The sequence below is a fragment of the Okeania sp. SIO1H4 genome, from assembly GCF_010672695.1.
In the GTDB taxonomy this organism is placed as follows: domain Bacteria; phylum Cyanobacteriota; class Cyanobacteriia; order Cyanobacteriales; family Microcoleaceae; genus Okeania; species Okeania hirsuta.
In genome coordinates, this window is record NZ_JAAHGB010000048.1 from 1 (window position 1) to 55,097 (window position 55,097).

Annotated in this window: 41 protein-coding genes and 1 pseudogene; 23 read left to right on the forward strand and 19 right to left on the reverse strand. The window is 37.2% G+C overall.

Translation table 11 applies throughout. From position 1 onward, the window contains the following. Positions 1 to 507 (reverse strand): DUF4347 domain-containing protein (locus F6K06_RS23945; RefSeq protein ID WP_287243169.1); only part of this gene is annotated, 507 nt, incomplete at its 3' end. Between the two features lie 411 nt (positions 508 to 918). On the opposite strand from F6K06_RS23945, the gene F6K06_RS23950 reads away from it, so the two are divergent. The 3 genes from F6K06_RS23950 to F6K06_RS23960 all read left to right on the forward strand — a co-directional run bounded on the left by F6K06_RS23950 (position 919) and on the right by F6K06_RS23960 (position 5,552). Continuing rightward, positions 919 to 2,553 (forward strand): alpha-D-glucose phosphate-specific phosphoglucomutase, encoded by a 1,635-nt coding sequence (locus F6K06_RS23950; protein ID WP_287243170.1) that lies wholly within the window; start codon positions 919 to 921, stop codon positions 2,551 to 2,553. A gap of 195 nt (positions 2,554 to 2,748) precedes the next feature. Beyond that, entirely contained in the window at positions 2,749 to 3,120 is a 372-nt protein-coding gene (locus F6K06_RS23955; RefSeq protein ID WP_287243171.1) for a cyclic nucleotide-binding domain-containing protein, read from the forward strand. A 1,262-nt stretch (positions 3,121 to 4,382) separates the two neighbouring features. After that, complete coding sequence (locus F6K06_RS23960; protein WP_287243173.1) at positions 4,383 to 5,552, forward strand: transaldolase; 1,170 nt, start codon at positions 4,383 to 4,385, stop codon at positions 5,550 to 5,552. 456 nt (positions 5,553 to 6,008) lie between these two features. Here F6K06_RS23960 and F6K06_RS23965 read toward each other — a convergent pair whose 3' ends face one another. The 4 genes from F6K06_RS23965 to F6K06_RS23980 all read right to left on the reverse strand — a co-directional run bounded on the left by F6K06_RS23965 (position 6,009) and on the right by F6K06_RS23980 (position 10,328). Beyond that, positions 6,009 to 6,626, reverse strand: coding sequence for a PEP-CTERM sorting domain-containing protein (locus F6K06_RS23965; RefSeq protein WP_161564911.1), 618 nt, complete (start codon positions 6,624 to 6,626; stop codon positions 6,009 to 6,011). A gap of 438 nt (positions 6,627 to 7,064) precedes the next feature. Further along, entirely contained in the window at positions 7,065 to 7,655 is a 591-nt protein-coding gene (locus tag F6K06_RS23970) for a trypsin-like serine protease (RefSeq protein ID WP_124154200.1), read from the reverse strand. Positions 7,656 to 7,709: 54 nt separating this feature from the next. After that, a complete protein-coding gene (locus F6K06_RS23975) occupies positions 7,710 to 7,961 on the reverse strand; it encodes a hypothetical protein (protein ID WP_124154199.1) in 252 nt (83 codons plus the stop codon). 789 nt (positions 7,962 to 8,750) lie between these two features. Further along, positions 8,751 to 10,328, reverse strand: a complete 1,578-nt coding sequence (locus tag F6K06_RS23980) for a trypsin-like serine protease (protein ID WP_287243175.1) — start codon at positions 10,326 to 10,328, stop codon at positions 8,751 to 8,753. Positions 10,329 to 11,218: 890 nt separating this feature from the next. Here F6K06_RS23980 and F6K06_RS23985 point away from each other — a divergent pair. Next, on the forward strand, positions 11,219 to 11,365 hold the full coding sequence (locus F6K06_RS23985) for a hypothetical protein (protein WP_161564316.1): 147 nt from the start codon (positions 11,219 to 11,221) through the stop codon (positions 11,363 to 11,365). Positions 11,366 to 11,647: 282 nt separating this feature from the next. Here the strand turns inward: F6K06_RS23985 and malQ are convergent, their stop codons facing one another. After that, the gene (gene malQ / locus F6K06_RS23990; RefSeq protein ID WP_124143111.1) at positions 11,648 to 13,153 is read right to left on the reverse strand and encodes a 4-alpha-glucanotransferase; all 1,506 of its coding nucleotides are present in this window, start codon (positions 13,151 to 13,153) and stop codon (positions 11,648 to 11,650) included. 580 nt (positions 13,154 to 13,733) lie between these two features. On the opposite strand from malQ, the gene F6K06_RS23995 reads away from it, so the two are divergent. From F6K06_RS23995 to F6K06_RS24015, 5 genes are all read left to right on the forward strand, one after another. Then, the gene (locus F6K06_RS23995; RefSeq protein WP_240038762.1) at positions 13,734 to 14,288 is read left to right on the forward strand and encodes a histidine phosphatase family protein; all 555 of its coding nucleotides are present in this window, start codon (positions 13,734 to 13,736) and stop codon (positions 14,286 to 14,288) included. A gap of 798 nt (positions 14,289 to 15,086) precedes the next feature. Continuing rightward, the gene (locus tag F6K06_RS24000) at positions 15,087 to 16,304 is read left to right on the forward strand and encodes an acetate kinase (RefSeq protein ID WP_287243177.1); all 1,218 of its coding nucleotides are present in this window, start codon (positions 15,087 to 15,089) and stop codon (positions 16,302 to 16,304) included. A gap of 720 nt (positions 16,305 to 17,024) precedes the next feature. Then, the gene (locus tag F6K06_RS24005) at positions 17,025 to 17,762 is read left to right on the forward strand and encodes a HEAT repeat domain-containing protein (protein ID WP_124143113.1); all 738 of its coding nucleotides are present in this window, start codon (positions 17,025 to 17,027) and stop codon (positions 17,760 to 17,762) included. Between the two features lie 182 nt (positions 17,763 to 17,944). Continuing rightward, a complete protein-coding gene (locus F6K06_RS24010) occupies positions 17,945 to 19,561 on the forward strand; it encodes an acyl--CoA ligase family protein (protein WP_287243181.1) in 1,617 nt (538 codons plus the stop codon). Continuing rightward, a complete protein-coding gene (locus F6K06_RS24015; protein WP_124155422.1) occupies positions 19,542 to 19,772 on the forward strand; it encodes a hypothetical protein in 231 nt (76 codons plus the stop codon). The genes F6K06_RS24010 and F6K06_RS24015 overlap by 20 nt, the downstream gene beginning before the upstream one ends. A gap of 277 nt (positions 19,773 to 20,049) precedes the next feature. Here F6K06_RS24015 and F6K06_RS24020 read toward each other — a convergent pair whose 3' ends face one another. Next, positions 20,050 to 20,457, reverse strand: coding sequence for a hypothetical protein (locus F6K06_RS24020; RefSeq protein WP_124146277.1), 408 nt, complete (start codon positions 20,455 to 20,457; stop codon positions 20,050 to 20,052). 769 nt (positions 20,458 to 21,226) lie between these two features. On the opposite strand from F6K06_RS24020, the gene F6K06_RS24025 reads away from it, so the two are divergent. Both F6K06_RS24025 and F6K06_RS24030 read left to right on the forward strand, forming a co-directional pair. Beyond that, entirely contained in the window at positions 21,227 to 22,462 is a 1,236-nt protein-coding gene (locus F6K06_RS24025; RefSeq protein WP_287243183.1) for a sensor histidine kinase, read from the forward strand. An 831-nt stretch (positions 22,463 to 23,293) separates the two neighbouring features. Continuing rightward, positions 23,294 to 23,920, forward strand: a complete 627-nt coding sequence (locus tag F6K06_RS24030) for a response regulator transcription factor (protein ID WP_124146279.1) — start codon at positions 23,294 to 23,296, stop codon at positions 23,918 to 23,920. A 119-nt stretch (positions 23,921 to 24,039) separates the two neighbouring features. Here the strand turns inward: F6K06_RS24030 and cobI are convergent, their stop codons facing one another. From cobI to F6K06_RS24055, 5 genes are all read right to left on the reverse strand, one after another. Further along, positions 24,040 to 24,810, reverse strand: a complete 771-nt coding sequence (gene cobI / locus F6K06_RS24035; RefSeq protein WP_124146280.1) for a precorrin-2 C(20)-methyltransferase — start codon at positions 24,808 to 24,810, stop codon at positions 24,040 to 24,042. Next, positions 24,807 to 25,436, reverse strand: coding sequence for a precorrin-8X methylmutase (locus F6K06_RS24040; protein WP_287243185.1), 630 nt, complete (start codon positions 25,434 to 25,436; stop codon positions 24,807 to 24,809). Before F6K06_RS24040 ends, cobI begins: the two co-directional genes overlap by 4 nt. Before the next feature lie 383 nt (positions 25,437 to 25,819). Next, positions 25,820 to 26,968, reverse strand: a complete 1,149-nt coding sequence (locus tag F6K06_RS24045) for a hybrid sensor histidine kinase/response regulator (protein ID WP_124146282.1) — start codon at positions 26,966 to 26,968, stop codon at positions 25,820 to 25,822. Then, the gene (locus F6K06_RS24050) at positions 26,969 to 28,603 is read right to left on the reverse strand and encodes a response regulator (RefSeq protein WP_124146283.1); all 1,635 of its coding nucleotides are present in this window, start codon (positions 28,601 to 28,603) and stop codon (positions 26,969 to 26,971) included. It lies immediately after the preceding gene. A 571-nt stretch (positions 28,604 to 29,174) separates the two neighbouring features. Next, positions 29,175 to 30,476: a serine/threonine-protein kinase gene (locus tag F6K06_RS24055; RefSeq protein ID WP_287308932.1), complete on the reverse strand. Its 1,302-nt coding sequence runs from the start codon at positions 30,474 to 30,476 to the stop codon at positions 29,175 to 29,177. Between the two features lie 119 nt (positions 30,477 to 30,595). Here F6K06_RS24055 and F6K06_RS24060 point away from each other — a divergent pair, with 119 nt between their 5' ends. Then, positions 30,596 to 30,733, forward strand: coding sequence for a hypothetical protein (locus tag F6K06_RS24060; RefSeq protein ID WP_287243192.1), 138 nt, complete (start codon positions 30,596 to 30,598; stop codon positions 30,731 to 30,733). A gap of 130 nt (positions 30,734 to 30,863) precedes the next feature. Here the strand turns inward: F6K06_RS24060 and F6K06_RS24065 are convergent. After that, a pseudogene (locus F6K06_RS24065) lies at positions 30,864 to 31,112 on the reverse strand (PD-(D/E)XK nuclease family transposase); the annotation flags it as partial. Positions 31,113 to 31,197: 85 nt separating this feature from the next. Here F6K06_RS24065 and F6K06_RS24070 point away from each other — a divergent pair. From F6K06_RS24070 to F6K06_RS34215, 4 genes are all read left to right on the forward strand, one after another. Continuing rightward, entirely contained in the window at positions 31,198 to 31,401 is a 204-nt protein-coding gene (locus F6K06_RS24070) for a hypothetical protein (RefSeq protein ID WP_287243194.1), read from the forward strand. Next, positions 31,379 to 31,714 carry a type II toxin-antitoxin system PemK/MazF family toxin gene (locus F6K06_RS24075; RefSeq protein WP_287243196.1) on the forward strand — a complete coding sequence of 112 codons (336 nt, stop codon included), beginning with the start codon at positions 31,379 to 31,381 and terminating at the stop codon, positions 31,712 to 31,714. The genes F6K06_RS24070 and F6K06_RS24075 overlap by 23 nt, the downstream gene beginning before the upstream one ends. A gap of 72 nt (positions 31,715 to 31,786) precedes the next feature. Beyond that, positions 31,787 to 32,134, forward strand: a complete 348-nt coding sequence (locus tag F6K06_RS24080) for a hypothetical protein (RefSeq protein ID WP_287243197.1) — start codon at positions 31,787 to 31,789, stop codon at positions 32,132 to 32,134. Then, a complete protein-coding gene (locus F6K06_RS34215; protein WP_353734896.1) occupies positions 32,122 to 32,292 on the forward strand; it encodes a type II toxin-antitoxin system RelE/ParE family toxin in 171 nt (56 codons plus the stop codon). The genes F6K06_RS24080 and F6K06_RS34215 overlap by 13 nt, the downstream gene beginning before the upstream one ends. A gap of 76 nt (positions 32,293 to 32,368) precedes the next feature. On the opposite strand, the gene F6K06_RS24090 is transcribed toward F6K06_RS34215, so the two are convergent. Both F6K06_RS24090 and F6K06_RS24095 read right to left on the reverse strand, forming a co-directional pair. After that, complete coding sequence (locus F6K06_RS24090) at positions 32,369 to 32,647, reverse strand: hypothetical protein (RefSeq protein ID WP_287243199.1); 279 nt, start codon at positions 32,645 to 32,647, stop codon at positions 32,369 to 32,371. 745 nt (positions 32,648 to 33,392) lie between these two features. After that, positions 33,393 to 36,167 carry a TIGR02921 family PEP-CTERM protein gene (locus F6K06_RS24095; RefSeq protein ID WP_287243201.1) on the reverse strand — a complete coding sequence of 925 codons (2,775 nt, stop codon included), beginning with the start codon at positions 36,165 to 36,167 and terminating at the stop codon, positions 33,393 to 33,395. Positions 36,168 to 36,261: 94 nt separating this feature from the next. Here F6K06_RS24095 and F6K06_RS24100 point away from each other — a divergent pair, with 94 nt between their 5' ends. After that, complete coding sequence (locus F6K06_RS24100) at positions 36,262 to 36,396, forward strand: hypothetical protein (protein WP_275670293.1); 135 nt, start codon at positions 36,262 to 36,264, stop codon at positions 36,394 to 36,396. Between the two features lie 235 nt (positions 36,397 to 36,631). On the opposite strand, the gene F6K06_RS24105 is transcribed toward F6K06_RS24100, so the two are convergent. Both F6K06_RS24105 and F6K06_RS24110 read right to left on the reverse strand, forming a co-directional pair. Next, entirely contained in the window at positions 36,632 to 37,396 is a 765-nt protein-coding gene (locus F6K06_RS24105; RefSeq protein WP_124143886.1) for a Uma2 family endonuclease, read from the reverse strand. Between the two features lie 380 nt (positions 37,397 to 37,776). After that, positions 37,777 to 39,549 carry an alpha/beta hydrolase gene (locus F6K06_RS24110; protein ID WP_287243203.1) on the reverse strand — a complete coding sequence of 591 codons (1,773 nt, stop codon included), beginning with the start codon at positions 39,547 to 39,549 and terminating at the stop codon, positions 37,777 to 37,779. Positions 39,550 to 40,392: 843 nt separating this feature from the next. Between F6K06_RS24110 and F6K06_RS24115 the strand changes: the two genes are divergently transcribed. From F6K06_RS24115 to F6K06_RS24135, 5 genes are all read left to right on the forward strand, one after another. After that, the gene (locus F6K06_RS24115) at positions 40,393 to 41,991 is read left to right on the forward strand and encodes an SDR family NAD(P)-dependent oxidoreductase (protein WP_287243205.1); all 1,599 of its coding nucleotides are present in this window, start codon (positions 40,393 to 40,395) and stop codon (positions 41,989 to 41,991) included. Between the two features lie 1,219 nt (positions 41,992 to 43,210). Further along, a complete protein-coding gene (locus F6K06_RS24120; protein ID WP_124143883.1) occupies positions 43,211 to 43,819 on the forward strand; it encodes an NfeD-like protein in 609 nt (202 codons plus the stop codon). Positions 43,820 to 43,915: 96 nt separating this feature from the next. Next, the gene (locus F6K06_RS24125; protein ID WP_124143882.1) at positions 43,916 to 44,260 is read left to right on the forward strand and encodes an NfeD-like protein; all 345 of its coding nucleotides are present in this window, start codon (positions 43,916 to 43,918) and stop codon (positions 44,258 to 44,260) included. A gap of 276 nt (positions 44,261 to 44,536) precedes the next feature. Further along, on the forward strand, positions 44,537 to 45,919 hold the full coding sequence (locus F6K06_RS24130; RefSeq protein ID WP_124143881.1) for a flotillin family protein: 1,383 nt from the start codon (positions 44,537 to 44,539) through the stop codon (positions 45,917 to 45,919). 620 nt (positions 45,920 to 46,539) lie between these two features. Then, positions 46,540 to 47,835, forward strand: coding sequence for a flotillin family protein (locus F6K06_RS24135; RefSeq protein ID WP_124154133.1), 1,296 nt, complete (start codon positions 46,540 to 46,542; stop codon positions 47,833 to 47,835). Positions 47,836 to 48,733: 898 nt separating this feature from the next. Here F6K06_RS24135 and F6K06_RS24140 read toward each other — a convergent pair. Both F6K06_RS24140 and F6K06_RS24145 read right to left on the reverse strand, forming a co-directional pair. Continuing rightward, positions 48,734 to 49,324, reverse strand: coding sequence for a hypothetical protein (locus F6K06_RS24140; protein ID WP_124143879.1), 591 nt, complete (start codon positions 49,322 to 49,324; stop codon positions 48,734 to 48,736). Positions 49,325 to 49,877: 553 nt separating this feature from the next. Next, entirely contained in the window at positions 49,878 to 51,350 is a 1,473-nt protein-coding gene (locus F6K06_RS24145; protein WP_124143878.1) for a leucyl aminopeptidase, read from the reverse strand. Positions 51,351 to 52,471: 1,121 nt separating this feature from the next. Here F6K06_RS24145 and F6K06_RS24150 point away from each other — a divergent pair. Then, positions 52,472 to 54,637 carry a transglycosylase SLT domain-containing protein gene (locus F6K06_RS24150; protein WP_124143877.1) on the forward strand — a complete coding sequence of 722 codons (2,166 nt, stop codon included), beginning with the start codon at positions 52,472 to 52,474 and terminating at the stop codon, positions 54,635 to 54,637. Positions 54,638 to 55,097 lie beyond the last annotated feature (460 nt).

Below are 55,097 nucleotides of genomic sequence, written 5' to 3' on the forward strand. Positions count from 1 at the left end.
AAATATTAGTTCTAAATTCCAGTTACCACCTCTGTTAACATTTCCAGTCAGTGTTTCGGAAGCAGCAATATTTGCTCCTGTGAGTTGATGTAGTTGTCTGATAAATTCTTTACCTTCTTTACCACTTGCCACCTGACAACCATAAATCAATATTTCTCCATCACCAGACAAACACTTACCCCACTGCTGGATACTCTCAGCATATTGATGAATATTGTCTAAATTCAGGAGACTATTTCCCAAGTACAAACTACCTTTTGCACCATGAGAAATAATATGAATTGTCTCTACCTGATGGTATTTACCTAAGTTTTCGGCTATTTGGTTTATACCATTTCCATTGGGTTGTAGGATAAATACTCTTGTATCAAGGTCAATCTCTGAAATTAAATGACGGTAATTTTCTACCTTAGAGTCGATGAATAAAAGTTTAGTTAAATTCATAATTGTGGAGGATTTTAAAGGAGTATTAATTAATTCAATCAATAACAGATTGTCCATTGCCATCTACTTTTTCTTTATTAAAAGTTTAGATTTTTCTAGCTCAAAAATTCTCTATTTTATTAACCTGATGTTAACTATAAGCACATTTGCTCAACACCAAAAAATTAATTATTCAAATGCGCCATATTTGGTGTAAAAGTGAAAACAGAAACAGTCAAACGATGAATTATGAAAATATTAATGGCCATGATGCAATGAGAGTTGATATCAACTTAAGCATTAATTGACAAAAAAATCAGAGATTATAGCAGAAGGAAGAAGGAAGAAGGCGATTAGTTATTTAGGAAAGAGGGAAGAATCTTGCGTTGTCTGAGTTTTAAATTTTTGATATGTCCGCGGCCTTTCCTTCGACTGCTATATCAGACTTAGGCAGGAATTCCTCTAATGTAGAAAGTTGTTAAATTACGATAAACTATGAACATACAGACAGTTGCAACACAACCTTTTAGTGACCAAAAACCAGGCACTTCAGGACTCCGCAAAAAAGTGCCAACCTTTAAACAACCCCGCTATCTAGAAAACTTTATTCAGTCTATCTTTGATAGTCTAGAAAACATTCAAGGTCAAACATTTGTGCTTGGTGGTGATGGTCGCTATTACAACCGTCAGGCGATCCAAATAATTTTGAAAATGGCTGCTGCTAATGGGGTGGGTCGAATGTTAGTGGGTCAGGGTGGTATTCTTTCTACTCCTGCTGCTTCCTGTATTATTCGTAAAAATCAAGCCTTTGGTGGTATAATCCTTTCTGCTAGTCATAACCCAGGTGGACCTGAAGAGGACTTTGGTGTTAAGTACAATATTAGTAATGGTGGTCCTGCACCGGAAAAAGTGACAAGTGCCATTTATGAACGCAGTAAAGTTATAGATAGCTACAAAATAATGGAAGCTGCGGATATTAATTTAGACCAATTGAGCAGTCATCAGTTAGGGGAAATGACTGTAGAAGTTATTGACTCTGTGGCAGACTATGCTGAGTTAATGGAATCATTGTTTGATTTTGGCAAAATATCAGAACTACTCAAGTCTGGTAAGTTTCGGATGTGTATGGACTCATTACACGCTGTGACTGGAGGTTATGCTAAAGATATTTTTGAGCAACGGTTAGGTGCTCCCGCAGGTACGGTGCAAAATGGTATACCTCTAGAAGATTTTGGTGGAGGACATCCAGACCCGAATTTGGTATATGCTCACGACTTGGTAGAGGTCATGTTCGGAGATAATGCTCCTGACTTTGGTGCTGCTTCTGATGGGGATGGCGATCGCAATATGATTTTAGGCAAAAATTTCTTTGTGACTCCTAGCGATAGTTTGGCAGTATTGGCAGCTAATGCTAAGTTGGTACCAGGTTATAGTTCGGGTTTGGCAGGTATTGCGCGATCGATGCCAACTTCGGAAGCACCAGACCGAGTAGCTGAGAAGATGGGTATTGACTGTTATGAGACTCCCACTGGTTGGAAATTTTTTGGTAATTTGTTAGATGCGGACAAAGCTACTCTTTGTGGTGAGGAGAGTTTTGGTACAGGGTCTAATCATGTGCGGGAAAAAGACGGACTTTGGGCAGTTTTGTTCTGGTTGAATATTTTAGCAGCACGGCAAGAGTCTGTAGAAGATATTGTGAAGGAACACTGGAAAACTTACGGTCGCAATTATTATTCTCGCCATGACTATGAAGGGATAGAAACAGATAAAGCTAATACTTTGATGGGAAATTTGCGTTCCCTATTACCTTCTCTTCCAGGAAAGAAATATGGTCAATATGAGGTGAAATATGCTGATGATTTTAGCTATACTGACCCAGTAGATGGTAGTGTTAGTGAAAAACAGGGGATTCGTATTGGTTTCACTGATGGTTCTCGCATTGTGTTCCGACTTTCAGGTACAGGTACTCAAGGTGCAACTCTGCGGTTATATGTGGAGAGTTATGAACCAGATGCTAGCAAACATGATGAAGATACTCAAGCAGCATTATCTGCTTTGATTGGTATAGCAGACGAAATTGCTCAAATTAAAAATCTTACAGGTAGGGAAAAACCCACTGTAATTACCTAATTTTTGAGGTAGGAGGCAAGAGGTTGATTTAATAGGACTTACGCACCTGCAACGTATTTTTGTCCGAAGCGACCAACAGGGTTTGCGCAGCAGTCCGGAACGGAAAGCAATCTCTAGTCCTAGTTTTTCGTACCTCATGCGTAAGTCCTGTTTTTGTTAGTTTTCAAGATAATTTACATACGGAGATACATAGTTATGTTAGAACCAGCAAAAACTGTAGAGTTATTTCACAAACATCTAGATCAAAAAACTTTTGCACCAGGATATGTAATTTTTGAAGATGGGCAAAAAGCTGATGTAATGTATGGAATTATTGAAGGAGTAGTCGAATTATTTGTTAATGGTCAAGTTGTGGAAACAATTGAAAAAGGTGATGTTTTTGGTGAAGGAGCGCTAGTTCACGAAGAGCATATTCGAGCTTCTACTGCTATTGCTAAAACAGAATGTAAATTAGCTTATCTTGACCAAGAACGCTTTTTATTTGTAGTTCAAGAAACACCTTTATTTGCCCTGTCTGTAATTCGGAGTTATTCCGATCGTCTTCGTCGCTTTAAGCATTCTATCTAGTTATTAATATCATGTTCGGTTGAATAGACATCTCCTCCAAAAGAGGGAACAGGGAACAGGGAACAGGGAACAGGGAGGAATAATTGATAATTTATGGATAATAATTGATTTGGATTTTTGATTTTTACCAGATGTCTAATACTTATAAATAACTGTTGTGAGGAGTGAGGAGTCAGGAGTCAACCCACCCCTCGCCCCTCCCCCTCCCAGGAGTGGAAGAAAAGAGGAATACACAGGAAATATTGGAGATGGGGTATTGATAATTTCAGTATTTCTTTGGTACTGTCGGTACTATCAGTCCTTAAGTTTTATTATAACTGATTATCCGCAATTCGTAGCTCCCCCGGAGGGGGAACATAACATCAGCTATTTATTATCAACTTGATAAGTGTAAAAAAAAATTGGTGACGAGCTTTTTCAGTTTAACTATATGCTCTTAATACCATTTTCAAAAAATACTGTTACAGTGCTTTATTCTGTTGTTAGAGGTCTTGAGATTGGGTGCATCTCATATTTGCAAAAATACTTTTTTCCTATATATTCCCTGTTGCCTGTTGCCAGATGAGCTGTTGCCTAAAAATGATAAATTGTTGGCTTTATTCAAAATTGAGATGCACACTTAAGATTAATACTGTAGCGACCTTTTTTGAATTTGGTATAACAATAATATATTTGACAAATTGATAGTGTATGTTAAGGCACAGAAATCCAGAAGTTAATTTGGTAAGTTATCCATAAAGTCAAACACAAAACTAACGTGCCGATAATTTCATCCATTCCATAATGAATTAAAAATTTGTTCTGATATAATACTGAGGTTGTAATTAACTAAAAATACTCCTAATGAGCAAGAAAAAACCACAATAAATTGGTGATTACTCAGTCTCCAAATTTGTAACTAAACTGCATGAATACTTGAGGAAGTTCTCAAGCTTATTATGAAGTAATGTAGGGATAAATTATTAGGTAAACTAGGAACTTCAGATAATACTGAAGAAGAAAGAGAAGTAACTCAATAAATGAAAATAGTTACTAAAAAAATGTCTTTTTTTTGGTGCTCTAAATGACGTTTTTTCAGCTGCAGATAGATTAGTTAATGCTCAAAGTATGGTATCAGAAATGGAATTGGATGAAGATTTGTATGGAAATACAGTAGAAAATTAGTGCAAACAGCTTTGTCCTAATATCTCAAAGTATATTGAATGCTAGGAAATTATCGACTAAACCATAAGTAAGTAACTTATTCTCAAAGGGAGAAATAAATGGCTAAGAATTTACTCGAACAACTACGAGAAGTAACCATCGTTGTTGCGGATACAGGCGATATTCAAGCAATCGAAAAATTTCAACCACGGGATGCTACTACTAATCCCTCATTAATTACTGCTGCAGCTCAGATGCCACAGTATCAGGAAATTGTGGATGAAACTTTGAAAAAGGCAAGGGAAGAGTTGGGGACAGATGCTACTCCTTCTGATGTGGCAAATTTAGCATTTAAGAGACTGGCAGTTGCTTTTGGACTTAAGATTTTACAGATTATTCCAGGGCGAGTATCTACAGAAGTTGACGCACGACTATCCTACGATACAGAATCAACTATAGCTCAAGGACGAGATTTAATCGCTCAATATGAAGCAGCAGGAGTTTCTCGCGATCGCATATTGATTAAAATCGCTTCTACCTGGGAAGGTATCAAAGCAGCAGAAGTATTAGAAAAAGAGGGTATTCACTGCAACTTAACCCTACTCTTTGGTCTGCACCAGGCGATCGCTTGTGCTGAAGCTGGCGCAACTCTGATTTCTCCCTTTGTAGGTAGAATTTTAGACTGGTACAAAAAAGAAACTGGGCGAGACTCTTATCCTCCTGCGGAAGACCCCGGTGTATTATCTGTGACTCAAGTCTACAACTACTACAAGAAATTTGGTTACAAGACTGAAGTCATGGGAGCTAGTTTCCGCAACATTGGTGAAATCACAGAATTAGCAGGTTGCGACTTGTTGACTATTTCACCTGGTTTGTTGGGTGAGCTAGAATCAACTACAGGGGAACTACCAACGAAACTTTCTGTTGAGAAAGCAGCTGAGTCTGATGCCGAAAAAATTGCCTTAGACAAAGAGACATTTGATCAGATGCACGCTGAAAATCGGATGGCATCTCAAAAATTGGATGAAGGCATTAAAGGTTTCTCCAAAGCATTAGAATCATTGGAAAATCTGTTAGCAGAACGCTTGACTCGTCTAGAGGGAGTCACTCATGCAGCAGAAGATATTTTCCATATCTATGACTTAGATGGTGATGGTTTCATCACTCGTGAAGAATGGGCAGGAACTGATGCTGTATTTGATGCTCTAGATATCAATCAGGATGGTAAAATTTCTCCAGAGGAAATGGCATCTGGTTTAGGAGCTGTATTCCAATTGGCGAAGGTTTAGTCCTCAGATAGCAGTTAGCAATTAGCCAATTTAATTGTTGGCCAGTGGGAGTATCCTGCTCCCATTTCTTGATTTAATTGGGAGCAAGGCGGTAACATTATTAGGACAGGACTTACGCATAACCACCACATCTAGTAGGGGTGATTTCCTACGGAATGCTTCGCAAACGCTAATCACCCCTACAGATAGCGTATAATTCTACATTTTGCGTAAGTCCTGTAGGACTTATATCAAGTTCTGATAATTATAGGACTTACGCAGTACAACCTATTTTCGTCATTGCGACTGACAGGGAAGCAATCTCTAATGCCATTTTTTCCTACCTCATGCGTAAGTCCTGAATTAGTTATAATCAAGTTTTTCTTTGTAGTTGGGCTTGAGCAAGTCAAATACTTATATTAATTAGGGCTAAAGCCCAACTACGAGCCTAATTATAACTGGTATTTGCAAACCGAATTACTTTATTTGACGCTTCTTTCGGAAAGAAAATACTCCAAAAGCAGTAGCAAATAATCCTAATGTTGCAGTAGGTTCTGGTGTAGAAGCACTGGCAGTAAGCTGGACATTATCAACTAAAAGTCCAGAATCACCGAAAGCATTATCTGCATCTGCAACTCCAAACCCGAGAGTATAAGTTCCAGTCTCAGAAATCTCATAAGAAAAACTTTGATATCCTGTTTCGTCAAAGAAGAAAGTTTCAGAAGTAACAACATCAGAGGAAGTATCAGCTAATATCTTTAAGAAAGAATTATCTAATTCATCACCTGAAAGAGAGACAAAAGAAAAGTCATTAAAAATATCTTCAGGCTCACAGACACCATTTTGTACATCCAATAGAGTACATTCATCTGTCAAAAAGTTGAAATCAAATGTTAGAACATCTCCAGCATTTGCCAAAAAAGTTTGCTTGATAGCAGAACCTTCAAAAGGTATGCTACCTGATAAATCTTCCAGACTGCCAACAGACAACCCTAAGAATTCTTCAATCTCATCATTACCTACAGCAACTATATCGTTCAAAATGAACGCATTAGACTCTCCATCTGAGGGTGGTATACCAAAATCACTATCCACAATAGTAGCAGCACCAAGTATACTCCAGTCATTTAAACCATTTTCAAAACCACCATTCTTAATTCCAAATACAGGAGGTTGAGGTTCAATAGGAGGGGGTGGTAGAGGTATAAAATCACCAACAAATTGACCACCATTCTCTTCTATAAATAGGCGGTGTTCTGTAATTCCAGTAAACCAAGATATATCACCAAATTGGCTGGTTTCAGTAGAACCACCAGAAAGAACACCAGCAATTAATAACTCATCATCTACTTCTACTAGAAGCGGACTACCACTATCAGCAGGAGCAGTAGTTCCCTCATTTGTTAGAGGTGAAGAACTACTATCGACACTGATTGAAGAAGGAGACAGGAGACAGGAGACAGGAGACAGGAGGAAAATTACATGGGGATTCTAACCCCAAGTAATTTTGAACACCGTGTAGACGGTGGGGTATTAAACCCACAAAGAAAATGATAAGGTGTTATTATCATCAGTTCCATCATCAAAGTCAAGGTTGATAATGTTAGATGTAAAGACGGCATCAAAAAATGGATCAAAAATACTACCAACTAGATCGATCACATTTTCAGCACCCCAACGCAGTCCATCTGCAGTAAATTCATGGCCAACACTACCTAAACCATTGAAACCAAAACCAGCTATAGTTGCCTCACTTCCAATCAGGTTCTCAGGGTTGAAACCAAATAATTTTAAAGGAGTAATTGATGTTGGAGCAGCTTCGGCAAGTTCAAGTATGGCAAGATCTGTACCATCTAAAAATGCATTGAAATTTTCATCTCCATCCAAGAATAAAATTTCACTGACTGAAATATCTGTCAAGAAAGAGTTGTTTTCATCGTAAAATCCAACACTCACATCTTCAGGAAAAGCCTCTCCAAATATAGGATCAAAACAATGTTGGGCAGTAAGTACATAATTATCTGCAATTAGTGAACCACTACAACCACTTACAAATTCACCTGTTTCAGAATTTCTGATTGAAGAAGGAGACAGGAGACAGGAGACAGGAGACAGGAGGAAAATTACATGGGGATTCTAACCCCAAGTAATTTTGAACACCGTGTAGACGGTGGGGTATTAAACCCACAAAGAAAATGATAAAATGTCAGTTACAGCCGTCAAAGGAGCACCTAGTTCTATAGCAGTACTAGCTCCTGCTGTATCATTTATTACTATGCCTTTTACGGGTGATTGAAAACTTTGACTTGCTATTAGACCAAGTACACAACGCAGAGCTATTTGGCTAATCTGAATATTTTTGCAAGATTTGAGTATGGAAGGGTTAAATATTTTTTGTTGTTTGAAATTGTTAGAAAAGTATATGCTCATTGCCTGGTCCCTTTAATTTCTTTGAGTTTTATTTCAACGGGAATGACACGCAGATATGTCTGACCCTAGTAATTTATTCTGATAAAGAAAGATAGCAATTTTCTTACACTATGACAATACTACTTAAGTAAGATAAATTATATTAGTGTAAATTCTGTAAATATACTAAGGACAGGAGCTTCAGCAAATATAGAGGAGAAAAATATTAAAAATTCTTCATCAAAACTTCATCAAAACTTCATCAAAACTTCATCAAAACTTTATAAATTTAACTTGCAGGGTGTAGTTTTTGAGGTTAGGTTTGATTCTGATTGAACTAGGTTTTAGCTGTTATATCAAATCCGCTTAATTCGGTATAAAAAAATGTTCCATCTTCAGTTATTGCTAAATCTTTTTATATCTCCCTATCTCCCCATCTCCCCATATCCCCATCTCCCCACACTCTTATTATCTAATTACACCAATACTACCGGATTTGATATGACCTAAAAATTGGTATTGACGCTATTTATTCTGACCCCTGACCCCTGACTCCTGACTTCATTCCCTGTTCCCTAATTGATAAAAATTATCCCCACTCCAACTAATCTTAAGAGTAGGGATTAATATTAGTTCCAATATTTGGAAATATAGCACTTGTATCTAAAAGTTAAGTAGATTAACTAACCTTGAAAGCTGAGATATTTTCAGAGGAAGTAACAAACTAATAGCTAATTGCCATCATATTATATGCTGTCCGTTTAATAGCGCTTCAAAAACTGTCGTCTTCTCCTCTTACCGGACATCATATTACTTTCTTTTACGCTTGAGCAAAGAAAATGCTGCAAAAACAGTACCAAATAATCCTATTGTTGTAGTGGGTTCCGGTGTGGAAGCACTGGCAGTAAGCGTCACATTATCAACTGAAAGAGCAGATATAAGTCCGAAAGCATCTGCATCTGTAACTCCAAGTCCTAAAGTATAAATTCCAGTTTCAGGAATCTCGATCGAAAAATTTTGATATCCTGTTTCTTGCTCGAAGGCAGTTGGAGAATCAACAAATGTATCGGAGAAAACATCTGCTAATATTTCTAAGAAAGGATGGTCTAATACATCACTGGAAAGAGAGACAAAAGAAAAGTCATTTAAGGGGTCGAAATCAAATTCTGGAGCTAGGAATTCATCTGTCAAAAAGTTGAAATCAAATGTTAAAATATCTCCTGCTTTTGCCTGAAAAGTTTGCTTGATCGCAGATGCTTGAGTAACGAATTCAACGTCTGGTGATAAGTTTGTTAGACTTTCTGGAGCTAACCCTAAGAATTCTTCAACCTCATTAGCAGGGACAGCAAGTGTATCATTAATAATTAACCCATTAGAATCACCATTTGAGGCTGGAGTACTAGCGTTACGACCCTGTCTGGGTTGTATAGTAGTAGCACCGAGAACACCCCAACCATTGAAACCATCTTCAAAATTACCATTTCTTATTCCATATACAGGTTTAGGTTCAGGTGTGGGAGTAGGTTTAAGTGAGGGGACAAAATTACCAACAAACTCACCACCAACATCTTCTATAAATTCGCGATGTTCTACAACTCCAGTAAACCAGGAGATATCACCAAATTCACTGGTGTCACTGGTACCCCCAGAAAGAACTCCTGCAATTAATAATTCTCCACCTACTTCTACCAGAAGGGGACTACCACTATCTCCAGGAGCAGTAGTTCCTTCATTTTCGAGTGGTGAGGAACCACTACTAAAACTGGATAAAGTATTATTTTCATCAGTTCCATCATCAAAGTCAAGGTTGAAAATGTTTGAGCCAAAGGTATCATTAAATCTTGGATCGAAACCACCATCTAACAGATCGATCGTATTTTCAGCAGCCCAACGCAGGTCATCTGCAGTAAAGTCATGACCGACACTACCTAAACCATTGAAACCGAAACCAACTACAGTTGCATCACTGTCAATGAGGTTTTCAGGATTGAAACCAAATAGCCTTAAAGGATCAATTGAGTCTGGAGCAACTTCCTCCAGTTCAAGTATAGCGATATCTGTACCATCTAATAGAGCAAAGGTCTCATCTTGGAAGATGTCAGTTACAGCAATATCTGCTAAAACACTGTTTTCAGGATCGTTACTGCGAAATAGTACACTAAAGTCTTCGGGGAAAAAATCCTGAACACAATGTTGGGCAGTAAGTATATAATTACTTGCAATCAGCGATCCAGTACAAGCACTTTCAAATTCATTGTTGTCAAGATTTAGTGATAAAATCTCGGTGACAGATGTAAAAGGAGCACCCAAGGCTTGAGCTGTACTGGCTCCCGCAGTATCATTTATTACTATACTTCGTACTGATGTTTGAATACTCTGGCTGGCCACTAAGCCAAGTATGCAACTAAGCCCTATTTTGCTAGTTTTTTTTATTTTAAAAGATTTGAGTATGGAATGATTGAATTTTGCTTTTAGTTTGTTATTTTTTGATAAATGAAGACCCATTGCCTAATTCCTCTAGATGATGAATGACATCGAGCTCAGACTAAGTTTGTCTAACCCAATTGACTTTTTCTTAATAGTATAGCAATTCTAACAAAGTAGGGTAATGGATTTTATATTATTCTTAAAATGTATAAAAACCTGAAGATTTGTTTTTAATAAAATAGAGAATATACAGAGGAACAAAAATCAAATTTCTTCATCAAAGTTTCATTATAGCTTCATCAAAACTTCATATAAGTTTATAGTGCTTTTCACTTGAGTGAAGCAAATGATTTCTCCTCTATGCCTTCTGGAATCTACCTCTAAGGTCTCTTTGCTTTATCTAAATTAAAACTGCTGTAACTTGCATAGGTAGTTAAGTAGCACTCTCTGTGTATCTACGGAGGAGCAGTCTATTTTCTAGGCGTTGGTAAATCAAGAGATGAAACTTTAACAGTAGTCTGTTTCTGATACCTCTAAATATTTTACCAAAGTAAGTGATGGGTATCACCCCTAGTGCCGCTACGCGGAAGTCAAAAGTCAAAAGTCATGCATCGAGTGTGTAATTCTGAGGGGACCTCAGAATGTAAGACACACTCAAGACAGTTAAAAGTATTGATTGGTAAGGCTTTTAGGATTTTGTAACTGGTTAGTTATTTCTGCCATCCTGCACTAGTAGAAAATCATCTTACCAATTACCAACGCCATTTTCTATGATGCTGAAACGTGCCTGTTAATATTGATGATTAATCAAGCAGAAAAAAACCATACTTTGGCGTTGGTAAAGCGCGTGTATGATATTCATCTTAAATTCTTTAGGAGTCAACCCACCCCTGCCCCTCACAGGAGGAGATGTCAGTCGGACTTCCTCAGGAGAGAAGAAAGAATCAGAAACCCCGAGTAGAAGGAGAAAGTTTTTTGGTGGCGTTAAAGGTCACTGAGTTCTATCGCCTTCTTCTGCGGACATCATATCATACCTCTTTTCACCAACGCCCATACTTTTTGCTGACAAAAAATTTTTGAATTAGTAGTCAGTAATCAGTAGTCAATAGTCAGTAGAAATGAGAATAGGGTCGATGGGAATTCTCACCCCACTAACCCCATTGATATCCTCTGTAAGGTAATGTATTCAACCAATAAGGGAAAAGATAATAATCTTTTTTTCTGTTTTTACATCTAGTTAGTAAAAAAGATGTAACATATTATACTATCTTCTCCATTAATTATCGGTTGTAAAGTTGAGTAATTTGTAGTAAGCGATCGCTCAATTCTTGACTCAAAAGCTCTGAAGTGGTATAGCGCCAGCGCCAGTTACCAGGAGTAACACTAGGGTCATTCATGCGAGCGCCGTTATCTAAGGAAAGAACATCTTGGAGAGGGAATATTGCCATATCAGCAACGGAAGCAGAAGCTAAACGCATGAGCGACCAACTGATTTCATGGATGTCGCTATCACTAGCATAACCCAAATATTTAGCAACGTGCTGTCTTACTTCCTGAGGAGCTTGTAACCACCAACCGACAGTAGTATCGTTATCGTGAGTACCCGTATAGACTATGCAGTTGTTAATATAACTATGAGGTAAGTAGGGATGATCTGCCTCACCACCAAAAGCAAACAATAATATTCGCATTCCCGGGAATTCAAAGCGATCGCGCATTGCTTCTACTTCTGGAGTAATAATTCCTAAGTCTTCTGCCAAGATCGGTAGAGTTCCTAGAGCTTCCTGTAATTTGGAAAATAATTTGTACCCTGGTGCTTTTACCCATTCGCCATTAATAGCATTATCTTCCCCTGCGGGTACTCGCCAGAAAGCTTCAAAACCACGGAAATGATCGACGCGCACAACATCCACATATTGTAGAGTTGCCCTAAATCTTTCGATCCACCAAGTAAAGTTAGTATTGATTAAGTTTTCCCAGTTATAGACAGGATTTCCCCATAACTGCCCCGTTGCACTAAAATAGTCTGGTGGTACTCCTGCTTTCCATGCGGGTTCTAAAGTTTCTGGGTTAAGGTCAAAGTTTTCTGGGTGACTCCAAACCTCTGCGCTATGATGACAGACATAAATCGAAACGTCACCAATAATTTTGATATTTTTCCCGTGGCAGTATCTGCGGACTTTTGTCCATTGTTCAAAAAACTGAAATTGCAAGAACTTATGATATTCAATACTATCGTGTAATAGACTTGTTGCTATTTTTACTGCACCTGGTTCTCGACGAGCTAAACCTGGTTCCCATTGATTCCATGTTTTATCTGGATTGGCCTCATGCAAAGCCATAAATAGAGCATAGTCATCCAGCCAATATGATTGTTGTTGGGAAAAAATTTCGTATTCTGGAGGGATAGCTTGTTTGAAGCGATCGTAAGCTTGCTGGAAATATTTAGTTTTGTGGGGAATAACTTCTGCAAAGTTGACTCTAGCGTATGCTGGGTCACTTTCTGATGGTAGAGGTGTGAGTTCATCAGGATTTAATAGTCCTTTCTCTGCCAATATATCCAGACTAATTAACAGAGGATTTCCCGCAAAGGCGCTGAAATTCATGGTATAGGGCGAATGTTCATAACCTGTTGGGCCTAGAGGTAATACTTGCCAGATTTTTTGTCCACTTCTGGCCAGAAAATCAATAAACTCATAAGCTGATTTGCCTAAATCCCCGATGCCGAATCTACTGGGTAAACTTGTAGGGTGTAGTATGATGCCACTTGCACGTTCAAAAGTCATAGTATTTATAAGTCAAAAGTCAAAAGTTAAAAGTCAAAAGTTAAAAGTCAAAAGTCAAAAGTTAGATAAATTAATAGTTTCTACACTATAATTTCTTTGACTTTCTGCTTTGTAAGATATTACCAGATACGAAATTTTAAATTACCATCTATTGGGCTAAATTTATAGATTTTATAATTCGTTTAGAATTCTAATAAGGGTTATTAATTATTTTAACTATTCAAGATATGACTTCTAATTTTCACAGAGGTACATTATACTCCCAGATTTTTTGTTGCCTAAAATTTTCAACTTTGTACTTCATTCAATTAAGAAATAGAATATTTATATTTAGAGTATTTTCAATTAACCTTTTAAAAAAAATCAATTATTTTTATCGAAAATTAACCTGTTTTTAACCAGGTTTTAACTACTTAATTTATCTAACTTTTGACTTTTAATCTTTAATTAGTAAAAGTGCTAGTATATCAAAGAAAAATTATTAGGAATATGGTCTATGAGTTTGAAGTTGTATTTTATCCGACATGGAGAGACTACATACAGTAAAACTGGCGGTTACTGTGGTATTTTAGACCCATAATTGACTCCAGAATGGTTAGAAATGGCAGAACAATTTGCTAAAACTCATAGCTCATTAAATTGGACTGCCGCCTATGTTAGCCCGAAGAAAAGAACAATTGCTACTGCAAAACCTTTGTGTAATACAGTAGGATTAGAAATGCAAATACGGGATGGTTTGAAAGAAATTGCTTACGGAAAATGGGAAGGAGAAACTCCAGAAACAGTTAATCGCGACTACCATGATGAATATGTTCGTTGGTTAACAGATCCTGGTTGGAATGGACCTACTGGTGGAGAAAAAGGTATAGATATTGCTCGTCGCTCTTCTCAAGTAATTCAAGAAATTCAAGACAACCATGAAACAGGTAATGTATTAGTTGTGTCTCATAAAGCAACCATTAGAATTATGCTTTGTGATTTATTAGGAATTGATATTGGCAGGTATCGCGATCGCATTGCGATGTTGGTTGGTGGAGTAAGTATTTTAGAAATGGGTGATCATGGTCCATTGCTACATTGTTTATCAGACCGTTGTTATCTTGACGAAAAATTACGGTCTTTACAGGGTACTTAAGATAATTTGGTAATAGACATATCCAGAAAAGAGGGAGTAGGGAGTAGGGAGTAGGGAACCCACCCCTCGCCCCTCCCCCTCCCAGGAGGGGAAATAATTGATGATTTATGTACGATAATTGATTTTATTTTTGATGATTGGATATTTATAATTAGGAGATAACTAGGTTTTTTGAATAGTTGAATACCTTTTCACTAGATCTATACATCAAACAAAATTTTCCTATAATTGAGTATCCTTGAGAATCGAATTTTAAGTTGATTTTTTACTCTCTTTCTTCTGTGTTTCTTGGTGTAGCAGTCGAAGCAAAAATTAGGACATACTAAAAGCTAAAAACTCAGAAAACGCTAAATTTTTCCTTCTCTGGTAGATAATATGAAATACGTTAATGTTTCCTACCACAAATTGATGGGGAGATGGTCAGATGGGGAGGTTGGCAGATTCGTATATTTGCACAATTTTTTGTATTTCATATAACTAAATTCCCTCTTACTTCTGCTATAAAAAAGTAGGTATTTATTTAAATATAGAGAATAGGTGAAAATCAACTTTTTTAATTCTAACTAATTCTAAGTTTTCCAGGAAAAATATAGATCAAATAATTGACTTTTGCCAGTTAATATTGTTACTTATATATTATTACTAAAAAGTATAATTAAAAAAAAAAATATCATGCCCGGATAATTAGTGATAAAAAACTTTATCCCTTTGAACCTTTTTTTTTCTTTTGCCTTCTCCCTTCTGACTTCCTTCTTTCAAAGAATAACTATTCAACCGAACATGATATAATTATTAACTATGAAAATTTTAGTTTTAAACGCAGGCTCCAGTTCTCAAAAAAGTTGCTTGTATGAAATTACTGGGGGAAAATTACCAGAAAATCCACCAAAACCAATTTGGGAAGCAGCAATTGACTGGACTGCTAATGATGATTATGGTCTGATGGAAATTGCAACAAATGGAGTGGAAAAAGAGATAAAACTTAACCCAGAAAAACGCCTAGAAAGCATTGCTAAAATGTTAGAAACTCTTAGGCAAGGAGAAACTAAAGTTATAGATAAACTATCCGATATAGATGTAGTTGGTCATCGAGTAGTTCATGGCGGTTCAGATTATTCAGAAGCAACATTTATTACAGATAAAGTCAAGGCAACAATCAAAAATCTTATTCCTTTAGCACCTACTCATAATCCCAATCATTTAGAAGGAATTGAAGCCATTGAAAAAACATTAGGAAATGTGGCTCAAATAGCAGTATTCGATACAGCATTTCATAGTAAAATGCCAAAAAAAGCTGCTGTTTATCCCATCCCTTATGAATGGTTTGAAAAAGGAATTCGGCGCTATGGATTTCATGGAACAAGTCATAAATATTGTGTTCAAAAAACAGCAAAAATATTAGGAAAACCACTAGAATCTTTGCGGATAATTACTTGTCATTTAGGTAATGGAGCTTCTTTAGCAGCAGTTCGTAATGGAATTAGTATTAATACTACCATGGGATTTACTCCATTAGAAGGATTAATGATGGGAACTCGTAGTGGCTCAATTGACCCGGCAATCCTCATTTACTTAATGCGAGAACATGGTCTAGATACGGAAAAACTCAATACAATTCTCAACAAAGAATCAGGGTTAAAAGGAATATCTGGAAAATCTGGAGATATGCGTTATATAACCACAGCGATGCAAGAAGGAGATGAACGTGCCCAATTAGCATTCGATATTTATATTCATCAACTTCATTGTTGTATTGGAAAAATGCTCGCTTCTCTTGGTGGTATGGACGTTTTAGTATTTACTGCTGGAATAGGAGAACGTTCAGTAATTGTCAGAGAAAAAACTTGTGAAAATTTTGAATTTTTAGGATTAAAAATAGATAAGGAAAAAAATATTAAACCAGGGATAGATACCGATATTTCTACTTCAGATTCAACAGTACGAATATTGGTAGTACACACAGAAGAAGATTGGGCGATCGCTTGTGAATGTTGGCAGAAAATGAATCAAGCTTAGGTAATATTTGGACTAAAAATTTGATAAATAGTTATACCAATTTTATAGCAGAAGGAAGAGGGAAGAAGGAAGAAGGAAAAATCTTCCGTTGTCTGAGTTTTAAGCTTTTGATATGTCCTAACCTTTCCTTCGACTTTTATATGTGAGGTTACTGGCGTGACACACCTTAAATGGTGTATTAGAAAAAAATGGTCAAACCTTGCCATAAACAGAATTATAGGAAAAAATCTAATCCACAGTTTTAGCTGTGTCATGCCACTATACAGAATTAGGTGGCGCGGTGGTAGGTCTTATACCAAGCGTGAAAAAAGAATGCTACAAAAAGGTAGATATTGATCGGATATGCTTAAAAATAGCTGCTCCAGTTCATTTGAGATAGTTATCTCTATCTTTTTTCCCTTTTTTTCAATATTTACCCCAACTTCGGTCTTCCCTCTTCCTTCTTTCGTAGGGACATTGCATGCAACGTCCCTACCATTTGTAACAAACATTTATCACGCTTGGTATTAGGTGTTAGACATAATACCAATTTTATGTGAAGTGGCACAGAATTATGAAATTTATTAACTTGTCTATCTCAATCTACAGTCAACTCTGATTAATATATTATTCTATATAGCGATGTCACTAAATTAAAGTACATTAGTACATTGACATACTCTCCGGCGGTCAGGCACGGAGATTCTCCTGAAACTAGGATTCTTGGGTAAAATTACAGTTATGGACAATGAAGACCTCAATCAACTCAATATTCAGCCAATGGCAGAAAGTCCTTTAGATCATTTAGGAGAAGAACCCCCAAAACCAGATCCGGAGGAAATGTTGCCATTGCTAACTTCTTCAGAACCCTCCCAAAGGATGATTGCAGCGCGAGCTTTCTGTGAACTCCAAGAAAAACGGGCTATTATTCCATTAATTAAATTATTAGAAGATGATTGTCCATTAATACGAGTTAGTGCTGCTTATGCTTTGGGCCGTAATCCTAGCCCAGATGCAGTAGAACCTCTAATTACACAATTGAATAAGGACTTTAACGGCTATGTCCGTAAAGGAGTGGTTTGGGCCTTGGGAAATTGTCGCGATCGCCGTGCTTTGGAGCCTTTAGTTGATGTCCTCAGAACAGATATTTCTGCGGTGCGTCTATGGGCAGCAAGTTCCCTTGGTCAGATGGCCAAAGTAAGTTATGAAGTGGTAGTAGGGGCAATACCACCATTAATTGAAGGTTTGCGACGAGACTCAATGCCAGCAGTTAGAAGTAATTGTGCATGGGCCATTGGTCAATTATGTCGAGAATTACCTTCTAATGTGGTCTATGCAGGTGGCATTGATGCCTTAATTGAAGCATTAGAAGAGGAGCAAGATATGGGAGTGCGGGAAGATGCTAAATCATCTTTGTTACGAGTAGGAGACCCCAGGGGTCTGCAAGTTATTGAAGATTTAGCAATGGAAGGATTATAATATCGTTTCTCAAAAACTTTTCAACGATTATCTTGAGTAAGGGAGTGGGGGAGTGGGGGAGAATTAAACATCAGAATAATTAACATTAACGCAGGTTCAAATTAGCAAAAAAGTTATTGGGACTTTTTCAATTACTAATAACTGAAGTGTTACTTATTCAATAGTACGAAGGAGTATCCTTAATGTCAAAGCATAAAGTTTCTTATCAATTTCTCACTCCCCAAAGTTTTCTAGAACGTAGTGTCGCAGCATTTCATCAGAAAGATGCCATAGTTTACCGCTCCTCTAGATGGACTTATGCGCAGTTTGCCGCTAGAGTTAATCAACTAGCAAACGCTTTAAAAAACTGGGGGTTACAAAAAGGCGATCGCATAGCTTTCCTTTGCCCGAATATTCCACCAATGTTAGAAGCACATTTTGGCGTTCCTCTAGCAGGAGGAGTTTTAGTCGCTATCAATATTCGATTAGCTGCTAAAGATATTTGCTATATCCTGAATAATTGTGGAGCGCGTCTGGTATTTGTCGATACAGAATTATCTCACCTGGTAGCATCGGTGCGGGATGAGTTGGAAAGTGTAGAAGAAATAATTAATATAGTAGACAGTCAAATAGAAGCAAAAGGAGAAAAATTACCAGGAACAGATTATGAAACCTTTTTAACTACAGGCAGCTCAGACCCCATATCATCCTCACTCACAGACGAAAACGAACCAATTTCGATCAACTATACCAGTGGCACCAGTGGTCAACCCAAAGGAGTGGTATATACTCATCGTGGTGCTTATCTCAATGCTTTGGGCGAAGCATTAGAACTAGGCATGAATAATAACAGTATCTATTTGTGGACGTTACCCATGTTTCACTGTAACGGTTGGTGTTTTACCTGGGGAGTCATTGCTGTGGGTGGTACTCATATTTGTATGCGGAAATTTTTCCCTAATACAGTAGTCTCGTTAATTATGGATGAGGGAGTGACTCACTTCTGCGGTTCCCCCACAATATTAATTGCTCTTGCTAACGACCGTGCCATCAAAAAATTACAACTTTCCCATCCTCTTCGAGTTGCCACTGCTGGAGCGCCACCTTCCCCCACTATTATTCAGACGATGGAAGAGTTAGGAATTGATATTACTCATGTTTATGGTTTAACAGAAACCTACGGACCCCATAGTGTTTGTGAATGGCAAGCACCTTGGGATGATTTACCAATGGCAGAAAGGGCAAAATTGAAAGCTCGACAAGGAGTGCCTTATATTCATGCTGCTCAAATGCGGGTAGTAGACAAAGATATGCAGGATGTACCTGCTGATGGGGAAACTATGGGAGAAGTAGTGATGCGTGGCAATAATGTTATGCAGGGATATTTTAACGATCCGGAGGCCACTGAATTGGCGTTTCGCGGGGGTTGGTTTCATAGTGGAGATTTGGCCGTGATGTATCCTGATGGTTATATGGAATTACGCGATCGCGCCAAGGATATTATTATTAGTAGTGGCACGAATATTTCTACTATTGAGGTGGAGAGAGTTATTTATAAACATCCAGCAGTTTTGGAAGTGGCGGTTATTGCTATCCCGGATGAGAAACGAGGTGAGGTGCCGAAAGCTTTTGTGACTTTGAAACCTGATGAAAGTGTGACAGGAGCAGAAATTATTGATTTTTGTCGCCAGAATTTGGCACAGTTTAAGGTACCGAAAGCGGTTGAGTTTATAGAGTTGCCAAAGACTGCTACAGGTAAGGTTCAGAAATATTTGTTGCGAGAGAAAGAGTGGGTTGGTTATGAAAAAAGGATTCACTGAGACAACTTATTTTGGCGTTGGTAAATTAGGGTATGATATTAATCTTAATTATTTAGGAGTCAGGAGTCAGGAGTCAGGAGTCAGAAGGAAAGAAAGAAGAAGAAAGAGTAGTAGAGGGAGAAAGTTTTTTGTTTGCGCTCTTATCCGGACAAGACATCATACCTCTTTTCACCAACGCCCTTATTTTCAGCATCTGTTGAAAAAGATATAGACTTTTAACTTCCGCGTAGGGAACAGGGAATAGGGAACAGGGAACAGGGAATAGATTTTTACACCAAAGTTTGTAAGTGACTGTTACAATTCTAGTGCAGGATGGCGGAAATAACTGACCAGTTACAAAATCCTAAAACAATTACAAATGAAAAATGATTGACTTTTGACTTTTGACTTTTAACTTCCGCGTAGCAGCACTAGCTTATGTTAATCTCTCCTACTCCTCTGCTCACCTACTCCCAACAACTCTAATAACTATTCAACCGGACATGATATTACTTCTGACTCCCCACTCCTGACTCCTGACTCCTCCGACCCCGTCTTTGCATCTGTTGACGAAACTGCTCTCGTTGTTCTTCAGTTAAAATATTCGCCATTTGCTGGCGGGATGACTGCATAATTTCGCGCATCTGAGTTTTTTGCTCTTCAGAGAGATTTAACTGTTTCATTGCTCTGCGGGGGCGTTGACCTTGTGAAGTTAAAGTTTGAAGCTGTTGCTGCTGTTCGGGAGTCAGAATATTTTGCATTTGAGCTTTGCTTTGCGCTCGAATTTCCTCCCACTGAGTTTTTTGTTCAGGAGTTAGATTCAAATTTTTAGGATGGGCATCAACTTTTACAGGATTAGCAAATAGAATAGTGGCAACGATGCCAAGTAATAATAGAGAGAAAGATTGACGTTTCATTAGATTTATTTACAACTCCATGTATGAGGTGTTTACTGTCTTAATCCTACAGGCAATCGCTCATAAACAACCAGAGCTGAAAGTCCTAATTTCATCTAGGACTTTAGTCCTAAGAAGGAAGAAGGAAGGAGGAAGAAGGAAGAAGGAAACATATTACTTTGTTTGAGTTTTAAGCTTTTGATATGTCCTACTCTTTGCTTCGACTGCCATAATTATAGCGGTTTTCATTAACATAGAATACAGCTATCAAGTTTGTAACTTATCAAACTTCAAACATACTTATATTTTTCTGTAGTCTACCTTTGTGAAAACTGCTATAAATGTTTCTCGAACTTTAGTGATTTTGGGGTTTTAATAAAATTCCTTATCTTCGGAATATAGCAGAAGGAAGAAGTCCATTAGTAGACTGACACAGCTAAAACTGTGCAATAGATTTTTGTTTCTAGGTGTCTTTATCTCCCCACCCTCCCCATCTAACGCACCATTTAAGGTGTGTCAGTCCAGTAGAGTGCATTAATGAAATGTAACGCACCATCTAGATTTTAATTTTCGGTGTGTTACGCTGATGATTTCACAGGAGAACCAGTCAGTAGGTAGAAAGGAGTTTTTCGGTGACTTTAGAGTCAGAAATAGGTATAATTACCACTATTATTTTGGGTGAAAATTTACCACTAATTGAATTCCATACATCAAATCAGCAACGCCTCAAAATTTAGTAAATTATCATTATTGAGTTTGCAATTTATCGGAGTTTTAATGGAATAAAAATATGAATATTTTCCCAAAAATAACTAAACATCCAATCCGTTTTTTACTCTACTTAGAATGGATTTTACTGATTATTATTGCCATGAGTGAAACTTTAAAATTTCCTCTCTATGGTGGTCGGCGGAGAATACGAGATATTCACACAACAGAAGTCTCAAATTCACTCTCGATCAATCTTTTTCTCCTGCTAGTATTTAGCCTGATGGGACTATTTTTACCTATCAATAAATCCCGCTCAAATAAAATTATTTATACTACTGTCGAAATTGGTTTGATTATTTTAATGTCATTCCTGAGTAATTTACGTCTATCTCCAATATTATGTATAATTCTGGTAATTCGAGATTGTTTTATTTTTGAAAGAAAACAAAATTTAATTATTAATATATTTGTTTTTTATTTATTCACATTTATCCAAATTCAAAGATTACACAAACTGACAAGATTACCGTTATTTGCTAGAGAAAGATTTATCTTAGTCCTATTAAGTTCAATAATTTTATTTGGATTAGTAATAGTTTTCTTACAATTATTAGTAAAAGCAATAATGTCAGAACGAAAAAGTCGAGAACAATTAGCAATTGCTAATGAAAAGCTACGACAATATGCCCTAAAAATAGAAAATATTGCTGCTTTAGAAGAACGAAATCGGATTGCCAGAGAAATTCACGATTCTCTAGGGCATTATTTAACAGTTTTAAATGTTAGTTTAGAAGCAGCTTGGAAGCTGAGAAAATCAGAACCACAAGAATCAATAGAATTTTTAGCAGATGCTAAACAACTAGGTTCAAAAGCATTAAATGAAGTGCGTCAGTCAGTAGCAACTCTAAGGTCTAACTGGTGGGAAAATCAATCTTTAGAATCAGCGATCGCTACTTTAATAGCAGATTTTCATAAATCTACTGGTATTTTACCCGCAAGCAATATAAATATCAATTATTCTCCCGATAATGAACTGAAAATTGCTATTTATCGTATAGTGCAAGAAGCATTAACTAATATTTATAAATATGCTGAAGCAACCACAGTAGAAATTAATATTTTTACCACAAAAAATTTACATTTAATCATTCAAGATAATGGCAAAGGATTTAATTTAAACCAAAATACTACTGGTTTTGGTTTACAGGGAATGCAAGAACGTGCCTTAGCATTAGGAGGTAAATTCGAGATTCTTACCTCTCCTAATACAGGATGTAAAATAATTGCTAATTTTCCCTTAGTTAATATAAATTAATATCATGTCTCTTTAAATACCCACAAATAACATTTATTCGGGAGTAGGGATAAATTTGATAGATTCTCAAGATAATTGATAAATATCATTAATATTTATGTCTAATTAATGAGACCTGATATCAAGGTATATTTTCATTTTTATGTGTGGATAAATAACGTTGAAAAAGCAAGAAGAAATAAAAAGGGAAAAGTGGATGAGGATACTAAAAATTTGCTGTTATTCCTCTACAAACCCTAAGCAATTGTAGACATCACCAGTGAAGTTTAGGGTATTAAACTCAGATGTTATATCGTTTTCGGATAATCACTTATAATAAAGTTTTTGTTTGTAGTAGGACTTTAGCCCTTACAATACTTAGTTTTAGAGCTAGAGCAAAACTACGAGCCTAATTATAACTGTTCTACCGGACATGATATTAGAGAGTAAATGCACAGCAAAGATTAAGACAGCGTATTGGCTTAATATTTGGTATGTTCGGTGGGTTATGGCAGACAGTTAAGATTTTGAGGAGCGACTCATAATTATTTCCGCCTAACCCACCCTACGTCTACTACTCCTTTACTCCCTTTAACATTACTATGCACCACTACCAATTTCTCTATTATCTCTGCTCCCGACTTCCTATTCCCTTATACCAATTCCCATGCATTAATGCTATAGTTCCGATGGGACTTCAGTTATTAAGTAATAATAATGCTTCAGCAATGCTTGCATACGATTATCGGCATTAAACCAAAATATCTTATGTCTTTTAACCCTACTCCCTACTATCAATGAGATGTAGCAAGAATGCGTGATAAATGGTATTAGATAAAATTAGTAGAAACTATGATTAAAGTATTATTAGTCGATGATGAAAATTTAATCCGACGTGGATTAAAAGCTTTATTAAAATTAGAAAATTATTTGCAAATAATAGGAGAAGCTGAAAATGGAGAAATGGCAATAAATCAAATAGAAAATCTACAACCAGATGTAATTTTAATGGATGTACGAATGCCAATAATGGATGGAGTAGCAGCAACTAAAGAAATTTGTCAGCGTTTCCCAGAAGTAAAAATATTAATATTAACTACATTTGATGACGATCAATATGTCACTCAAGCATTGAAATATGGAGCAGCAGGATATTTACTAAAAGACACACCTTCAGAAGAATTAGGTCAGGCAATTCAAGCTGTATTTAAAGGTTATACACAACTAGGACCTGGCATAGGTAAAAAAGCTATTTCTCAAATGGCAATTCCTGTTAGTAACCTTCCCCAAAATTGGCAAGAATTAACACCAAGAGAACAAGAAATTTTAAAATTAATTGCTTCTGGTGCAAATAACCGAGAAATAGCCAAAACTCTCTATATTTCTGAGAAGACTGTAAAAAATCATATTACTAATATTCTCAGGAGGTTAAATTTACGCGATCGCACTCAAGCTGCTATTTTTGCCCATTCAATTTGATCTGGACAGGGAGTAGGGAATAGCGAGTAGGGAGTAGGGGCAAACGCCCGTTTGCTGATGCATAGCTGACGCTAACCCCTGTACAGGATGGAAGAAGAAAATGTTCCATCTCAACGCCATTACCAAATCTTTCTCGACCTCCCCATCTCCCCATCCCTCCATCTCCCCATCTCCCCATCTCCCCATCTCCCCATCTCCATTTGACTGGGAATCAAAATCAAAGACCAATAAGGAACATCAACCTGCTTAACCTCAGTAATGTCAACAATTCGCTGATTTGATTGAGTCGCCCTTTCAATATAAAGTGCCCTATGCAATAACCCTAAACGATTGATAACCCTACGGACTTTGGTAAAATGCCTCCCTAATTTAATGATAACCGCCGCATCAACAACAGCAAGACGATCGCTCAAAGTAGTTTCATCCAAAGTAGCGGGGATAATACTCAACACATCATTGCGATAAGTAATTGGCACACCGAGCATGGCAGCACTTGCCATTATGGAAGAAATTCCCGGGACAATTTCAGTAGGAAACTGTCTTGAAAGTCGCTGGAAAAGATACATAAATGAGCCATAAAGCATTGGTTCCCCTTCACATAACACCGCCACATCTGTCCCTACTTTTAGGTGTTCGGCAATCTTGGTGGCAGCTATATCATAATAGGGATGTGGCGATCGCTTAACATCAAACGGTAAAGACATAGAAATTTCTATCTGGTCGGGACGAATAAAGTCCGAGACGATCGCCCGTGCTAAAGCTTTACCATTTTCAGAAATAGGGTAAGCAATTACTGGAACAGTAGTCAAAATGCGGTGTGCTTTCAAGGTCAACAACTCTGGGTCGCCAGGTCCAATGCCTAATCCATACAGTCGTCCTAATTCTGTCATAAATCGCTCTCCTTTGCCAAAGCATTCACTGCCGAAGCAGCGATCGCACTCCCTCCACGTCTTCCATGGAGAGTAATAAATGGAATTCCTCGACTATTTGCTACCAGTTCAGCTTTTGATTCCGCTGCACCCACAAATCCCACAGGAAAGCCTAAAATTAGAGCAGGTTTTGCCATACCCTCATCCAGCATTTCTAGTAAGTGAAACAGTGCTGTTGGTGCATTACCAATGGCGATAACAGAATTCTTGCTCAGAGATTTCCATAATTCTATTGCTGTTGCAGAGCGAGTATTGTTAATTCGTCGAGCCATTTTAGGTACTTCTGGATGATTAAGAGTACAAATAACTTCATTATTAGCTGGCAACCGATGACGGATAATTCCATTAGCTACCATTTGAGAATCACACAGAATTGACGCACCATTAATTAATGCGGCACGTCCTACTTGCACTGCATCTTCTGAAGCAACTAAGTCTTCTACAATATTTGTCATACCGCAGGCATGAATCAATCTAACTGCAACATGAGCTAAATCCTGAGGAAATTTTTCTAGGTTAACTTCGGAGCGAATCATAGCAAAAGATTTGCGGTAAATTTCTTCGCCGTTGCGAATATAATCAATCATTTTGGGGAAATTCGGTAATTGGTAATTGGTAATAGTTCAAATAAATTCATTGCTTTATGAAATAACAGTTTGGCAGAACTTGATTTCAAAATCTTATACCAGTTTGATAAATATTTGCTACAAATAGGTAGGCTATTTTTTAGGAGTCAACCCACCCCTAACCCCTCCTGGGAGGGAAAGTTAGGAGTCAGGATAAATGGCTTCGATATCATTTTTTAGGTTGAAACTTATCTTTTTAATCAAAGGGACATCTCCTGCATGTGTCTTTTAATCATCCAAATTATTCGTAACATTCTTTTTTTTTCTTTATATGGTATTAACCATAACTGACCATCTGAAAATAGTATTATATTTAGTTAGGATAATTACCGATCGATAAAATGTCAAGTATTTTCCACCGAGGAGAAAGAGACCGGATATATTTCATTTTCTTCTTCATTACCTACTGTTTTTTCATTAGACTTTAGAATGATTTCAAAGATGGCTCCTTGCGGTTGGTTGCTTATAACACAAATTTTGTCTCCATGGGCCTCAACAACCATTTTGCAAAAGGCTAAACCCAATCCTATTTGGGAAACACCAGACATCATAGTTCCAACCTCGTATTTCTCAAAAATCTTTTGTTGCAATTGTTCTGGAACGCCCGGACCCGAGTCGATCACCTGAATTCTGCAATCTCCAGAATTGAGCAATTCTAAACTCACGATAATTTTACTCTTATGTGGAGAAAACTTAATAGCATTTGAGATCAGGTTATCCAAAACTCTATGATACAGAGTGACATCAATAGTAACTTTTTTACAGATAGCTTCTGGGAGTTGACTAACTAGGGACTGATTTTTTTGCTCGGCGACCGCTTCAAAGTTTGAAATAGCAGACTCGATCAAACTACATAGTTTTACCTGTGTCCGGTTGAGACGAATTTGACCAGATTCCAGTAAAGCCATATTTAATAAATCATCAATTAATACTTGTAATGTTTGTGCTGACGAATAAACTTGATTTAGTTTAATATTTTGCTGATCTTGAGGATAATTAGGATTTTTCAAGAGTTCTAAACCAAACAAAATAATAGTCAAAGGATTTCGTAAATCGTGAACGACCATTTTTACCATATCTTCTCGTAATTTGAGCATAGTTTGTAAGTTATCATACTGGTGCTTAATTCGTAGCATGGAGCTAACTCTCGCCCTCAGCTCAATGGTATTAACGGGTTTACTGATAAAATCGTCAGCGCCAGCATTTAGACAATTTGCCAAATCTGACTTTGCGCTTAATGCCGTGACCATAATAATGGGAACAGCTTGCCATGCTGACATAGCTTTAATTTGCCGACAAACTTCAATACCATCAATTCCCGGCATCATTACATCAAGTAAAATCAGGTCTGGGTTGTAGGTTTCTAGGTTGGCGATCCCCTCTTCACCACTGGCAGCATAATACAACTCATAGTCTTGGTCGCTCAAAAGAGCTTCAATCACATCAAAATTATTAGGCTCATCATCAATCACTAAAATAGAAGGTAAATGCATTTATTTTGTGTTTAAAAGTTTTTGAATTGTGGTTGCCAATTGTTTTAGTTTAACAGGTTTGCTCAAGTAATCACTAGCTCCAGCCGCCAGACAACGTTCTCGATCGCCCACCATCGCTAGAGCAGTCAGTGCCACTATCGGCACATCGACCAAGTTAGGAATACTACGAATCTGCTCTATGGCCTGGAGGCCATCTATCTTTGGCATTGAAATGTCCATCAGAATCAGATCGGGGTTTTCCGACCGAGCGAGGGTAATTGCTTCCTCTCCATTCCTAGCCAGCAGAATTCGATAGCCTTTAGCTCTCAGATAGCTTGAAACTGTACTAATATTTACTTTGTTATCTTCTGCCAGCATAATTAATGGTGATATTTGCTCTTGAGGCTGAGTTAGTTCAATGCTAGGTTCAGGCTGCACTTCCAATTCGTTGGAGGTGTCTATTGTCAAAGTGTAAGGAAGGTCGATGGTGAAGCAACTACCAACCCCTATCTCACTGGTGACACCCACTTGCCCGCCGTGATGCTCAACAATACGTTTCACTAAAGCAAGCCCTAAACCTGTCCCTTGGTAGTGCCGATTCAAGGAACTATCAATTTGGACAAAAGGCTGAAATAATTTTTTAAGGTTTTCTGGAGCAATGCCAATGCCAGTGTCAATAACAGCAATTCGTAGGAATTTTTTGAATTTGTTGGCCTTTGAGTCGAACTGCTGGCGATTGACCTGGACTTCCAAGGAAATACATCCCCCATCTGAGGTAAATTTGACAGCATTATTGAGTAGGTTGATTAAAACTTGGCGGATGCGTCGTTCATCCACGAATAACTCAGGCAGGTTTTGGGGCAGTTTCATTTCTAGTTGAATGCGTTTCTTTTCGGCAAGTTGTTTGATGAAGGCCAGACTAGATTGGCACAGAGAAGAAACTGTAGTGAGTGTAAAGTTTAGCTCTAACTGACCCGATTCAATTTTGGCGAGATCCAGAATGTCGTTAATGAGCTCTAACAGATGCCTTCCACTACTCTCAACAGTTTGTATAGCTTTCATTTGTTGCTCATTAATACTGCCAAATATCTCCTCTTGTAGCCCCTCTGTGATGCCGAGGATTGCGTTTAGGGGAGTGCGCAGTTCGTGGCTCATGTTGGCTAGAAATTGGTTCTTAGTCCTGTTTGCGGTTTCGGCAGTTTGTTTTGCTTGCTCTAATGAAAAGACTTTTAGGGCGACTTGTTGTTCTAAGTTTTGAGTCAGCCTTCTTAATTGCATATGAGTATTAACTCTGGCAAGGACTTCTTGTTCTTGAAATGGCTTAGTAATATAATCTACTGCTCCTAGCTCAAAACCTTTAATTTTGTTTTTTGTATCTGCTAAAGCTGTGATAAAAATTATGGGGATATTGCAAGTGGTATGATGGGATTTGAGTTTTTTACAGATTTCAAAGCCATCTATGTCAGGCATTGTGATGTCTAATAAAATTAAATCTGGTAATTTCCGCTCTAGTTGTTTGAACGCTCGTTTTCCGTTGGTGGCGATCGCCACATCATACCCTACTACACTGAGTGTTTCTGAGAGGACATCTAAATTTTCTGGTATATCATCAATGATTAAAATGAGTCCTATTTGTTTTGCTAATTCTTTATTCATGACTTGTGAGAGTTTAGAGACTGTTTAGAATTAATGTGCTTTTGAATTAATATCTCAATTTCTTCGGTTTGAAATTGCTTTGCCAGTTGTGAAATTTTCTGGGTAAAGGGCAGATAGCAATCGCTCTTTTGCCCAATTTTTTCAGCCGTTTTTGCTAGCTTGAACAGTAAGCCATCCTAGGCCAACTCAAATAGAATTTGTAAATCCTCTAATGGCGGTGCAATTATTTCGAGAGTATCATCTTGAGTGATAGTAGAAGTTGAGACTAACTTAATTGTTTCATATTTCCAAGTCACTTGTAGATAGTTAGTAAGTAGAGTGAATATCTCCTCGGTATTTACAGGTTTGGGTAAAAAATCATCATCTCCTGCATCTAGGCGTTGGTGAATATAGAATGGTATAGAATAAAAATGCTTCAGTATTCCATTTCCTGACTACTATACTACTTAAAATTTAAGACTGTGCCAATTCCTATCTAGAGGATTACAAGTTCACTAACGCCTACAATTGGTTGGGGTTATAAGACACGAAGTGGCAAGTCCTTGACTATCCCCATCCACTTCTTCCTTCTTCAATCTGGTTTTTGATTCAACCATTCATTAATTTCCTGAGCTAATCGCGTGCTATCTTTTGGGTTCATCGCTCGATCTAGTTGATATTTATCTATTTGAGATTGAATTGTCACTTGATAACCAGATTCAAACTTAGATGATAATACCTGTAAAATATCTCTAGTATTTCCCTGGCATTTCCCGTAAATAAAATTAAATAAATGTCGTTCTACCTGAAAACTATTACGGTCAATATAAATATATTTTTTTTCTCCAAAGAGTATATATATTCCTACAAAAATAATGATCAAAAATAATATTCCATAAATTGGATTAGTTAGCAGTAAACCAAAAAATATACAAAGCGCTCCACCAATAATTCCAGAATCTTTTAGTTCTCTTAAACTAGGTGCATGAGTATAGATTTCTATCATATCTGGAGATTTATTAACGGTAATAATAATACTAAAGTTTAGAGGATTTTTTTGAGGTGTAACTAATGGTTGAAGTTTTGATTTTGAGTCGAGAGATGTCAAAGCTTCACGGGCATTTTGAAAGCGACCTCCTAAATCCATTTCTGTGATTTTACTAATCCAAGTGGCGAAGCTAGGATTAATATCAACTTTGTCAGTAAATTGAATCTGATAATTTTTTTGCGGTAAATCTACAGGAAAAATTCCTGTTAGTAAATGAATTAAAGTTGCACCTAAAGCATATAAATCTGAAGCTGGAACTGCTCTACCCCAAAATTGTTCTAGAGGAGCATAACCGCTCGTTCCAATAATAGTAAAAGTTACTCCCTGAGCATTACCTTGAGATTGTACTGCGCCAAAATCTACTAAATAAATTTGTTGGTCTGCACCCATAATTAAATTACTAGGTTTAATATCTCGATGCAAAACTGGAGGCTCTAGTTCGTGGAGATAAATCAGAATTTCTAATACTTCTTTGGCAATTTTTCTGACATCCTCTTCTGTAAAATTTTTCTCTCTATCTAATAATTCTTGGAGGGAAAAACCAGGAATATAATCTTGCACTAATGCAAACCAAGGTAAATCAGAATTTGCTGACTTTTCTAAGGAAAAATAATCGCGATAACGAGGGATATGGGGATGATTTAGAGCTTGTAAAGTTTTGGCTTCTGTCTCGAATAAATTTAATTCTTGCCCTAATAGTTCGGGGCTATAAGCCAACATTTTGAGAGTTACTTGTTCTTGCAGTTGGGAGTCAAATGCTAGCCAAGTTTTACGGCCTGCTACGGTGTTACCTAATTGTTTTTGTAGTTGGTAACGTTCTTTTAAAATTTTTCCTGGAGTTAACATAATTAAGTTAAAAGTTGATAGTAATCTCAATACTATCTAGTCATAATAGCGTAAGTGGTATGACACGCCTAAGTAATTCATTACCTTGCCAGTTTGCTCTTAAGACTATTGGACAATAGTTGAATGAATTATCAATACTAAATAATCAGGCGATCGCTACTTTGTCAGTTTCCGAGCCTAACTATTGTACAATAGTTAAATTAATTATCAAAACTGAATCATCAGGCGATCGCTACCTTGTCAGTTTCCGAGCCTAACTATTGGACAATAGTTAAATGAATTATCAATACTAAATAATCAGGCGATCGCTACCTTGTCAGTTTCCGAGCCTGACTATTGAACAATAGCTTTGGCTAAGTTATAAATTTCTGGTTTTTCAAAATCTTATACCTTCAATGTTTGCATTTTAATAACGACGGTAGAACCATTATATAAAAGTGCTTTGACATCAACATAAGTCTCTTTCGTAGTGTTAGTAACTCCAGGGTTATAGGGGTTAATTATTTTAAGAGATTGAATAATATTTTGATTGTTATAAACTATGGCATTGAGAAAGCTAATGAGGATTTTTTGACTGTGAATAGAACCAAAGATTTTTTTAAAGGCAAAGTCGGTTTTGGGGCTGATAAATTTCATGGTTATATATTTTCTCTAACTCCTATGATTTATGGTAGACTATAGATTATAATTTAATTTTAGTCTGGAAATTATTAAAACAAAAATGTTAAAGACGTTTTGGGGTAGAGTTAAACAAGGCAAAATCGAATTGTTGGAACCCTCAGAGTTGGTGGAAGGAACCCAGGTGCTAGTAACTATGATTTCTGGTGATGAATCTGAATTTTGGCTTCAAGCAAGTCAGATTTCCTTAAATGCAATTTGGGATAACACTGAGGATGATATTTATGCTGAATTGCTCAAAAAATGATATTATTCTGGTTCGCTATCCTTTTTCAGATTTGTCTAGTTCAAAGGTAAGGCCAGCAGTTGTGGTTAATGCTCCACATCCATCTCAAGATATTTTGATTGTGCCTCTAACGAGCAAGACAGAATCCTTACTTGATGGGGAGTTTTTGCTTTCTGGTTGGTCGGCAGCAGGATTAAATGTTCCTACAGTGGTGAAGCGTGGTTTATATACAATCCATGAAAGCTTGATTATTCAGGCGATCGGCAAACTATCTGATGAGGATGCAGAATGTTTGGAGCAGTCATTGCGAGGTTGGTTGGGACTAATTGAATGAGTAAATTAGTTTTAATTATTCATCTGCTTTTTACTATTTCATTATCCATTATCAATTATCCATTATAAAGTTATGACAGCAAATAATCTCAGACAGAAAATATTAGAACGCCTGGAGCTACTATCGGGAGAGCAAGTTAAAAATCTGCTCCGAAAATGGCTAGTAAATTCATCTGGTAATTTAGAATATTTTGAGGAATTACTGATAAATGAATCCTATCAAAAAACAGAAGAATTACTAGATTACGGAGAGATAGATTCAACGTTAAATTTTATATCTTTGACGGAAGAAGAAATGGTTCAGCAAAGTAAATTAGCTCTTGAGGATTATCGTCGTCAAGGGGTTTCATTTGCCCATAGTCGGGTGCGCGAATGGGCTGATAGTTTAGGGACTGATGCAGAAAAACCATGCCCGAGATAGTTTGGACAGACAGAGCTGTTGAAGACCTCAACCGTCATTATGAATTTCTGAAGACAAACAATGCTGATGCTGCTGCAAAGGCAGTACGAGAAATTGTTTCTGCTGGGGAAAGTTTGGAGGAAAATCCCCGCCGTGGTACGCCTATAGGTGAGGTTTGAGGGTTGCGCAAGCTTTTGGTTTCTTTTGGTAAATACGGTTATCTGATTCATTACACTATTCTTGAAGATGATGTTGTTATTTTGCGCGTTTACCACGGACGAGAAAATAGACCTCGCTAGTTTGGTGGTTTGGGTTGCTTAATGGATAGTTTGGTTGGGGAGCGATCGCTTTTGGGATGTGTTCAGCTTGATGAAAGTAGGTTTGGTAGAATGACAGTGAAACCCAACACATCAACGAGTTGGGTTTCGTTACCTCAACCCAACCTACAAATACTGCTTTTTCTAAAGCACGAGTAATAATATATGCAATGGGGGATTTTACACTTTCGTCTGCTGGAGAATAATTGATGACCATTTACTTTTATAGTCAACTAGATGAGCCTTATGGCACCCGGACAAAATCTTGATCGGAGGGGTGGCGAAGGGATTCGATTTTCTAGGCTATCTGTTTTCGCCACGGGGGTTGGAGGTGGCGGTAGTTAGGGTAAAGGGTATATGGAGCGTGTTCGTCGGCTTTATGAGCAAAATGCAACGGCGAGTCGCATTGAGGAATACGCTCGCCGTTGGTTGATTTGGGTTAGAAGTTGCCTTCGGAAGGTTGAGTTCGGAAGGGTTGGAGAAGGAGTCGCGCAGACAACCCTTGCTTTCTGCTTCGGGATGCCATTGGGCTATCCATCTCTTCTTTCCCTTTTAATTATCTGATTGTGACTTTGCAAACGGAATGCTGCGATTCATGTCGGCTCTTAGCCGTTAGCAAGGCTTTGCGCCAGCAGAACGCTTTTCATGTTGCGCAGCAAAACACACCCTACTAGACTTAGACTGGTAGTGGATTGATTATATCTAAAATTGTGCGTTACGACGGATTGCTATATCCCTTTCATTGTCTAGATTTAAGCCGTATTTTCATGTCGCGCAGCGTTTTTCATGTCGGCGACAGCCGTTAGCGAAGCTTTGCGCTAGCAAAACGGAGTTATGCGAGAGCAAAACGCACCCTAAAATTTTGAATTTTGAATTTAGAATTGTTATCCCTTGGGTTTGGAGACCAAACCCCTACGATAAAATTTTACAACCTATTTTAGAATGGCTATAGCTATCAGTTGTCAGAAATTACTTTTGACTTTTGACTTGTTTTGACTTACCCATAACCCTATTCCCATTGCCACCATTCCCAATACCATACCAGGTTCGGGTACACTTGCTGCATCTAATGGGTTATTCGGGTCAGTTAACTGCTCCTTGCCATCTTCAACTTTGCGGTTAAAACGGTCTGCTGCTGCTTCTGCACGTTTGAGAGCTTCCCGTTGTTCATCATTGACTAAAACTATCATTGAAGAATAAGGCGTAACAATTTTATAGGTCTTGGCGATCGCGTGAATAGCATCCAACTCCTCCAGAGTCTCCAAGTTCATTTTTTTACTCAACCCCAAAACTAACTTTTGAGCTGCCAGAGGAGCAAAATTATCCTCTATTATTTCCCCACCAGATTTTTTCTCCATAAACCAAGCATACCCATCTGCCACACTTACAACAGATTTTCCTAATTTTGATTTTGCGGTAACTTGCTGGAATACCTCGGTAAGTTGTGTCGCCACACCACCCCCACTTTTTTGCATCAATTTTAATGTGGCATCATCATAAGCAGGTGGCATCGCTCCCAAATGCAACATCCACAAAGGAGTAGATAAGTTGGGCATTTCTTGAGTATCATCCGAGAGTTCATAACTACCCTCATCAGTCACCAATATCAATCCATTGTAGCGAGTATCCCCTCGTAACTGGAGAAATTGTTCGAGCATTTCCTTATATTGGAGCGTACCGAAAAATGTAACTTTCTCAGCATCAAACTGACTAATATCATCTATCCTTTCTGGTGGAAAACCGACATTAGTCAAATATATATCTGCATCACCGTTACTGAAACTCAGGTCTCCCAAACCATTTGCCACTAACCAGTCAATATTCTGTTTTAGTTCTTTGGTTTTAGCTCTCATGCTGTAGGAAGTATCCACAACCACTGCAAACCGTTCACTTTCTGGTAAAAATCTTTCTCGCGTTACTAAAGGTTGAGCAGAAATTTGATATCCATTGGCAAAATTTATCTGATGTTGTTGTGCAGTCGTTTGAGTAACTGCGGTCAGACTAGATGGCAACCATGCTTCTCGATCGCCTCTGACAGACTTGGTATTGTAAATTCGTTTGGTGTTTTTATTCCAATAGATATTACGTTTTTCTCTCAACTTCGGTAAAGCAAAACTATTATCTTTTGCCATTACTTGATAGGTTAACCACAAGTGCATTTGTGTTGGTCGGTCTGGGTTAGTTTTTCGTTCCCTTACTGACAACTTTGCTGGTACTGGAAATGCTCGTAAACGATATTGCCGAGGCCCGACTTTTTCTAGGAGAGCAGGATCGACCGGACGTTCTCTTCGGACTTGAGAATTATAGACTTTTTGTGCTGCACCACGGGGCGAAACTTTGAAAGGAAAACGTTGGGCGCGGTTGTCAGTATCGCCTAACCAAATACCTGTAATAACTGCACTTTCTGGGAGGGTAAAATAATAGAGAATTTCTTGAGGTTCAAAGGTTTGATTTTCATAAATTTCATATAATTCTATATCTGCCCAATCTCTATTTTCTTTTACTGTAATTTCTTGGTTTTTCAGCCAGACTTTTTGTTCCCCAATATTTAATAATCCAGCTTTCACTTCATCTAGATTTGCTGTCGATTGAATAGCATTAATAATTGCTTTTTGTTCTGCTTTTTGAATCGGTGTATCGAAAAAATCACTGTAGAGTTTGGCTGCTTTTTGTTTGTCTTTATCGTCACCTTTATATAAGAAGGGTGACATCAGATTATTGAAGTAATCTTGTAATGTTTGATTAATTGATTCTGGCAAACCAAATGTGCTTCTGTACATGATCCGAATTTGGTTACTTCTGGCAGCCGTACTTAGATAACGATATGAGGATAAATAGGCATTAACTAATCCATCTTTAATTAAATTAGAATTAGCTAAAAGTTCTTGGCGATCGCTTTCATTTCTGACTGGTAAATCTAACATTTGAAAAGCTACAACTTGGGGTTGTTGTTGAAATGAAACAAATAGAATCATCCAAGCAGTTATGACCGCAATAATTCCCTGAAATGTACGTTGATGACCATGTTGATTAGCAAATGTTCTGAGTATTCTTTGTCCAGAATTAACGTATAAACTGGCTAATGCTGAGGGCATAAACACAAATAAAGTTGTTGTTAAAGCCAAGACAAATAAAAATAAGAGCAATGTAAATACATAGCCAGGAGAATAAGTTAACTCAGAAATAATTCCTTGAAGCCAGTAAAATGAGAAAAATTCTCGTACTAACATTACAGATACTGGCACGGCATAAAATAGTAGTAATACTCCCACATATAAACCAGTTAATAACATCAGGCTGTGGGCAAACATTTGTAGCCACGATACTAACTTATTTCGATTAGCATAACCATATAACATTTCCAGAGCAAAAGCGATAATGCTAATGAAGATTGTGGCTAAAATTAAAGTACTAGCTTGAGTAAGTTCTCGCAGTACAAAAAAACGTAATAAACAGAGTAAAAATAAAGGAGCTTCAACTCCATAAAATAAACGGAATAATTGCAGAGGTTGTTTGCGAAAATACCATCCACCAATGATAGTAAAAATAGTGGGAATTGCTACTATTCCAATGAAAGTAATTAAAAATTGACTGGGAATTAAGCCAGATAAAGTATCTTCAATTAAAGACCATCCAATAGTTGGCAAAATCCAGAAATATACAGCTCCTAAAAATGTCACATTCCAGATCCAAAAGATACTGTAAAAAGTCAGATTCAGAAAATTTTTAATTTTCATAAAATTTACTCCTAAAAATTATTTAGCGATCGCTTATTTTCTCTAAAAAATTAACCGAAAATTGTGGTTTAAAGCCTCCCATTTTAAGGGGATATTGAAGAAGGAGACAGGAGACAGGAGACAGGAGACAGGAGACAGGAGACAGGAGGAAAATTACATGGGGATTCTAACCCCAAGTAATTTTGAACACCGTGTAGACGGTGGGGTATTAAACCCACAAAGAAAATGATAAAGAAAAATTTTCCTTTGAGTCAATCCTATTCTTGAAAGGAAAAGGTAATTAATGATGATTAATTATTAATTATTCATTATTAATTGTTGAATTATCATTTTCTTTGTGGGTTTAATACCCCACCGTCTACACGGTGTTCAAAATTACTTGGGGTTAGAATCCCCATGTAATTTTCCTCCTGTCTCCTGTCTCCTGTCTCCTGTCTCCTGTCTCCTGTCTCCTGTCTCCTTCTTCAACCATTACTTTCTGGATCTATCCCCGCTTCTCGTAATAATTGTTCTAAGCGTTTGGCGCGCTCTTGAACAATTTCCCTCTCTTGGCGTTCCTGTTGAAGTTCTTCTTCAGCAACAGTGGCACGACTTTCTGCCTCTAAAGCACGATTTTCTGCTTCTAAAGCACGGTTTTCTGTTGCCTCCAATTGTTGCTGAACTTCCATATAATCTGTAAATGCTTGTTCATCAGGACGATACAAAATTAGCGTTTCTGCTGTTAACTCAAACTTAATTCCTAATCTAGGAGAAACAAAACCATTCATTTCATCAATTATTTCCAGAAAAAGTTCTGAACGTAACCATCCCGTTAAACTATTTTTTTGCGGGTCATAAACATAATATTCTTCTACTCCATAGCGGTCATAAAATAATAATTTACACTCCATTTCTTTAGGTGTCTTTCCTGGAGAAAGAATCTCAAATACTACTTGTGGAGCAATATTATTTTCTTTCCATTGCTGATAAGAACCTCGGTCTCCTTTCGGTACTCCAAAAACCACCATTACATCTGGCGCTTGTCGTAATTTATTATTCCCTTCTACCGGATACCAAAGTAAATCTCCTGCCACAAAAACTTCAGCATTATCTGCAAATAACCAAGCTAAATTGTAATGAATAATTGTAATCCAACGAAATTGAATTGTATTATCTGCCATAGGCTGGCAATCACTATCTGGATAAACTATTTCTGAGTTAGTTTGGGACAAGGGAAGTTGTATTGTCATATTTTATTTCCTCACGCGCCTCAGTATTTTTAGTATAGCAATTCTCAAGAAGCGTGAGATACAAAATTGTAAGCATTTCCTTCGGAATGCTGCGCAAACAGCCGTCAGCTATCAGCTATCAGCTATTGCTTTTAGTTTACGATAAACGCTATGTGTTTAATTAATTCAGGAACAATGAAGATATATAGATATTTTGAAATAATCATTTTTTTTGCTTTCCATAAATCAATCAATATCGTTGTTCCATAGTCTGTTTTTGATTGTAAAAATATTGGCGAAATTTGGCATCAATTAAATCATTAGACTCTTCTTTATTTCCGATAATTTTTTTGGTAACTTGAACTACATCAAACTATTAATAAATTTCGGAAAAATTAATTTTATATCTTATCTCTTCTTCCTTCTTCCTTCTTCCCTCTTCCTTGTTCCCTTGGAGACTCTAAATTTTGAAACCAGGAAGACCTGACAGTAACGACAATAATTCCTATAGGCAAAAATAAAAATAACCCCAGCATTTGTAATACCAATATTCCCTTACTCATTACCAGCACCAATAAACCGTCGCTCACTCGCTGATACAATACCCCTAAAAAAGCCAACAATAATAACCCTAATAAACCAATTTGTTTCTGGGAAATATTACTCACTCCAGTGAAAACAAACGGACGACGTAACCATTTCACACCCCCCACTAAAATTTGTTCCACTATTAGCAAAGTTATCCCAGACCACATCAACTCTAACAACACTAATAATATAAACAACCAACTAACCTGTAACTCTAAAGTATAAGTAGGAATCAAAATTAGTTTAGCTGCTATGGTGTAATTGTAGAAAGCAAAAAACGGCCACTGGAGCAAAAATTGAGGTAAACTCACCAGATAATTTGGTGTAGTTAAAATTTCAGTGACTCCACATAATAATGTCGGCAATAAAAACGCCCCCATCAAAAGCAAAACATATAAACAGACAACTCGCAAAATAGAAGTCAATTTGTCAGAACGACGTAAAGCATAATTACTACATAGTTGCAAAACATAACAAAACACCAGCATATTACTCGCGCTTCTGGTCGGTGCCAGACTTCTTATTGCCATCAACCAAATAACTGTCATTTGTATTGCCAATAACCAGGTAACGCAACGTCGCCATAATAACTGCACTTTTAATGTTGCTGCCTTTTTTATCTGACGAAAATATATCTCTTCTACCAAACTTTCTCCTCTCGTTTCTGTAGTCTGCATTCTGATTTTTTCATCGGGTCGAAGTAATACACAAACACCAGAAGCAATACCACCTGCAAATGTTAATAACATAGAAATTATTAAACCCGGTGCAGCTAATTTTACCTCCTTAGTAGAATTAACATCTAAACTATGTTGTGCCCACTCGATCGCTTTCGTCATTAAATGTGGGTCGTAGGTGGGGATGATATGGTCGGCAGTGCCAGAAATTATTAACAGTCGAGCAGTACCATTACTGAAACTACCGCAAATATTATTACCATTATTGATGCAAACAGGATTTTTGCTACCCGTTGCTTGCTGCAACATAATTCGTAAATCTTCAGGAGGGTTAATTTGCTCGTATACACCAGCGCCCAAAAATAGATTTCGAGGAGTGGTAGGAGTAGCAGTGCCACTAATACCTAAAAGAATTGTCGAGCGCAATAGTTCTTCTGTTTGCCCTAACTTTAATGCTGTTGCACCACCCATAGAATGACCAAGAATACCAATGCGCTCTCGGTCAAAAATTTCTGGGCGATCGCGAATATATGCGAGAACTGCTTTAGCATCTGCTTTGGTGTTTTTGTCTAAGTTTTCTATAGACTTTTCTCTATTTTTCAGTGGATAAGACTCGCCATAACCGCCAAAGTCAAAAGCGATCGCTGCTATTCCATGTCTTGCCAACTCTACTGCCAAGGGTGTCATCATTTCTTTGCTATTGTTGACACCATGACACAACAATATTACTGGATGAGGTTTTGCTGTAGTGGGGGTATAGATACGACTGACTAAATTTCGTTGAGAGTCTATTTCAATATTGATAGATTTTACTTCAATACCGATAGTAGGATTAAATATAATTGATAATATTAAGCCCATTCCTAACAATAGTAAACTTAGTAAAAATCTATAACGATGCCCATTCATAAATATTGGCCTCAATTTCAGCTTATAAGAATTATTGTTCCCTATTTTTGTGGTTTTATCAACAATTAGTTGATGATTGAAATCAGCAAATAGACTTTTTTTTTAGGGGAAAAAAGATAGCAATTCATTAATGGACAATGGATAATTACCTCTGATTAAAACCGTTACGGAATTGAATATAAGGAATATTGTCTTTTCTCTTGGTCGATTGGATATGGCGAGGAGACCTCGCCATCCCTCGACCGCTTTTTTTCCTTAAAAGGGGAAGCTTTAAACCAGAATTATTTAATTATTAATTATTCGGTAAAAACAATATGGAACATCAAAAATATTTCAAGCTATCAGTTATCTTACTATAGCAATCTTATTTGAGTTGTGAGATATTGTATATTTTAGGGAATAGGGAATAGGGAACACCAGATCTGGGAAAGAGAAAAACCGAAGCAATAAAATTATCACAAATGATTTAGGATTGCTATAGGGGATAATTTATGACTGACAATTTGAGCATCCAAAGCTCATATTTTTATTATAAATATTTTGGGTTTAATACCCCCCCCGTCTACAGGGTGTTTATAATTAGTTGGGGTTTGAGTCTCCATCCACTTCTTCCTTCTTCAATATTTTTTTAATGATTTAGGATTGCTATAGAGGATAATTTATGACTGACAATTTGAGCATCCAAAGCTCATATTTTTATTATAAATATTTTGGGTTTAATACCCCCCGCCTACAGGGTGTTTATAATTAGTTGGGGTTTGTAGACGTGGAGTGGCTTGTCGAAGACTATCCCCATCCACTTCTTCCTTCTTCCTTCTTTCTTCTTCCTTCTTTTGGTAAGTTATGAATCAAGATTTACAAAATCAAGTATGTATTGTTACGGGTGGTAATTCTGGTGTTGGTTTAATGACTGCTGTTGGTTTAGCCAAAGCTGGATGTCATGTATTTATTGCCTGTCGTTCTATTAGTAAAGCCACGAAAGCTGTAGATTATATTCGTCAAATTAGTGGCAATAAAAACGTTGAGTTTTTGCCTTTAAATCTAGCTTCTTTAGATTCAGTTCGTCAATTTGTTGATTTGTTCATAACCAGGCAACTTCCTCTACATATTTTAGTTAACAATGCCGGAATTTTTAATCAAAGAGGTACTACTCAAGAAGGATTTGAACTAATTTGGGGAACCAACTATTTAGGTCATTTTTTACTGACATATCTTTTGTTAGAAAAACTCAATAATTCTGCATTTAGTAGAATTATTATGGTGGCTTCCGATTTGGCATTAAAACCAAAAACTATTCCTTGGAATTTATTAGTCAAAAAAACACCTCTCAATTTTTTAGAACTTTATTCTGTCTCTAAATTATGTTTATTGCTGTTGACAACTGAACTTACCAGAAAATTAGAAAATACAAATGTAACTGTTAATGCTGTTCATCCAGGATTTGTACAATCTAATATTACAATTTGGCATAGTCTGAGTAAATATATAGGTTTAGGAATTTATCCAGAAAAAGGTGCAAATAGTACATTATTTTGTGCCCAGTCTAGTCAACTAAAAAATATCAGTGGTAAATTTTTTGATTCTCAAACCCAGGAAATTCCTTTGCCAAAAATAGCAACAGATATTCACCTAGCAAAACAACTTTGGGAAAGAAGTTTACTCTGGAGTGGATGCCAGAATACAAAAACTAACGAAACAATTAATTATGATAACTTTTCTGGAATATCCGGTCCTTACACCCTCAAACTAGACAGTCAAGAAATTGGTCAAATTACCAAAACAATTTTTGCAGAAATCTTACCAAAACCTCCAAGCAAATTATTATTTTTACGCCTTTTAAAATTTTTATTGAAATTCAAATTTGGTTCAGCCTTTCTATTATTAGTTCAAATTTGGAAACAAGAATTTCACATGGAAAGACATCTTGATTCCCCTGAAATTTGGAAAATATGTCAGGATGAAAAATTATTGGCAAAATTGCAAGAATATTTAGGAGAAAAATTAGTATTATGGCGTTCTGAACTTTGGGTTAATTATCCCGCAAAACAATTAATCCCCTTGTGGCACAGAGATTCTTATCCAAAATTGCTTTCTGGTGTAGGTAAAACAATTAATGTTTATATTGCTCTGACTGAAGTCAATAAATTTAATGGCTTTGAATTTATACCAAATGCTAAAAAAGACCGCAATTTATCTGTAAAAATGACAGACCCTTTTAGTGGCAATAATTTCTTTGAAGTTACAGAAAAATTGGCAGAAAATTCAGTCCCAGTAATTCTCAAACCAGGTCAGTTTGTGATGTTTACAGATGAACTTATCCATCGCTCTGTATGCAATACTAGCGGTCAAGTTAGACTATCATTAACTTTACGAGTTACTCAACCTAGTGTAGAAGTTTTACCTAATTATAATCCTAATTATCAACAGTCAGTATTGTTGTAGAAGAAGGAAAAGGGAAGAAGGAAGAAAGAACAATGAAGAAGTAAAGAATCAAAAAATCAGAAATAATAAATTAAGATAAACAGCAGTCTAGATAGGTATTTTCTAGAATTAGACTAGCTCCTTCTAAGTGAAAAACTATAATTTTATTTCTGTATAGCAAATCTTGAGTTGCTTAGGATATAGAGTGATAATGAATCGAATACGGAGAAATATTTTTCCCACTTTTGTCTATTGCCTGCCATATTTATGATTAATAATTATAGCGGTTTTCACAGAGAGAGGTAGACTACAAAGCTTCTGCCTTCTGCCTTCTGCCTTCTGCCTTTAAGCCAAAATCTCTGTATTCTATGTTAATGAAAACCGCTATAGTACTATGCCAAGGGCGAAAAAAGAATATTTAGAATAATAACGGGACTGAAAAGATTATCGTTCAGATATCTCCTGGATTAAAAAAGGATACTCACACTCATAAATGATATAGCGTTTCTCAAATTAGTGAGGTACACCTATATTTATTTCGATTCTATTCTATTCTATTCCCTATTCTCTGTTCCCTATTCTCTGTTCCCTGTTCCCTGTTCCCTGTTCCCTAAAACAAACGAATAAGGATACTCACACTCATAAATGATATAGCGTTTCTCAAATTAGTGAGGTACACCTATATTTATTTCGATTCTATTCTATTCTATTCCCTATTCTCTGTTCCCTATTCTCTGTTCCCTGTTCCCTGTTCCCTGTTCCCTAAAACAAACGAATTTTGTACCTTACCAATATGGGAATTGCTATATAGAAGTTATTTATTTTGACAAAAAAATAAAGTTTCAAGTTCTCGCATTCCTATTGCAGGAGGTAGTGATAACTGTTTCGCTACGCCATATAAAAAACGCAATTCCTCCGGAAGAGGTTAACTGATAACTGAATTTACTCCTATAAAAAGTCTAACTATTTGTAGAAAACATTTATCACACTTGGTATTATACAATTGGAAATCTAGATATCCGCCCCCCATAAACTACTAACTTTGGGTATAATATCTCTATATCAAAATTTTCTGTATCTAACGAAGAAAGTTTTCATAGTAATTAAAAATTCTACTGATGAAATAAAAAGTAGTTTTCTAGTAAAACACAAATTTTTTTTACAAATAGCCTGAATAGGAAACTAATTTGCCAGAATATAAATAGACCAAGAGGTTGTTAAAAATTATCAAGGACAACTTATGGAATCAGCTTATGTTTTCTGTCTAATTATTGGTGGAGCATTTGTGGCACTCTCCGCCTTTGCCGGTCTAGATGGTGTAGATTTTGACCAAGACTTTGACCCAGACTTAGAAATTACAGACCAATCAAGTACACAAGTTAATACTTCAATATATCAACGTCGCCGAAGATTATGGCTACCATTATTCAGCCTAAAATTTTGGACTTTTGGCAGTTGTTTCTTTGGGCTAACTGGAATTTTATTATCGTATATTTCGCCCACTCTTTCACCAACAATAATTGCCATTATTTCTATAATTGTTGGTATTTTATGTGGCACAATTATGGCATGGGTATTACATACCTTAAAAAACCGTCAAGCTGATAGCTTGGTGCGTAGTGGCGACCTCGTAGGTCTTTCTGGAATTGTGGAGATTCCTTTTGATAAAAATAGTAGAGGAAAAATTAGATTAAATGTGAAAAATTCTGTTATAGAATTGATGGCTTTTACTGAAGAATCTAGGGAATTTACTAGAGGAGAAAAAGCATTTATCGTGGGAATAGAAAATAATAGAGTATGGGTAGTATCAGAAAATTATCTAGATAAAACATCAGAGGATGAATCTTAATTTTTTTCAGCTATCCTCGAACGCGATTTTCCAATTCCCCAATTTCAAGAAATTTTATGCACAACTTAAATATAGTTGCGAGATGAATAAATCGGCATGAAAAATCAACTTTTAATGTTAGCCTATATTTCAGTGGGAGTAGGAATATTTGGTGGGATGTTAATAGTATTATTGTTGTCGATTTTTCGACAAAACCAAGTAATAAATAGTCTTGTCAGACCTCAAGATTTTTTAGGTCTACCCTGCACTGTGGAAATTCCATTTGATACTCATAGTAGAGGTAAAGTTAGTTTAAATGTTAAAGGTTCTAGCATAGAATTAATTGCCCGTACAACAGAAGAATCTAAAGAATTTACTAAGGGAGAACAAGTATTTATTATCGGCACAGAAAATAATCAGGTGTGGGTAATTTCCAAATCATCTTTTCAACACCAGGAATAATCATCAATGAAGAAGGCAGAAGGCAGAAGGCAGAAGGCAGAAGGGAAAATTGCTTATGGATAGTTAACAACCGGCTAGTCCGTGTCTTATAACCCCAAAAAATTTTAAGCACCCCCGTTGACGGTGGGGTATTAAACCCGCCACAGAAAAGATAATGAATAATCGCAGAGATTTTTAGGGAAGAAATAAACGATTTGTAGGCCAGTTAGCTCGAACTTTCATACTACTAGATGAAAAATACTATATTTCACAAAAATCAATGAGGAAATTTAACTAATGAAAAGTAAAAATTTAGAATCAAATAAAGCCGAATTAACCACTGTAGAAATAGCACAAATTCCTCCTGTAATACAAAAGGAGCCAATTCAGAATTTTACAGGAAAAATTTCTACAAGTTTGCCCATCGCTCTATCTATATTTGGAGTGATAGTATTAATCTGGTTTATCAACACATTCATACAAATTTGTAAACCCAATGAAATACTAATTTTATCCGGTCGGAAACGGCGGACAAAAGAAGGGGAAACAGTTGGTTATCGCGTAATATTTGGTGGTAGAGCAATTCCCATCCCAATTCTAGAAACAACCAAAACAATGGACCTACGCACCATGCCAGTACCTGTGGAAGTGCGGAATGCTTACTCCAAAGGCGGTACTCCACTAAATATTCAAGCGATCGCCAATATCAAAGTTTCCAATGACCCGAAAATAGTAGGCAATGCCATAGAAAGATTTCTCGACCGCGACCGCTCAGAAATTACCCGTGTAGCAAGAGAAACTCTAGAAGGAAACCTGCGGGGTGTGGTCGCCACCCTGACACCAGAACAACTCAACGAAGACCGTCTTCAATTCGCCGAACGCATTGCTGAAGACGTGAGTCGCGACTTAGCAAAATTGGGTTTGCAACTCGACATCCTGAAAATTCAAAGCGTTTCCGATGACGTAGACTACCTAAACTCCATTGGTCGCAAACAAATTGCCATGATTCGCCGAGATGCTGAAATAGCTGAGTCTAACGCCAAAGCAGAAGCAGACCAAATAGAAGCTGACTGCCAACGACAGTCAGAAACTGCCAAAACCGAGTCATTAACATTAACCGTTAAAAAAGAAAACGAACTCCGTAAAATTCAAGCAGAGTTGGAACAGCAAGCACGTTCAGAAGAAGAACGAACCAAAGCAGCAGCTAAAGAAGCAAGGGCAAGAGCAGAACAATTATTGCAAACAGTCCGCGCTGAGTTAGAGAGATTGCGTTTAGAAGCGGATGAAGTATTGCCAGCAGAAGCACAACGGCAAGCAAAAGAACTCATAGCAAAAGGAAATGCTGCTTCTCTTTCAGAAAATGCTCAAGCTGAAGCTTTAGTTAACGATATGCTTTCCCAGGTTTGGCAAGAGACTGGTAAAGATGCTGCGGAATTGTTCTACTTACAACAAATTAGTATGATTTTGCGTGAGTCTGCTAAGGTAACCGAACAAGTTAAATTGGAAAATATCAAAGTTATCGATAGTGGAGATGGCAAGTCAATCGCTAGTTTGGTGAATGCTTATCCTGAAATCTTCCGCCAGTTCCTCAAAAATGTCAATCAAACCCTTGGCGTTGATGTGACAGGAAACTTCAGCAATGGGAAAGAAGTTACCTCAAATCAGGTTAAACAGTTATAGGTTAAGTATTTAGGAGTCACCGAGTCAGTCCTCAGTCCTCAGGAGTTAGAAGGGAAGAAAGGAGGAAAGAAAGGAATTGAGTAAAGATAATTTCAGTATTTCTTTGGTACTGTCGGTACCCGGAGTTCTTAAATTTTATTTATAACTGACCCGTCCGAACACGATCGGGACTTATGCAGAGACTCTCCTCCTGACTCGGTGACTCCTATAAAAAGCCTAACTATTTTTAGCAAACATTTATCAAATTAGTAAGTAGGTGAGCATAAATAAACACAATATCATAGGACAGGTTTTGAGAACTAGACCATTCTTACCTCAAAGCTTTCAGTTAAACCTACCCCTACAATTTTTTCAACGTTTCATTAGACCTACCTACTTATATCATGTCCGGTTAAACAGTGATAAATAAATAACTACGGAGTCCTCAGGAGTCAACCCACCCCTCGCCCCTCCCAGGAGGGGAAGTCAGGAGTCAGGAGGAAAGAGGTAATAAAGAAGAACAACAGCAGAAGAAGGAGAAAGTTTTTTTATAACTAATTATCCGGACATGATATTATTCTTTCTTCTTCCCTCTTCCTTTTTCCTTCTTAAATCACTAAAATAACGGAGTAAAAAAAATCATGGAAATAGTATTAGCGTTACTGGCAGTTTTCGGTCTTGGTACTGGTGCAGGTGTCTTTGTCATTCGCAACCTTTATTATATTTGTCAACCAAGTGAAGTCCTAATTTTTTCTGGAAGTCGTCACCGTGTTGGAGACAGCGATAAAAAAGTTGGATATCGTCTTGTCAAGGGAGGTAGTAGCATTCGCGTCCCCCTATTAGAACAAGCTTTCCGCATGGACTTGAGTAATATGATCATTGAACTTAAGGTTAATAATTCTTATTCTAAAGGTGGTATTCCTCTCACAGTTGAGAGTGTGGCAAATATCAAAATTGCTGGTGAAGAACCTACTATTCACAACGCGATCGAGCGGCTGCTAGGCAAAACTCGCCAGGAAATTGAAAAATTAGCTCAGGAAACTCTAGAAGGAAATTTGCGTGGTGTTTTAGCTTCTCTGACACCAGAACAAGTCAATGAAGACAAAATTGCTTTTGCTAAAAGCTTGCTGGAGGAAGCAGAAGACGACCTAGAAAAATTAGGTTTAGTTTTGGATACTCTACAAATTCAGAATATTGCTGATGATGTAGGATATCTTGATTCTATTGGTCGAAAACAACAAGCTGAATTGTTACGAGATTCTCGTATTGCTGAAGCACAAACCCAGGCAGAATCAATTATTCGAGAAGCAGAAAACCAAAAAAATACTTCTTTCAAACAGATTGAAACGAAAATTGCTGTAGCTCGTGCAGAAGCTGAAAGGCGCATTCAAGATGCGGTGACAAAACGGCAAGCAGTGGTGGCAGAAGCGGAGGCTGATATTGGGTCAGAGGTAGCGCGGACTCAGGCTGAGGTGGCAGTGCAGAATGAGCGTATTAAGCAAGTTGCACAACAGTTACAGGCAGATGTAGTTGCTCCCGCAGAAGCTGAATGTAAACGAGCGATCGCTACTGCCAAGGGAGATGCTGCTGCTATTGTCGAACCAGGAAAGGCACAAGCAGAGGGTATTAAGAAGTTGGCAGAATCTTGGAAAGCTGCTGGTGCAAACGCACGAGAAGTTTTTCTATATCAGAAGTTGGAAGAGTTGCTGAAGATTATGGTATCTACTGTGCCAGAAGTTGATGTGGATAATGTTACCGTAATTAATGCTCAAGGTGGAAGCAATGCGACAAAAATGGCTGCTTTTTTTGAGGAGTTAAAGCAAACTACTGGTATTGATGTAGCTGCTACAGTCAATAGTTTAAGCGATCGGGGTATAGGGAGTAGGCGAGATGGGGATATCGAGACACCCAGAAACTACTGGACTGACACACCTTAAATGGTGCCTTAGTCAGTCCAGTAGGGTGTGTTAGCGATAGCGTAACGGAGCGAAACATTTGGGATAGGCGGTGCGTTACATTTCATTAACGCACCCTACTAGACATCTCCAGAAAAGAGGCAACAGGCAACAGCTCCGGAAAGCAACAGGGAACCCACCCCGAACCCCTCCCAGGAGGGGAATAATTGATAATTTATGGATAAGAATTGATTTTATTTTTATTTTTACCAGATGTCTACTAGACTGACACACCTTAAATGGTGTCTTAGTCAGTCCAGTAGCGTAACGCACCAAAACATTTGATATCAGCGGTGCGTTATACCAAATTAATAAATATTTGCTACAAATAGCTAGGATATTTCTTAGGAGTCAACCCACCCCTAACCCCTCCCAGGAGGGTAACTCAGTCGGATAGAGTCAGAATCAATAGCTTCAATACCATTTTTCAGGTCGTAAATTATTCTTTTCTCTTGGTGCGCGTTCCCTTGCGACTGGCGTCGTCGCGGGGTCGCACCGCTTTGTCAAAGGACATATCCTGCATTTGTCTTTTTATTCCTCTTACTATTCGTAACATTATTTTTTCACGCTTGGTATTACATTTCATTAACACACCCTACTAGACTGTCGCTTAACCTAGCCTACTTGCTAAATACTATTTATTAACGTGATGTAAGCCTTTAATCATCTTTACCATTTTGAGGGTTATTTTGACACTTTCCAAGTGTAGCATTACTTTTGATAAATGGTATAACTGGATATTAGGAAAAAAATTGATGGTTTAAAGGCAATAACTTTGAAGTTTTATAGTGTTCCAGTATTCTGAACTTTAGCTTTAAGTTCTGCTCTAGTTTTTATGAACTGATTACCAAATTCAGTTACTCGACAATATTTTGTTAAATCAATAAATAGCCTTATATCCTCTATTACTGTCTGTTTCCATTTGACTAATGTAGCTTTTTGGGTCAATTAATTCAATCAATTTAAAATCTCGCAATATTCTTAAATCAATAGCTGCATTCGGAGTTACATGAAAAGAGAAAGGCAGATTTTGTGCAGTATAAAGATTTAAAAAATGAATAATTTTGTATTTTGATTCATCAAGCAAAAAGTTAAACATAAAGGTTTGAAGTGAGTCTAATTTCTTTTGTTGTTGCTGAATTAGCTCTATTTGTTGTTGCTGTAAAGTATCTATATCTTCTTTTTGTTTATCAACTTCTTGTTTTAATTCTCGGAATTCAGCTTCAAATCCCCCGCTACCTATTTTTAAAGTTTTGATCAAATTTAGTAAGTCTGTTTGAAATAGGATAATTAATAAGAGCAAGCATACATCACTAGGAGTTATCTCAGGGATTTTAGCTAATTTTCCTGTTTCTATGCTAGTAATAATCGGGAAAATTAATAATCTGAGAGAAAGATAAAAAGTGACAAAAATAGAAGCTATTTTAATATACATGGAAAAAGGCTTGTAAGATTTTTCGTTTTGATTCATAGTTTATTTATTCGTAAGGATTCAGGTGGAGGAGTATTGACAAAAGAGACAATAGGGTAGAAAATCGCATCCATGAACAAAAACCAGCCACTAGAACAAGATAGAGAAAGACTAAACCAGTTGCCTACTGAGGAACTGGTCATTTATGTTATCAATTATCAGTTATCAGTACCTCTGCAATAAGGAGGCTACGAAAATACGGAATTCTCTTTTTTTTATCCCCTTAAAAGCAGAGACCTAGATAGCAAAACTTCATCAAAACCACCATCAAGCAACCTACTCAAAAAACCAGAAACTGACTACTAAAAATCGGCGTTGGTGAATCAAACTATGAATTAAGATATTTGGGTGTTGCATAATCAAGGAACGAACTAATCATTACGGAGTTTGCACGCAACGTCCCTACATCCAACCTATTCCCTAAGCACAAAAATCATCAGGATAATTCACCAAAGCCTAAAAATCATAATCATTCAGCAACGTCAATTTCTGACTCCTGAACTACTGACTCCTTTCTCAATAACCTAAAAAAAGTTACACACTTGACTAATTTCTAACTCAAAACCCAATTTACCAGAGTCCGAACGCCATAACCAGTTGCCCCAGCATTATTGTAACCATTCTCAGCATCTATCCATACAGGACCAGCAACATCCAAATGCGCCCAAGGTGTATCTTTAACAAACTGCTTCAAAAATAAAGCAGCAGTAATAGCACCACCAGGACGAGGTCCAGTATTTTTCATATCAGCGTGCATAGCTTTCAACCCCTCAAAGTATTTCTCCTCCAAAGGCATCCGCCATAGTTTCTCACCAGCACTTTCTGCTGCTGCCGCCAGTTGCCCCGCTAAATCATCATTAGGACTCCATAAACCAGCAATATCATTACCCAATGCCACAACACAAGCACCTGTGAGAGTAGCTAAGTCAACGATCGCATCTACTCCTAATTTATCGGCAAAAACTAAAGCATCGGCCAAAGTTAAACGCCCCTCTGCATCCGTATTGTTAACCTCAATAGTTTTACCATTAGAAGCAGTGAGGAAGTCTCCAGGGTGCATGGCGTGGCCACTAACCATATTTTCAGTGACAGCGCTAATAAAGTGAACTTCCACATCTGGTTTTAACTGAGCGATCGCCTTCACAGTACCAAAAGTTGTACCAGCTCCACCCATATCAACTTTCATTATTTCAATACCACTACCAGAAGGCTTTAAGTTTAAGCCACCAGAGTCAAAAGTTAAGCCTTTCCCAACTATTGCTAACTTTTTACGAGGAGTACCTTCTGGTTTGTAGGTGATATGAATAAATTTTGGTGGAATATCGGAAGCTTTAGCAACTCCCAGGAAAGCTCCCATGCCTAATTTTTCACAATCTTCTTGTTCTAAAATTTCTATAGTTAGCCCAAATTCTTTAGCCAAAGCTTCAGCAGTTTCAGCCATAGTTATTGGGGTACAAGAATTAGCAGGTGCTGCTACAAGTTCCCTGGCTAGGATCACCCCAGAACAGATTTTCTGGGCACGGGCGATCGCTTCATCAGAGCCAGCTAAACCGATTAACTCTACTTTTTCTACATCTGGCCCTTGATCTTCCAGTTGAGATTTAAAGCGATTATCTTGATGGAGGACTAACTCAATGCCTTCTGTGATGGCTGTAGTTGTTGCTTCAGCATTGTCACATATTGGCAAGCTAATGCCTAGAGTTTTGCACCTCTCCTTTTTTGCCAAGCGTCCACAAGTTGCTGCTGCTTGGCGCAGAGTTTCTAATTTTAACTCTTCCGATTTACCCAAGCCCACTATAATAATTTTACGGATGGATTTTTTGCTGCCCACACGAGTCGAGGCACTGCTGTTGACTTTACCCTTAAATTCTGTTTCTTCGATTAGTTCAGATAAAGTGTCAGTCAGCTTTTCATTCAAATAGGCCATATCCCCGGTTAATATGCTATTGGTATCTTCAAATAAACCAATGGCTAAGGCATCTCCGGTCCATTCTAACAGAGGTGTATTGATTGCTCTAATTTCCATCTTGATTTCCTTTTAACTGGTAATTGGTAAATGATCTTAATCGTTTTTTTGAGTTCAAACTCGGATAATTACTTTTTTAATTATTTTTTTGATTAAGTTAATATGTCAGCATTTCCTCCTGAATACTTACCTTAATATACCTTAATTTTGGGAATAGATTTCAATAATCAGAAAAGAGATCGTTGAAACTGGGAATGGTTTTTTAGGTATCAGCTAGTTCCTAAATACTAATCCCTTTTAAATAGGTATCATTTTACTCATAGATAATGCTCAAAGTTTATATCTTTTAGATAAAAATGCAACATCATATCGAAAAATTAATATTTGTTTTTACGTAATACTTGAAAATGTAATATTCATAGTTTTAAACTGTAGTTATATTATTCTTAATTCATATTAAGTTGATTTTCTCCTAGTAAATATTTTTTTATATGTAAGAATATTTTTAGTTTCCAACAATAAGTTATCTATTATTAATTTTAGATATACTATGCTTGTTAGGCAGAAGTATATATAAATTTTTCTCTATGTAAAATAGAACATATCGATAGATAAACAAAGAGTTACCGAGGGACAAATCAGCAACGCCTTATATTAAGCATAAAAATAGATTCAATCCGGAAACTAATAAGAAAATGTGTAGGTCACTAAAGAAAATAATCCAAGATATGATTACTAATAGGGGCTAAGTCAAAATTTTGATGAAAGTCCATTGCTCAACCCTGTCAGGACGACCAAGTCAGGAGGGAGGAAGAAGGAACAGGAGAAGAAAGTTTTTTATAACTAATTAAACGGACATGATATAAAAAAAAAATTTATACCATGCCAAACACCTTAAATATTTGTAGCAAACATTTATAAAAATGGTATAACTTGATTTACTGGACATCATCTCATACCATTTTGAAAAAAGAATGTTACGAATAATAAGTGTGATTAAAAGACTTGACAGGAGATGTCCCTTTGATAAAAAAAGAGAATTTCAGACCTAAAAACTGGTGTTGAAGCCATTTATTCTGACTCCTGACTCCTAATAAAAAGGCTAGTCATTTGTAGCAAAAATTTATCAAATTCGTATAAACCTAAAACTAATTTAAAATTAATTAACTGACGATAAGTAAATGCTAAAACAAAATATAACAAAAGTTTCTATACTGATCGGCGTTTCTATCAGTGCTTTGTTACTAGGAATTTTTCTACCAGAACTGACAAACAATAACAAAAGTATCTCTCAAAACACAATCCAAAATCAGAAGCTCAACCCGGAGCTAGATGTAACAAATTTTGTATCACTTCCACCCCAGCAACGAAGGAGTAAACTGGAAGATGCTATTGAGACAGGAAAATCTCTAAATAGCAGTAGGGCACGTTATATGCTAGCTAATGATTTAATGCAACAGGGAGAAGTAGAGTCGGCGATCGCTCAACTTAAGAATTTAGACCAAGAATATACAGTTCTAGCACCATATGCGTTCTTAAAACGGGCGCAAGCTTATGAATTAACCGGGGATGTTGAGAAAGCACAAAAAGCTTGGTCAGAATTATTAGCAACCTATCCAGAAGAACCAGTGATGGCAGAAGCTTTGTATGTCCTAGGAAAACAAACGCCGGAATATTGGGATGAAGCGATCGCTAAATTTCCCGCTCACCCCACTACAGTAAAAATTGCTCAAGAAAAACTGAAGCAAAATCCTAATCAACCTCAATTGTTATTGCTCATTGCTAAATATGGTTTTCATGTGCCCGAATATGGAACAGTATTGGAACAACTGAGAACAAAATATGCCTCCCAGTTAACTCCTGAAGATTGGGAAATGATTGCTTTTGGATATTGGGAAAAGCAGGATTATCCTACAGGTGGCCTGGCATATCAGAAAGCACCCAAAACACCCAAAAATCTATATCGTTATGCTAGGGGTTTATGGTTAGGGAGAAAAACTAAGGAGTCCCGCGAAGCTTACAAAACATTAATTAATCAGTTTCCCGATGGGGGAGAAGATACAGCTTTGGGTTTGATTCGTTTGTCGAGACTGGTCGATCCAAAAGAAGCAATAGTTTATCTCGACAGGGTAATTGCTAATTTTCCTAGCCATGCTGCCGAAGCTATGCTTGATAAGTCTAAGTTACTCGATCAACTGGAGTCTGCTAAGTCAGCTTCACAGGTACGTCAACAGTTGTTGAGTGAGTATAAGAATTCTGATGCGGCTGCTAAATTACGCTGGGAGTTGGCCGAAAAAGCTGCTGAGGGGGGCAATTTACAAGTGGCTTGGAAGTGGGCACAAGAGTTAACTGCGAATAATCCTGATAGTGAGTTAGCACCACAAGCAGGATTCTGGGTAGGTAAGTGGGCACAGCAACTTGGGCAGACAGAGGATGCTAAAAAGGCTTTCGAGTATATGATTTTACGCTACCCCCACTCTTACTATGCTTGGCGATCGGCGGTGATGTTGGGTTGGCCTGTGGGTGATTTTATTACTGTTCGTTCTCTATCTCCAAAGGTTGTACATACTAAAAAGCGAGATCCGCTGCCTTTTGGTTCTGACACATTGCGAGAACTATATCAGATCGGTCAAGACCGGGATGCTTGGAAACAATGGCAGGTAGAATTTGAATACCGGATGAGTCCAACTGTTGCTCAACAGTATACTGATGGTGTGTTAAGGATTGGTATAGGAGATAATTTAGATGGTATTTGGATGCTTACTAGCTTGAGCAAACGGGAAAAACCAGAGGAGATAGCTGAGTATAAAGCATTAAAGGAAAAGCCTACTTATTGGCAAACTTTGTATCCTTTTCCTTATTTGGAAACTATTGTGAAATGGTCTAACAAACGACAGTTAAATACTGTGTTAGTTACTGCTTTAATTCGTCAAGAATCTCGTTTTATGCCGAAGATAAAATCGGTAGTTGGTGCTACGGGGTTAATGCAAGTTATGCCAGAAACGGGTAAGGAGGCAGCTAAGAATATTAATCTTGTGAGCTATGATTTAGAGAATGTGAATGATAATGTTAATCTAGGTACTTATTACTTAGATTTTACTCATCAAGAGTACAAGGATAATTCGATGTTAGCAGTGGCGAGTTATAATGCTGGACCGAATGCTGTGAGTAGTTGGTTAAAGCGCTTTGGATTTAATGATGCTGATGCTTTTGTGGAGAAAATTCCTTATCCTGAAACCAGGGGTTATGTGGAGTCTGTCTTTGAAAATTATTGGAATTATTTGCAAATTTATAATCCTGAAGTTGCTCAGTTAATGGAGAGACATTACGCTAAACATAAAAAATAAGGAGTCAGGAGTTAGGAGTCAACCCACCCCTCGCCCCTCCCCCTCCCAGGAGGGGAAGGACCGAGTCAGGAGGGAATCAAGAATGAAAAAAGAGGAGGAGAAGGAGAAAGTTTTTTGATCGCTAATTATCCGGACATGATATAACTGACCCTTCCGAAGCTTAAAACTCAGACAAGGGAGATTTTTCTTTCTTCCTTACTTCCGTCTATCCTAGATCCCACATTCGGAACTTCAAGAGCGTATCATTAAAAGTAGTATATGAATCTGTAGCTTGGTAGGTATTTATACTATGCAAATCATCTCAATACTTTTTTCGTTCATCGATCTTCCTAATGAGACTTACACAACTTAACTGGTAAAATTAGACTATAATGCTTGTAAATCAATAATTTTACGTCGAAGCGCTCGCTACGGGACTTACACAAAATTTTAGAGCTGCCGAAATCAAGTAAATATTAAG

Coding starts and splice junctions, on each gene's coding strand:
- F6K06_RS24030 (WP_124146279.1), top strand. CDS start 23,294: ATGATTAAAGTATTATTAGTCGATGATGAAAATTTAATCCGACGTGGA.
- F6K06_RS23950 (WP_287243170.1), top strand. CDS start 919: ATGAACATACAGACAGTTGCAACACAACCTTTTAGTGACCAAAAACCA.
- F6K06_RS24105 (WP_124143886.1), bottom strand. CDS start 37,396: ATGACAATACAACTTCCCTTGTCCCAAACTAACTCAGAAATAGTTTAT.
- F6K06_RS34215 (WP_353734896.1), top strand. CDS start 32,122: ATGCCCGAGATAGTTTGGACAGACAGAGCTGTTGAAGACCTCAACCGT.
- F6K06_RS24080 (WP_287243197.1), top strand. CDS start 31,787: ATGACAGCAAATAATCTCAGACAGAAAATATTAGAACGCCTGGAGCTA.
- F6K06_RS23985 (WP_161564316.1), top strand. CDS start 11,219: ATGATATTCATCTTAAATTCTTTAGGAGTCAACCCACCCCTGCCCCTC.
- F6K06_RS24090 (WP_287243199.1), bottom strand. CDS start 32,647: ATGGTCATCAATTATTCTCCAGCAGACGAAAGTGTAAAATCCCCCATT.
- F6K06_RS24075 (WP_287243196.1), top strand. CDS start 31,379: ATGCTGAATTGCTCAAAAAATGATATTATTCTGGTTCGCTATCCTTTT.
- F6K06_RS24140 (WP_124143879.1), bottom strand. CDS start 49,324: ATGAATCAAAACGAAAAATCTTACAAGCCTTTTTCCATGTATATTAAA.
- F6K06_RS23960 (WP_287243173.1), top strand. CDS start 4,383: ATGGCTAAGAATTTACTCGAACAACTACGAGAAGTAACCATCGTTGTT.
- F6K06_RS24150 (WP_124143877.1), top strand. CDS start 52,472: ATGCTAAAACAAAATATAACAAAAGTTTCTATACTGATCGGCGTTTCT.
- F6K06_RS24045 (WP_124146282.1), bottom strand. CDS start 26,968: ATGCATTTACCTTCTATTTTAGTGATTGATGATGAGCCTAATAATTTT.
- F6K06_RS24000 (WP_287243177.1), top strand. CDS start 15,087: ATGAAAATTTTAGTTTTAAACGCAGGCTCCAGTTCTCAAAAAAGTTGC.
- F6K06_RS24120 (WP_124143883.1), top strand. CDS start 43,211: ATGGAATCAGCTTATGTTTTCTGTCTAATTATTGGTGGAGCATTTGTG.
- F6K06_RS24070 (WP_287243194.1), top strand. CDS start 31,198: ATGTTAAAGACGTTTTGGGGTAGAGTTAAACAAGGCAAAATCGAATTG.
- F6K06_RS24050 (WP_124146283.1), bottom strand. CDS start 28,603: ATGAATAAAGAATTAGCAAAACAAATAGGACTCATTTTAATCATTGAT.
- F6K06_RS24135 (WP_124154133.1), top strand. CDS start 46,540: ATGGAAATAGTATTAGCGTTACTGGCAGTTTTCGGTCTTGGTACTGGT.
- F6K06_RS24095 (WP_287243201.1), bottom strand. CDS start 36,167: ATGAAAATTAAAAATTTTCTGAATCTGACTTTTTACAGTATCTTTTGG.
- F6K06_RS24110 (WP_287243203.1), bottom strand. CDS start 39,549: ATGAATGGGCATCGTTATAGATTTTTACTAAGTTTACTATTGTTAGGA.
- F6K06_RS24055 (WP_287308932.1), bottom strand. CDS start 30,476: ATGTTAACTCCAGGAAAAATTTTAAAAGAACGTTACCAACTACAAAAA.
- F6K06_RS24115 (WP_287243205.1), top strand. CDS start 40,393: ATGAATCAAGATTTACAAAATCAAGTATGTATTGTTACGGGTGGTAAT.
- F6K06_RS24015 (WP_124155422.1), top strand. CDS start 19,542: ATGAAAAAAGGATTCACTGAGACAACTTATTTTGGCGTTGGTAAATTA.
- F6K06_RS23955 (WP_287243171.1), top strand. CDS start 2,749: ATGTTAGAACCAGCAAAAACTGTAGAGTTATTTCACAAACATCTAGAT.
- malQ (WP_124143111.1), bottom strand. CDS start 13,153: ATGACTTTTGAACGTGCAAGTGGCATCATACTACACCCTACAAGTTTA.
- F6K06_RS24010 (WP_287243181.1), top strand. CDS start 17,945: ATGTCAAAGCATAAAGTTTCTTATCAATTTCTCACTCCCCAAAGTTTT.
- cobI (WP_124146280.1), bottom strand. CDS start 24,810: ATGACAGAATTAGGACGACTGTATGGATTAGGCATTGGACCTGGCGAC.
- F6K06_RS23975 (WP_124154199.1), bottom strand. CDS start 7,961: ATGAGCATATACTTTTCTAACAATTTCAAACAACAAAAAATATTTAAC.
- F6K06_RS24130 (WP_124143881.1), top strand. CDS start 44,537: ATGAAAAGTAAAAATTTAGAATCAAATAAAGCCGAATTAACCACTGTA.
- F6K06_RS24125 (WP_124143882.1), top strand. CDS start 43,916: ATGAAAAATCAACTTTTAATGTTAGCCTATATTTCAGTGGGAGTAGGA.
- F6K06_RS24040 (WP_287243185.1), bottom strand. CDS start 25,436: ATGATTGATTATATTCGCAACGGCGAAGAAATTTACCGCAAATCTTTT.
- F6K06_RS24020 (WP_124146277.1), bottom strand. CDS start 20,457: ATGAAACGTCAATCTTTCTCTCTATTATTACTTGGCATCGTTGCCACT.
- F6K06_RS24145 (WP_124143878.1), bottom strand. CDS start 51,350: ATGGAAATTAGAGCAATCAATACACCTCTGTTAGAATGGACCGGAGAT.
- F6K06_RS24025 (WP_287243183.1), top strand. CDS start 21,227: ATGAATATTTTCCCAAAAATAACTAAACATCCAATCCGTTTTTTACTC.
- F6K06_RS24005 (WP_124143113.1), top strand. CDS start 17,025: ATGGACAATGAAGACCTCAATCAACTCAATATTCAGCCAATGGCAGAA.